The organism is Acidovorax sp. (assembly GCF_046339755.1).
In the GTDB taxonomy this organism is placed as follows: domain Bacteria; phylum Pseudomonadota; class Gammaproteobacteria; order Burkholderiales; family Burkholderiaceae_C; genus Acidovorax.
Window position 1 is genome coordinate 1 of the sequence record NZ_JBKDTZ010000399.1, and the last position, 45242, is coordinate 45242.

At 63.9% G+C, this 45242-nt stretch carries 58 protein-coding genes and 1 tRNA gene; 21 read left to right on the forward strand and 38 right to left on the reverse strand.

Going from position 1 to position 45242, the window contains the following annotated elements:
- From ACK59X_RS33785 to ACK59X_RS33855, 15 genes are all read right to left on the reverse strand, one after another.
- Positions 1 to 529, reverse strand: a 529-nt coding sequence (locus ACK59X_RS33785; protein ID WP_409963740.1) for a hypothetical protein, incomplete at its 3' end; no start/stop codon positions are given.
- Positions 530 to 589: 60 nt separating this feature from the next.
- On the reverse strand, positions 590 to 988 hold the full coding sequence (locus ACK59X_RS33790) for a DUF1799 domain-containing protein (protein WP_409963742.1): 399 nt from the start codon (positions 986 to 988) through the stop codon (positions 590 to 592).
- Positions 907 to 1446, reverse strand: coding sequence for a phage tail assembly chaperone (locus ACK59X_RS33795; RefSeq protein ID WP_409963744.1), 540 nt, complete (start codon positions 1444 to 1446; stop codon positions 907 to 909). Before ACK59X_RS33795 ends, ACK59X_RS33790 begins: the two co-directional genes overlap by 82 nt.
- A gap of 112 nt (positions 1447 to 1558) precedes the next feature.
- Entirely contained in the window at positions 1559 to 2200 is a 642-nt protein-coding gene (locus tag ACK59X_RS33800; RefSeq protein ID WP_409963746.1) for a phage tail protein, read from the reverse strand.
- 69 nt (positions 2201 to 2269) lie between these two features.
- Positions 2270 to 2623, reverse strand: coding sequence for a DUF3168 domain-containing protein (locus ACK59X_RS33805; RefSeq protein WP_409963748.1), 354 nt, complete (start codon positions 2621 to 2623; stop codon positions 2270 to 2272).
- Positions 2620 to 3051, reverse strand: a complete 432-nt coding sequence (locus tag ACK59X_RS33810; protein WP_409963750.1) for an HK97-gp10 family putative phage morphogenesis protein — start codon at positions 3049 to 3051, stop codon at positions 2620 to 2622. Before ACK59X_RS33810 ends, ACK59X_RS33805 begins: the two co-directional genes overlap by 4 nt.
- Positions 3051 to 3371: a phage head closure protein gene (locus ACK59X_RS33815; RefSeq protein ID WP_409963752.1), complete on the reverse strand. Its 321-nt coding sequence runs from the start codon at positions 3369 to 3371 to the stop codon at positions 3051 to 3053. Before ACK59X_RS33815 ends, ACK59X_RS33810 begins: the two co-directional genes overlap by 1 nt.
- Positions 3371 to 3718 (reverse strand): head-tail connector protein, encoded by a 348-nt coding sequence (locus tag ACK59X_RS33820; RefSeq protein ID WP_409963754.1) that lies wholly within the window; start codon positions 3716 to 3718, stop codon positions 3371 to 3373. The genes ACK59X_RS33815 and ACK59X_RS33820 overlap by 1 nt, the downstream gene beginning before the upstream one ends.
- Positions 3719 to 3720: 2 nt before the next feature.
- On the reverse strand, positions 3721 to 3984 hold the full coding sequence (locus tag ACK59X_RS33825; RefSeq protein WP_409963756.1) for a HeH/LEM domain-containing protein: 264 nt from the start codon (positions 3982 to 3984) through the stop codon (positions 3721 to 3723).
- 43 nt (positions 3985 to 4027) lie between these two features.
- A complete protein-coding gene (locus ACK59X_RS33830) occupies positions 4028 to 5371 on the reverse strand; it encodes a phage major capsid protein (protein WP_409963758.1) in 1344 nt (447 codons plus the stop codon).
- A gap of 1 nt (position 5372) precedes the next feature.
- On the reverse strand, positions 5373 to 6212 hold the full coding sequence (locus ACK59X_RS33835) for a head maturation protease, ClpP-related (RefSeq protein WP_409963760.1): 840 nt from the start codon (positions 6210 to 6212) through the stop codon (positions 5373 to 5375).
- The gene (locus ACK59X_RS33840) at positions 6190 to 7515 is read right to left on the reverse strand and encodes a phage portal protein (protein WP_409963762.1); all 1326 of its coding nucleotides are present in this window, start codon (positions 7513 to 7515) and stop codon (positions 6190 to 6192) included. The genes ACK59X_RS33835 and ACK59X_RS33840 overlap by 23 nt, the downstream gene beginning before the upstream one ends.
- 9 nt (positions 7516 to 7524) lie before the next feature.
- Positions 7525 to 9369 carry a terminase large subunit gene (locus tag ACK59X_RS33845; protein WP_409963764.1) on the reverse strand — a complete coding sequence of 615 codons (1845 nt, stop codon included), beginning with the start codon at positions 9367 to 9369 and terminating at the stop codon, positions 7525 to 7527.
- Positions 9317 to 9700: a hypothetical protein gene (locus tag ACK59X_RS33850; protein ID WP_409963766.1), complete on the reverse strand. Its 384-nt coding sequence runs from the start codon at positions 9698 to 9700 to the stop codon at positions 9317 to 9319. The genes ACK59X_RS33845 and ACK59X_RS33850 overlap by 53 nt, the downstream gene beginning before the upstream one ends.
- A gap of 73 nt (positions 9701 to 9773) precedes the next feature.
- The gene (locus tag ACK59X_RS33855; RefSeq protein ID WP_409963768.1) at positions 9774 to 10109 is read right to left on the reverse strand and encodes an HNH endonuclease signature motif containing protein; all 336 of its coding nucleotides are present in this window, start codon (positions 10107 to 10109) and stop codon (positions 9774 to 9776) included.
- Positions 10110 to 10155: 46 nt separating this feature from the next.
- Between ACK59X_RS33855 and ACK59X_RS33860 the strand changes: the two genes are divergently transcribed.
- Positions 10156 to 10515, forward strand: coding sequence for a hypothetical protein (locus ACK59X_RS33860; protein ID WP_409963770.1), 360 nt, complete (start codon positions 10156 to 10158; stop codon positions 10513 to 10515).
- Here the strand turns inward: ACK59X_RS33860 and ACK59X_RS33865 are convergent.
- Positions 10506 to 10853 carry a hypothetical protein gene (locus ACK59X_RS33865; protein WP_409963772.1) on the reverse strand — a complete coding sequence of 116 codons (348 nt, stop codon included), beginning with the start codon at positions 10851 to 10853 and terminating at the stop codon, positions 10506 to 10508. The genes ACK59X_RS33860 and ACK59X_RS33865 overlap by 10 nt on opposite strands.
- A 294-nt stretch (positions 10854 to 11147) precedes the next feature.
- Between ACK59X_RS33865 and ACK59X_RS33870 the strand changes: the two genes are divergently transcribed.
- From ACK59X_RS33870 to ACK59X_RS33885, 4 genes are read left to right on the forward strand one after another with little or no spacing between them, the layout of a single operon-like run.
- The gene (locus ACK59X_RS33870) at positions 11148 to 11354 is read left to right on the forward strand and encodes a hypothetical protein (RefSeq protein ID WP_409963774.1); all 207 of its coding nucleotides are present in this window, start codon (positions 11148 to 11150) and stop codon (positions 11352 to 11354) included.
- Positions 11355 to 11401: 47 nt separating this feature from the next.
- Complete coding sequence (locus tag ACK59X_RS33875) at positions 11402 to 11665, forward strand: hypothetical protein (RefSeq protein WP_409963776.1); 264 nt, start codon at positions 11402 to 11404, stop codon at positions 11663 to 11665.
- A 2-nt stretch (positions 11666 to 11667) separates the two neighbouring features.
- On the forward strand, positions 11668 to 12072 hold the full coding sequence (locus tag ACK59X_RS33880) for a hypothetical protein (RefSeq protein ID WP_409963778.1): 405 nt from the start codon (positions 11668 to 11670) through the stop codon (positions 12070 to 12072).
- On the forward strand, positions 12073 to 12558 hold the full coding sequence (locus ACK59X_RS33885; protein ID WP_409963780.1) for a hypothetical protein: 486 nt from the start codon (positions 12073 to 12075) through the stop codon (positions 12556 to 12558).
- Positions 12559 to 12747: 189 nt separating this feature from the next.
- Here ACK59X_RS33885 and ACK59X_RS33890 read toward each other — a convergent pair whose 3' ends face one another.
- The 8 genes from ACK59X_RS33890 to ACK59X_RS33925 all read right to left on the reverse strand — a co-directional run bounded on the left by ACK59X_RS33890 (position 12748) and on the right by ACK59X_RS33925 (position 18238).
- The gene (locus ACK59X_RS33890) at positions 12748 to 13470 is read right to left on the reverse strand and encodes a hypothetical protein (protein WP_409963782.1); all 723 of its coding nucleotides are present in this window, start codon (positions 13468 to 13470) and stop codon (positions 12748 to 12750) included.
- Between the two features lie 12 nt (positions 13471 to 13482).
- Entirely contained in the window at positions 13483 to 13635 is a 153-nt protein-coding gene (locus tag ACK59X_RS33895; RefSeq protein WP_409963784.1) for a hypothetical protein, read from the reverse strand.
- Entirely contained in the window at positions 13635 to 13892 is a 258-nt protein-coding gene (locus ACK59X_RS33900; RefSeq protein WP_409963786.1) for a hypothetical protein, read from the reverse strand. Before ACK59X_RS33900 ends, ACK59X_RS33895 begins: the two co-directional genes overlap by 1 nt.
- 9 nt (positions 13893 to 13901) lie before the next feature.
- On the reverse strand, positions 13902 to 14192 hold the full coding sequence (locus tag ACK59X_RS33905; protein WP_409963788.1) for a hypothetical protein: 291 nt from the start codon (positions 14190 to 14192) through the stop codon (positions 13902 to 13904).
- A complete protein-coding gene (locus ACK59X_RS33910; RefSeq protein ID WP_409963790.1) occupies positions 14161 to 16014 on the reverse strand; it encodes a toprim domain-containing protein in 1854 nt (617 codons plus the stop codon). Before ACK59X_RS33910 ends, ACK59X_RS33905 begins: the two co-directional genes overlap by 32 nt.
- Positions 16011 to 16961 carry a helix-turn-helix domain-containing protein gene (locus tag ACK59X_RS33915; RefSeq protein WP_409963792.1) on the reverse strand — a complete coding sequence of 317 codons (951 nt, stop codon included), beginning with the start codon at positions 16959 to 16961 and terminating at the stop codon, positions 16011 to 16013. Before ACK59X_RS33915 ends, ACK59X_RS33910 begins: the two co-directional genes overlap by 4 nt.
- 10 nt (positions 16962 to 16971) lie before the next feature.
- A complete protein-coding gene (locus tag ACK59X_RS33920) occupies positions 16972 to 17544 on the reverse strand; it encodes a hypothetical protein (protein WP_409963794.1) in 573 nt (190 codons plus the stop codon).
- Positions 17545 to 17656: 112 nt separating this feature from the next.
- Positions 17657 to 18238 carry a phage regulatory CII family protein gene (locus ACK59X_RS33925; RefSeq protein ID WP_409963796.1) on the reverse strand — a complete coding sequence of 194 codons (582 nt, stop codon included), beginning with the start codon at positions 18236 to 18238 and terminating at the stop codon, positions 17657 to 17659.
- Between the two features lie 60 nt (positions 18239 to 18298).
- Here ACK59X_RS33925 and ACK59X_RS33930 point away from each other — a divergent pair, with 60 nt between their 5' ends.
- The 5 genes from ACK59X_RS33930 (at position 18299) to ACK59X_RS33950 (ending at position 21002) form a co-directional block, all read left to right on the forward strand.
- Positions 18299 to 18532, forward strand: a complete 234-nt coding sequence (locus ACK59X_RS33930; RefSeq protein WP_409963798.1) for a hypothetical protein — start codon at positions 18299 to 18301, stop codon at positions 18530 to 18532.
- Positions 18533 to 18844: 312 nt separating this feature from the next.
- The gene (locus ACK59X_RS33935) at positions 18845 to 19495 is read left to right on the forward strand and encodes a LexA family protein (protein ID WP_409963800.1); all 651 of its coding nucleotides are present in this window, start codon (positions 18845 to 18847) and stop codon (positions 19493 to 19495) included.
- Positions 19496 to 19585: 90 nt separating this feature from the next.
- A complete protein-coding gene (locus ACK59X_RS33940; RefSeq protein ID WP_409963802.1) occupies positions 19586 to 19987 on the forward strand; it encodes a hypothetical protein in 402 nt (133 codons plus the stop codon).
- 138 nt (positions 19988 to 20125) lie between these two features.
- On the forward strand, positions 20126 to 20401 hold the full coding sequence (locus ACK59X_RS33945; RefSeq protein WP_409963804.1) for a hypothetical protein: 276 nt from the start codon (positions 20126 to 20128) through the stop codon (positions 20399 to 20401).
- Between the two features lies 1 nt (position 20402).
- Positions 20403 to 21002 carry a hypothetical protein gene (locus ACK59X_RS33950; protein WP_409963805.1) on the forward strand — a complete coding sequence of 200 codons (600 nt, stop codon included), beginning with the start codon at positions 20403 to 20405 and terminating at the stop codon, positions 21000 to 21002.
- A 15-nt stretch (positions 21003 to 21017) separates the two neighbouring features.
- Here the strand turns inward: ACK59X_RS33950 and ACK59X_RS33955 are convergent, their stop codons facing one another.
- Positions 21018 to 21557: a toxin-antitoxin system HicB family antitoxin gene (locus tag ACK59X_RS33955; RefSeq protein ID WP_409963807.1), complete on the reverse strand. Its 540-nt coding sequence runs from the start codon at positions 21555 to 21557 to the stop codon at positions 21018 to 21020.
- A 67-nt stretch (positions 21558 to 21624) separates the two neighbouring features.
- Between ACK59X_RS33955 and ACK59X_RS33960 the strand changes: the two genes are divergently transcribed.
- Genes ACK59X_RS33960 through ACK59X_RS34010 form a run of 11 tightly spaced genes read left to right on the forward strand, consistent with a single transcriptional unit; the run spans position 21625 to position 27442 of the window.
- Positions 21625 to 21786 carry a YlcI/YnfO family protein gene (locus ACK59X_RS33960; RefSeq protein WP_409963809.1) on the forward strand — a complete coding sequence of 54 codons (162 nt, stop codon included), beginning with the start codon at positions 21625 to 21627 and terminating at the stop codon, positions 21784 to 21786.
- On the forward strand, positions 21783 to 22046 hold the full coding sequence (locus ACK59X_RS33965) for a hypothetical protein (RefSeq protein WP_409963811.1): 264 nt from the start codon (positions 21783 to 21785) through the stop codon (positions 22044 to 22046). The genes ACK59X_RS33960 and ACK59X_RS33965 overlap by 4 nt, the downstream gene beginning before the upstream one ends.
- A gap of 10 nt (positions 22047 to 22056) precedes the next feature.
- Complete coding sequence (locus ACK59X_RS33970; protein ID WP_409963813.1) at positions 22057 to 22944, forward strand: hypothetical protein; 888 nt, start codon at positions 22057 to 22059, stop codon at positions 22942 to 22944.
- A gap of 27 nt (positions 22945 to 22971) precedes the next feature.
- Positions 22972 to 23697: a hypothetical protein gene (locus tag ACK59X_RS33975; protein WP_409963815.1), complete on the forward strand. Its 726-nt coding sequence runs from the start codon at positions 22972 to 22974 to the stop codon at positions 23695 to 23697.
- Complete coding sequence (locus ACK59X_RS33980) at positions 23694 to 24701, forward strand: hypothetical protein (protein ID WP_409963817.1); 1008 nt, start codon at positions 23694 to 23696, stop codon at positions 24699 to 24701. Before ACK59X_RS33975 ends, ACK59X_RS33980 begins: the two co-directional genes overlap by 4 nt.
- Positions 24698 to 25120 carry a hypothetical protein gene (locus ACK59X_RS33985; protein ID WP_409963819.1) on the forward strand — a complete coding sequence of 141 codons (423 nt, stop codon included), beginning with the start codon at positions 24698 to 24700 and terminating at the stop codon, positions 25118 to 25120. The genes ACK59X_RS33980 and ACK59X_RS33985 overlap by 4 nt, the downstream gene beginning before the upstream one ends.
- Positions 25113 to 25529: a hypothetical protein gene (locus ACK59X_RS33990; RefSeq protein WP_409963821.1), complete on the forward strand. Its 417-nt coding sequence runs from the start codon at positions 25113 to 25115 to the stop codon at positions 25527 to 25529. The genes ACK59X_RS33985 and ACK59X_RS33990 overlap by 8 nt, the downstream gene beginning before the upstream one ends.
- Positions 25526 to 25843, forward strand: coding sequence for a hypothetical protein (locus ACK59X_RS33995; RefSeq protein ID WP_409963823.1), 318 nt, complete (start codon positions 25526 to 25528; stop codon positions 25841 to 25843). Before ACK59X_RS33990 ends, ACK59X_RS33995 begins: the two co-directional genes overlap by 4 nt.
- Positions 25840 to 26169, forward strand: a complete 330-nt coding sequence (locus ACK59X_RS34000) for a hypothetical protein (protein ID WP_409963825.1) — start codon at positions 25840 to 25842, stop codon at positions 26167 to 26169. The genes ACK59X_RS33995 and ACK59X_RS34000 overlap by 4 nt, the downstream gene beginning before the upstream one ends.
- Positions 26169 to 26399, forward strand: a complete 231-nt coding sequence (locus ACK59X_RS34005; RefSeq protein ID WP_409963826.1) for a hypothetical protein — start codon at positions 26169 to 26171, stop codon at positions 26397 to 26399. Before ACK59X_RS34000 ends, ACK59X_RS34005 begins: the two co-directional genes overlap by 1 nt.
- On the forward strand, positions 26396 to 27442 hold the full coding sequence (locus ACK59X_RS34010; protein ID WP_409963828.1) for an integrase: 1047 nt from the start codon (positions 26396 to 26398) through the stop codon (positions 27440 to 27442). The genes ACK59X_RS34005 and ACK59X_RS34010 overlap by 4 nt, the downstream gene beginning before the upstream one ends.
- Here the strand turns inward: ACK59X_RS34010 and ACK59X_RS34015 are convergent.
- From ACK59X_RS34015 to rplJ, 13 genes are all read right to left on the reverse strand, one after another.
- Positions 27439 to 28077, reverse strand: coding sequence for a hypothetical protein (locus ACK59X_RS34015; RefSeq protein ID WP_409963830.1), 639 nt, complete (start codon positions 28075 to 28077; stop codon positions 27439 to 27441). The genes ACK59X_RS34010 and ACK59X_RS34015 overlap by 4 nt on opposite strands.
- Complete coding sequence (locus ACK59X_RS34020) at positions 28074 to 28649, reverse strand: hypothetical protein (protein ID WP_409963832.1); 576 nt, start codon at positions 28647 to 28649, stop codon at positions 28074 to 28076. The genes ACK59X_RS34015 and ACK59X_RS34020 overlap by 4 nt, the downstream gene beginning before the upstream one ends.
- Positions 28633 to 29481: a TIGR04255 family protein gene (locus ACK59X_RS34025; protein WP_409963834.1), complete on the reverse strand. Its 849-nt coding sequence runs from the start codon at positions 29479 to 29481 to the stop codon at positions 28633 to 28635. The genes ACK59X_RS34020 and ACK59X_RS34025 overlap by 17 nt, the downstream gene beginning before the upstream one ends.
- A gap of 135 nt (positions 29482 to 29616) precedes the next feature.
- A tRNA-Phe gene (locus ACK59X_RS34030) sits at positions 29617 to 29692 on the reverse strand.
- A gap of 57 nt (positions 29693 to 29749) precedes the next feature.
- Positions 29750 to 30433 carry a response regulator gene (locus tag ACK59X_RS34035; RefSeq protein ID WP_409963836.1) on the reverse strand — a complete coding sequence of 228 codons (684 nt, stop codon included), beginning with the start codon at positions 30431 to 30433 and terminating at the stop codon, positions 29750 to 29752.
- 40 nt (positions 30434 to 30473) lie between these two features.
- Positions 30474 to 32765, reverse strand: a complete 2292-nt coding sequence (locus ACK59X_RS34040; protein ID WP_409963838.1) for an ATP-binding protein — start codon at positions 32763 to 32765, stop codon at positions 30474 to 30476.
- Positions 32762 to 33337: a DUF4390 domain-containing protein gene (locus ACK59X_RS34045; protein WP_409963840.1), complete on the reverse strand. Its 576-nt coding sequence runs from the start codon at positions 33335 to 33337 to the stop codon at positions 32762 to 32764. Before ACK59X_RS34045 ends, ACK59X_RS34040 begins: the two co-directional genes overlap by 4 nt.
- 40 nt (positions 33338 to 33377) lie before the next feature.
- On the reverse strand, positions 33378 to 34817 hold the full coding sequence (rsmB, locus tag ACK59X_RS34050; RefSeq protein ID WP_409963842.1) for a 16S rRNA (cytosine(967)-C(5))-methyltransferase RsmB: 1440 nt from the start codon (positions 34815 to 34817) through the stop codon (positions 33378 to 33380).
- 66 nt (positions 34818 to 34883) lie between these two features.
- Positions 34884 to 35477 (reverse strand): LemA family protein, encoded by a 594-nt coding sequence (locus ACK59X_RS34055; RefSeq protein ID WP_409963844.1) that lies wholly within the window; start codon positions 35475 to 35477, stop codon positions 34884 to 34886.
- Positions 35478 to 35696: 219 nt separating this feature from the next.
- Positions 35697 to 39941 carry a DNA-directed RNA polymerase subunit beta' gene (rpoC, locus tag ACK59X_RS34060; RefSeq protein ID WP_409963846.1) on the reverse strand — a complete coding sequence of 1415 codons (4245 nt, stop codon included), beginning with the start codon at positions 39939 to 39941 and terminating at the stop codon, positions 35697 to 35699.
- Positions 39942 to 39962: 21 nt separating this feature from the next.
- Positions 39963 to 44075: a DNA-directed RNA polymerase subunit beta gene (gene rpoB / locus ACK59X_RS34065; protein ID WP_409963848.1), complete on the reverse strand. Its 4113-nt coding sequence runs from the start codon at positions 44073 to 44075 to the stop codon at positions 39963 to 39965.
- Positions 44076 to 44341: 266 nt separating this feature from the next.
- Positions 44342 to 44719, reverse strand: a complete 378-nt coding sequence (rplL, locus tag ACK59X_RS34070; RefSeq protein ID WP_409963850.1) for a 50S ribosomal protein L7/L12 — start codon at positions 44717 to 44719, stop codon at positions 44342 to 44344.
- A gap of 40 nt (positions 44720 to 44759) precedes the next feature.
- Positions 44760 to 45242 (reverse strand): 50S ribosomal protein L10 (rplJ, locus tag ACK59X_RS34075; protein WP_409963852.1); only part of this gene is annotated, 483 nt, incomplete at its 5' end.

Sequence of the window (45242 nt, forward strand, 5' to 3'; positions counted from 1 at the left end):
TTTTTAATGCTTCACGCTGCCGTTTTTCGAAGGCTTCACTTGTGATGGTCACGGACCCTGTATCGACAATTCCGGATCGCAAAGCTGCTCGCATTGTTTGGCCATCTTGCGCCCATGTTTTGATCCAATTCCTGAACTTCACCCCAGCTCCGTTGGTGGCTGGAGTTTCATCGATTGACTGCGGCCGCCCGAACTTTGTCTCAAGCGCTGGACCCGCTGCCATATCGAGGAATACGGACTCAATCGACAAGCGAAGGTAGGCGAGCTTTCCATCAATGAAAACCACATGCCCATCCTTCACCGGGGCGCCACCGAATGAAGATCCATCCGCACACGCCTTGATGCGTGAGGAAATGTCGCCCCCCTCCTTCGCGGCGAGCCGCTCCTCACATTTGCGAGGATCAAAGGTGCAGCGACTATCGTTGCACACGTAGCCAGGCAAAGCCGTCTGAAATTCTTCAAGGCTGTCGCCGATTTTCACACCCTTGTATGAAAAGGGATCAGCGTACGCAACGCCAGTCAGCAGCATGGCTCCAAAAAAAAGTGTTAGCCGCATAGCTCCTCCTTCTGAAGGCGCCATGGTAGCGGATCAGTCTTTCTCGGCCATCGCCTCCAGGGCGCTGCGCTCGATCACCTGCAGGTCGGCGAAGATCGCATCGCGCTCTTCGGGGGTCTTGTCGCGGTGCAGGCGGTCCAGCGTGCCGAACACCGCCGGGTAGTCCAGGCCGGTGGCGCCGCCCATGCCCACGCGCCACTGGGTGCTTACCGCGCAGAAGAACAGGCAGGCATTCACATGCTCGGGCCAAACCTCGACGTCCTTTTCTGGGAAGTCGGTGAGCTTGAGCCCCCAGGCTGCCAGCTCCTTTTCATCGGGCGCCTTCTCGTAGGGCGCGCGCCCGATGGCCTTCAGTTTCCCAGGCGCAGGCCTTCGCGGGTTTCGTTGTAGGCCTTGAACACGGCTTCGGCCGCGCCGGGGTAGCTGTCGCACATGTCGGTGAGCGCGTCCACGCCGAGGGGTTCGTCCAGGTCCCAGCCGGTGACGATCTGCACGATCAGCTCGGCGCTGTGCTTGGCGCGCAGCGCCGCGATGTCGCTCTCCTTCCCCGGCTTGATCAGCGCGGTGATGGCGGCCTCCTTGGCGTCGGCATCGGTGGTTGCGGCGTCCTCGGTGGCCGCTGCCTTCTTGGTGGCCTTCTTGGCTGCCGGGGTGGGCTTGTCCTGCTGCTCGGCGGCATAGGCCTGCTCCGCCTCGGCGCGCGCGGCGTCGAAGAGGGCCTGCACGGTCTTGCCGATGGCGTCGGCGTGCTGCTCGCGCATCTTTGCCCACACGGTGTAGGGCAGGTGGCGGGCGTCGAAGTTCAATTCGTCCAGCCCGTGCGGGGTGGGGACTTCGACCTTCAGCGCGAAGGATTGGGGGGTGGACTTGCCGATAACGAGTTTGGCCATGGTGTTGGTACTTTCGACGGGGAGAGATAAAGGCCCGTGCCCAGCCCTGCCGCCCCGTCGAAGGAGCGAACAGAGCCGGGCCGGTGCACGGTGGCGGCTTGGCGGCCGGGGATCAGTAGCGCGTTGGGCGGCCCTGCAGCGAGATGGTGGCGCGCACCTGCATAACGCTGCCCTTGGTGAGGGTGGGCGTTTCGTTGAACGACCCGAAGCCGTTGTAGAGCAGCACGGCGCCGTTAGGCAGTGTGACCTTCAGCGCGCGGATGGCGCGGGCTTCGCCGGCGGCCTTCAGGGCCTGATAGCCGGGCAGCGTGGGGTCATCGCCGATGCCGATCTGGATCGACTGGGCACTGGTCACCGTGGGCAGTTGGCGCTCGTAGTCTTCTTCCAGGAAGCTGAAGTTGGCGAACTGCTGGTCACCGCCCGAGGTGGTGAACTCCAGGATCTGCGGGATCTGCGTCCAGGCCGTGATTTCGCGCAGACTGCCCACGCCGGTGCCCGCCGAGAAGCGGTTGGTGTCGGTGGTGTCGATGCCCGTCACGTCCAGCGCGTTGGTGGCCACGTTGGAGGCCTTGAACACGCGGTCGCTGATCTTCTGCCAGCCCGACTTGAGCTCGTAGAAGGCACCGTTGAGCAGGCCGTGCGCGGCCGAGGTGATGACGCCGGGGTTGGCGTTGGTGATGGCGGTCACGGTCTTGACCGAGCCGTAGGTGGTTGCAATGGCGATGGTTGCGCCGTCAGGGAGAGATACAGCCATGGTGTGGCCCTTTCTTCGAGAAAAAGCCCTTTCGGGCGGTGGTGGCCAGAGGCCGGAAACTGCGGGGCGCTACCGCGCGCCCCAGACGGAAAAGCGCTGGATGGAGCCGAAGAGCTTGGTGTCGTCTTCGTAGGTCGAAATGGGCTCGCCCATGGGCCCGGCGGTGAACAGCCCCGAGGCGCAGAGCGCGTCCTCGGCCTGCCGTATCAGTGCCAACGACTGCGCCCGCGTGGTGCTGTACACGCTGATCTGCAGGTAGCCGTGCCGCAAGCTCGCGGGCGTGTTGTCCAGGAAGCGCAGCGTGTTGCCACCCAGGCCCTGCCACACGATGTAGGGATTGGTGGCCCCGGCCGGCGCGACATCGGGGTAGACCCGTGGGCACACCCCCTGCAGCAGTTCGACCAGGTCGGATTCCGTGCTCATGAGGTCACCTCTTGGATATACCGGTCCCTGATGGCCTCGCGCACCTCGGCCCGCGTCTCGATCACAGCGCGGCCAATGAACGGATCCGCGGCGGTGCGGCTGGTGCCGTTGTGCACGATGAACCCGTAAGGCGCCTCAGACTTGTTGAAGCTGATGTGGTACGTGGACCGATCCTTGTAGCTGTTGTCCTTGCTGAACACCTGATAGATCGAATCGCGCAGCGTGCCCGGCGCATAGGGGCCATACTTCTTGCCCCTGATGTGGAAAACGTGGCTGTCCTTGGACACCGGGGCGAGGATGCGTGCGCGCTCGTAGATGATCTGCGTGCCGGCCTGGGCCGCGGGCCTGGTGGCCGCGTGCACCTTGTCCACCTCGGCGCGCAGGTCCTGCTTGAAGGCCGCGATGTTCATGCGGATGGCCATGCCCATTACGACACCACCTCGCACGCCAGGTCCAGGTACATCCGCCCCGACACATCCGGCATCACCGCCTGGATGTTGTAGGCCACCAGGTTGTGCACCACGCGCATGCCCGCGGTCACTCCCTCCCGGTAGCGGATGCGGATCGAGGCCTGCACCGTGGAGACGGGAGCGCCGGCCTTGATGGCCTCCAGGCCCGACTTCATGCGGATGTCTGCCCACACCGAGGCCACGTCCACCCAGCCGGGGATGGGCTGGCCGAGTGCATCCTGCACTTCGGCCGGCTGCTGGATGGTGATGCGGCGATTGAGAGAGCCGGCGCGCAGCATCAGACCCCCGGCACGCGGCGCTTGGCCCGCAACAGCGACTTCGCGCCCAGTGGAAGCTCAGCGACGCTCACGCCCGCCACCACGTCCTCGCGGTTGGCGTAGAGGTGGCCCAGCGTGAGGAGGATGGCCGAGCGGACCACCGGGCTGATCACCAGCGGATCTTCACCCGCCGTACCCGCCGTTACGCCAGCCTCCAGGTCCTCGGGCGTCGCGTACAGCTTGCGGTTGAGATAGTCGGCCGCCGCTTCCTCGGCCGCCTCCAGGTAGCCGGTGATCAGGGTGTCTTCGCCGGCCCCGTCTGCACGCAGATGGGCCAGAGCGGTAGGCAGTGGCACCAGCGTTGCCATGGTCAGTCCTTTGGCAGCAACGCCAGCAAGTCGGCCTTCTTGGCCGTGGGATCGAACGCGATGCCCTTGGCCGTCAGCGCAGCCTTGATCTCGGGCACGGTCAGCTTGCCGTCGCCGTTGGCATCGGGCCCGCCGTCGTCGCCCTCCAGCGCGTCGTAGTAGCGGGCCGTGGCCTCCAGCTCGGGCGGGCATTCGTCGCCGGGCTGGTAGGTCACTGGGTAGATTTCGCCGTTGGGCACGGCGTCGAATGGCTTCGTTACCTTCATGTGGTTCTCCGGTGGAGGGCGAGCCGGAGCCCGCCCCGTGCCATCAGCTGGCGTTGACGTTCATGGCCTTCAGAACATCGGGGTTCAGCAGGCCGCCGCCCACGCGCTTCGTGGTGTAGAAGTGCACATAGGGCTTGTTGGTGAACGGATCGCGCAGCACACGCACGCCAGTGCGGTCCACGATCAGGTAACCGCGCTTGAAGTCACCGAAGAGGATGGACTTCGCGTTCGCGGCAACGTTGGGCATCCCGGCCATTTCGGTAGTGGGGTAGCCTCCGATGGTGGCGGGCTGGCCAGCCACAAAAGAGGGCTGCCACAAGTAGTTACCTTGGCCGTCCTTCAGCTTGCGCACCAGACCCTGAGTGCTGCGATTGAGCACGAAGCGGGCGCCCGCCGTGTATTCGCTTGGCAGTGCATAGATCAGGTCCTGGATTGCGTCCGAGGTGATCGCACCCACGGCGCCCGAGCCCACGGTCTTGATGTCGCCCCAGGGGTGCGCAGCGGCATTTGCGCCGCCGGTGACGTAGGTCAGGACACCGTTCGGGCGGTCGTTGGCGCCAGTGCCGCTCAAGAAGGCCAGGCCCTCCTGATACGCGAACTCCACTTCGACCTCGCCGGCCAGCCACTGCTCAAGGTTGATCTCGGAGTCGTCCAGCATCTGCTGGGTTGCAGCGGGGTTGGCGTAGATCTCGCCCGGCTTGTAGGTCAGCGGGCTGATGGTCGGCGTGTTGGTCTGTGGGCGCGCCGTGGTTTCACCCACCCAGCCGGACGTGGTGCCGCGGTTGTTGAACAGCTTGGTGAAGCCGGCGCCGGAGATGGTTTGCACTGCGCAGATACCACGCATCGGCGACACCTGCACCAGACGATCCGTGATGGTGCGGTCCCATTCCACTGGGGCCAGGTAGCCGCCTTCAGTGGCAACACCTTTGTTCAGCGCTGCCTGCACGTCGCCGCGCTTCATGTGGGCTTGGAAGGAGTCGGTGTATTCGGCGTCCTTCACGCGGCTGCCGTTGCCGCCACCGTTCATCTGGCCGGCGGCCAGTTTCACGTTCAGGTCGTCCACGGACTTTTGCAACGTGCCGATGTCGGCATTGATGCGGTCCACCTTCAGCGCCTGCAGCGCGTCCGCGTTGCCCTTCTTCACCGCCTCCAGCTGGGCGGTGTGCTCGGCCTTGAAGGTGGCAAAGGCTTGGTTCAGCGCCTCGACGGCGGCCTTGACCTCGCCGGGTCCGGGTGGCGTGTCCGCGCGCACAGCGATCAGGCCGCGGGGAACGGGCTTGGCGGCAGCCTTTTCGGCCACAGCCTTCAGCGCGCTGGCTTCGGCCGCCGAAACGGCCATGGTTGCGAGGGCGGCCACGGCCGCGAGTGCAATGAGAGACTTTTTCATTTCAGACTTTCAGGGAGTTGGTGAGTGAAAGCAGCAGTGCTGCGGCTTCGCCAGCGCCCGGCGTGGCGGCGTCATCGGCAGCGCCCGGCGTGCCGTTGAACAGGGCTTTGAAGGCCTCGCGGCGCACGGAGCGGGAGTGCCCCGCGCGCGCCATGGATGCCTCCACCAGGGCCAGCGTCTTGCGCGGCATGTGCGCGCTGGCGTCCTGCTTGATGTCTTTGCTGTCGATCAGGCCGGTGGCTAGGCCGTCTTCCACAGCCTGCGCGGCGCCGATCCAAGTTTCCTTGTCCATGAGGGCGGCGGCCTCGGCAACCGTCATCCCCGAGCGCGCGGCATAAACGCCGGCCATTGCGGCATCGAATGGTTCCAGCCGCTTGGCTGCGTCGGCCATGTCGTGCCGGTTGCCAATGGCCACAGCCCAGGCGTTGTGCACCATCAGGAAGGCGCCGTCGCCCATCAGGATCTCGTCACCTGCCATGGCGATGACCGATGCGGCCGAGGCGGCCAGGCCCATCACCCGTACGGTGACCTTTCCGGCGTGCTGGCGCAGCATGTTGTAGATGGCCACGCCCTCGAAAAAGTCGCCGCCGGGTGAATTGACATTGACCTGGACTTCCTTGTCGGCGCCAATGGCACGCAAAGCGGCTCCAATGCGCTTGGCCGTCACTCCGTTGCCATCCCAGCCCTCTCCGATTGCGTCGTAGATGGAGATGGAGTTGGCCGCCTCGGTCGCGGCGCGAATCTCGGGCTGCCAGCGCTCCAGCGCGTCGGGTCGGGCGTCGAACTGGGCAGCGCCCAGGCGGTGATCCGCACGGATCTCAGGGAGTTTGAGCAGGCTCATTGGTAGGTGCCTTCTGGCCAGAGGGTGGGCGCAGCTTCTGTGCTGCTGGGTCATTGGTGGCGGGCATGTCGGACAGCTCGCGCACCTCGTCTTGCGTGTACCAGGGGCCATGCCCCCCGGCGCCGAGGGCTTTGGCGAAGTAGTCACCCTGGTCTTTGAGCGTGCCGCGCAGCAACGCGCGCTCGTTGAACTTGTAGAAGAAGCGGTCTTGCTCGGGCTCGCTGAGCAGCGTGCGGGCCGCGGCCTCTTCCCAGGCAGTGAACCAGCGCTGCAGGCCGTACTGCACGAAGAAGATGCCCAGTTGCTCGATGCCGGAGCCCCATGCCGTCTCATCCATCATCAGCAGGGGCCGGGGCACGCCGAAGGCGCGAGCCACTTCCTCAATTTGCAGGTTGCGCTGCTCGTTGTGCTGCGCCTCGGCCGCGGTGGACGCCCATTTCGAAGCCTTGGCGCCCTCCTCCAGCAGCATGAAGTTGCCGGCGTTGGCCGCGCCCGCGTGCGTCTCGTCCAGCGATGCGCGCATGCGGTCATAAGCAATGTCCGATAGCGCCTGCGGAACTTCAATCGCGCCACTGGCCATCACACCCTTGGCAAAGATGCGCGCGGCGGCCATTTCCGCCTGGCGGGCCAGCGTGATCGCCTCCTGAGCGAGCTTGACCCGCGAGAGCCCCACTTCTCCATTCGCCGACAAGTCGCGCAGATGGAAAACCTCCTGCTGCTTGAGTTGGATCACCACGCCATCCTTGCGGGTGTACTCGTACCGCATCAGCCAGTCATCGCCCAGCTCGGCCTTGACGCGATCAGACTCCATTGGAATCAAATGCAGAGGCCGCCCCAGCGACCAGATGACGCGGGCATAAGCATTGCCGTGCACCAGGGCATTCAGCTGCATCTGGCCCTTGAACTCGCTGGGGGTTTGCCAGGTGTTGGGCTTGCGCTTCAAGCGCTTGTGCGCCTCCATTTCGTCGGCCACACGCTTCTCTTCGCCGCGCTCGATCAGGTTGCACGGCAGCATGCCGATGCTTTCCGAGATCAGGAAGACGCACCGAAGCACTGCCATATTGCGCAGGGCCCGCATGCCCTGCGAGTAGCCGCCGGTTGTGTCGCCCCGGATGAACTCCAGCAGCGCTGGATCGTCCAGGCCGGAGAACAGTGTGCCGGCCGGCACCTCGGCGCGGGGGCTGGGCGCTGGCGCGGCAGCAGCCGGCGCGTCCGACAGCGTGGGCTCCACCGTCGCTGGTTCGAGCGCGCGCGGCTCCGCTGCCGAAGCGTTGCCACCTCGGAGAATGTCAAAAAAGCCCATGCTTGGCCCTTACAGTCGCCGGATTCCCCGGGTTTCGTAGACCGACCCCTTACCGGCGTTCGCACTGGCGGCGCCGATGGCCATGCACAGCGCCACGGCGGCGTCGATCTTGTTGATGGAGCGGGTCTTGGCCAGCCAGTGGTTGCCCCATTTGTCCTCTTCGGTGACGGCGGACATCATTGCGGACACCAGCACCGGGTTACGCCGCAGCCTTATCCGGCCTTCGAGCAGCGCCTCTTCCAGGATCCGCAGGGACCCTGGCATCCACAGTCCTTCCGCCTTCTCCTTCTTGGCCTCGGCGGCCTTCACCATGGCATCGGTGGGCTTGCCCTTCTTCAGGCCGCCTTGCGGGTGCTCGATGAACTCGACCTTGAACCCAATCTGGTCCACCTCCTCCTCGAACCGCTTGTATGCGAAGCGGTCGTAGGCCACCAGTTGCACGTCGTAGTAGCCCACGTCCTCGGCCAGGGTCTGCGCCACATGCCGGAAGTTGATGCTCTCGCCCGGCGGCGCGTGGATGTGGCCCTGTGCCTTCCACACGCTATAGGGAATCTTGTCCTTCAGCTCGCGCCCCGCCAGGGTGTCGCCTGGCGTCCAAGCCTCGATCCAGCCATCGAACAGCGGTTTGCCCTTGTCATTCACACCGGTCTGAACCACCGCGGCCTTTGCCGTGATGTCGCGGTTCTGCGACAGGTCCAGTCCGATGTAGACCTTCTTGCCCTTGTGCTCCTGCAGCGGGTCGAAGTCAGCCAATGCCGGCTCCAGGGTGCTGCGCGTCATCCAGGCTGTTTCGGCATCGGTCCAGATGCAGAAATGCAACCGCAGGATGCCGTTCAACTGGCCAGGCAGCGCCTTGGCCTGCGCCACTACATCAGCCAGGTACTGGTGGGTGATGGTCACGCCCAGCAGCGGGTTTGCCTTGGGCCAGCAGCTCGGATCCTTCAGTGGGTCGTCGCCCTTATCCAGGGCGCACACGTAGCTGAAGGTCGTGTCGTCGATTACATCGCCCACATAGGTGGGATCGTTGACCGCCTCCGTGTGCCCTGCGGCCACGTTGACCGCGTGCGTGTGCTCCTCCCAGCAGACAGAGTTCCGGTCGCTGCCGCTGTTCGTGATCATGAACAGCAGCGGCTGCCGGCGGAACTTGAACCCGCGCTCCAGCATTTCGATGCTCTTGCGGTCGGGCAGCTCGTGCACTTCGTCGGCCAGCACCAGCGATGGCCGCGGGCCTGAACCCGTTTTGCCTGTGTCTTTCGACACCGGCCGGAAGAAGCTGGCGTTGGGGTGGAACGCGATGTTGTACTCACGCCCCTCGCCGCCCGAGAACTGCAGGCGCTTCTTCAGGGCCTTCGAGGCCTTGACCATCTTCACCGCGTCGGCGAACAGAATGCCGGCCTGCTCCTTCTTGGCCGCTGCCGCGTACACCTGCGCGCCGGCCTCGCCGTCCGCCACCAGGCCGAACAACCCAATGCCGCCTGCCATCGGGCTTTTGCCGTTGCCCTTGCCCTGCTCAATGAAGGCGCGGCGAAAACGCCGGGTGCCGTCTGCTCGCTTCCAGCCGTGCAGCGATCCGATGATGAATGCCTGGCTCGGGTCCAGGTCGAATTTCTTGCCCTCGAACTGTCCTTCGGACAGCTTCAGCACCGACTCGAAGAACTCGAAAGCGAACTGAGCGGCGGCCGGGTCGTAGTACAGCCCCCGCTTGTGCGCCTCCTTCAGATCCTGCAGGTGCCGCCGGCAGGCGTTGCGGACGTGGGGGCCCGCGATGATCTTGCCGGCCAGCACGGCACGCGCGTAGGCCTCAGTGCGATCCAAAGAACTTGTCGGCTGGGTCTTCTTCTTCGTCGCTGCCATGGTTCACCTTGGTCTCGTCCACCGGGGTGGCCCCCAGCTTGGACAGCAGCGAGCTCAATGCCTTCATCGCCTCGACCCCCATCTCGCCCGATTCCATGCGCGCGCTGAGCACGCACGCCATCCGCAACAGGATTCGGTGGCTGGCCGTCAGCCAGGGCAGCTCCCGCTGGAATTCGGCCCAGGCCAGTTTCTCCGCGTCGGTCATGGTGGCGTAGGGCTCACCCACCGGACGGATCCGCTTTGGCCCTTTCCGGCTGTTGAACCGCTGGGGGTCGTGCTGCGCGGCACCGGACACTTCGGCCTTCGCCTTGGGGGTTCTCGCTCGTGGCATGGGGTCAACCTTTGAATTGCGGACGCGCGCACGAGACGAACTGGCCGGTTTCCAGGGAAAGGGCCCCAGACTTTCACCCCCCGGGGGGGTATGGCTCCGCTTCAGGGCCCTCCAGCGGCCATCCATCGGCCCCTACAGCGACCCAGGGCCGGTGTCCGAGGTCGCGACGTGTCTTTGCCTCGTGGCACCCTCTACGCAGGCACAACACCTGGCAATTCGCGTCGGTGTCCTCGCCCCCGTTGGTCAGGGCGACGACGTGGTCCAGCTCGAACGGTCGGTCGGTGCCGGCGGTAATGTCGGTCAGGTCGCCGCAGTCGGCACAGTGGGGGTTCTTCGTCCACACCCGCAAGCGCCGGGCTTGCAGTGCCCGCCCTCGAAGCCGGCCGTCTGCGTTGTTGAACTGCTTCATCGTTCCGCTCCGCCGATAATTCGCTGACCACACTCAATGAGGCGATATGCTGGCAGAACGAACCGAAGAGCTACGGCAGTTCAAGGCGCGGGCAGATGCGCTGCAGGAGCTTGGCCGCCAAGCAAATTCGAGCCCATTGGCTGAGCAGCAAGCGATCACCGCCTACCGCGATCTGAAGAGCGAAATAGACGAGAGGCACCAGCAGCACAAGCGCGCCATGTTGGCTGAGCCGGGCGCCTGGTTCGAATCTCTCTTCCAGAATGGGCTACGGAAGGCGCATAGCGCCATGAAGAGCCCCACCCAGACCAGCCCCAAGAATCCTCGCTGGGTCAGCTCCGTGATGGACCTACGGTCCGAGATTGACGATCACCTGGCGCGACTTAAAAAGGGCTCGGCTCATGACTGACCACTGTCCCGTGGTTCGCCTGAGGCCTGATCAATCCATTTGCTCTGAGCCTCCAGCGCCTGCCCCAGCGTCATGTCGTGCCGATAGGCGGTAAGGCCATTGCTTCCTCCGTCCACCACCATGCAGCACTTGGCCACCGTCTCGCGGCTCAAGCCCAGTTCATTTGCGATCACCGAGTAGAGGTAGATCTTGATCGGCTGCTCTTGGTTTTGCAGCTGGCGGTTGAGGTGTGCCTCGATGCGTGCCGATGCGTCGTTGAATCGCCTGGCCTTTTCGGTCTTGCTGGCGTCTTTGCCGCGATATCGATCTCGCTGGGTAACGATGGGATATTGGACCATGGGCGGAATGTACTCCATCGGAGTTCATCTCCGTTCGGTCGCGGGCCGTCGATCCTCGTTGTTCTGGCGTCATCGGACTTATGGGGCTTGACCGGGCCCCGCTGACGCCTGCCGTTCGCTTCCAGCACCGAGCTCCCGGTAGGAGACACGCCCCGCCTGACCCTCAGGCGTCCCACGCTGGCTGTGGGGTAAATATGCAATGGGACTGGATCCTTACTTTCAGCGCCTACACGAAACCGCTTTGAGAGGCTGGCTCGGTCGTCCATACTGGCTGCTCCACCACTGGAGCGATCTATGACACACCCAATCCGCGAACTAGACCCTTTCCACCAGAAGGGCGCCAACATGGCTGCAGCGATGGCGAAAGAGCAATTGAGTTACGCCCGGCAGATAGTGCAGGAAGACAACCCAGAAAGCCCACACAACCCGGAACTTGTTGCGGCTGTCCTTAAAGCGATTTCTATCAATTACTTGGCATTCATCACGAATGGAAAGGGCTAGCCACCCTCGCTACGATAGGTGACCCGCCGCAACCAGGAGATTGACCAATGGACCGTCTTGTGATCGTTCGCTTCTCGATGGAAAAATCTGGAACTGAGATCCACCAGTTCACGCAACCTCTCGGTAGCTATGTCGATCTACCTTCGCCCGGCGATCAAGTGTTCGTTAACCACCGGGGGAACCCCCTTCCATTTTCCGTGGTCGCGATCAATCGTGCTTACCTCTCCGACACCCACGTCATCACCGTCGCATTGGCTATTCCGCCGAAGGTGCCGCACACGTTCATAGAGAAGTACGACGGGCTGCACTGAACATGGCTGCTAAGAAGATTGCGCCAGGGGCACCTCCTCCTAAACCCAAAAAGACACCTGAACAGCTCGCCCAGTGGGCCGCATACGAAGCGCTCTGTGCGCAGCGGGAGGAGGAAGCTAAGGCTCGTAAATTGGTAGCCGATGCCCAGGCCGCCAAGGCCAAAGTCGCGGAAGACAAACTTAAAGCCATCGAGAGCCTTCGACTGAACGGATCAATGTTCCACCAGGCAGAGCAACTGCGGCAGCTTGCACAGGCAGTATTTTCGCAGCTGGACCCGGGCGCCCCTGCCGAAGTGCTGGCGCAGGCAGCGAAGTGGCGAAAGGAAGTTCTAGAGCTCGCCGCTGGGATCGATCCGACCGCAGAAATACTTGCCAGCTTCGCCTCACCAAAACAACGGGATTTTTGAATGGAACTTCCTCGAATTGGCCCTGACCGCTTCACGCTTCACATTCAACGCACGGGTGGCTCATTCGCAGCCTATGTTCTGAGAATCCATCAAGCCGAAAACGACGACCTGCCCCCACGCTTGGTTCCAAGATACACCCTACACACACGCTTTAGGGATGAGCAGGAAGCCTACCGGGCAGGTATCGAGGTCGCGAGAAAACTAGCCACCGGAGAACTGAGCTCCGATTCAGAATCAATCTCTGAGAAGGTGGGCCACTACCGTATCAAGGCGTCAGCGGCTTTTCGCCTCGACCAGCACAAGTGGGAGCCCCAATTGCTTATCGAGAGCAGAAAGCCAGAAAACAAGGGCTCCGTGCAAGACGTAAGTGCAACGCCAAATGCGCTTCGCCTAAACCTTTTTCCTGAAGCCAGCAGCGCCTCGAAATTCGCTCTTGAGTACGGTCGTCGAATGGTTCAGGACGCGATCAGCGGTTTGAAGATTTAACTCAGATCCGCGCAACGAAAAAACCCGCCAAGGCGGGTTCGTGAGGGCGAGCGACTCCAGCGAGGTTGTCCGGTCCCGACTCTCCGCCGGGTGGTGCTTCGTGGGGCCTGGAGGCCTGCGGGTGGGCAACGATAGACGCCGATATCGTTGGCGTCTGCGTTGACGGGCGCAATGCTACCACACAATGACCTACAGCGACACGGGCACCTTGCCTGCGGCCTGCAACTTCATCGAGTGCACCCCCTTCAGAGCTACCCGCGCGCCGTGGCGAGCTCGGTCCACCTCCTGCTCGATGCGCGCTGAGATCACCCGGCCGTCCTCTCCGTGGGGGATCAGGCGCCGGCCGGTGCCGTGGCAAGCCTTGCACGGGGTCTTGCTCTGGTAGTTCGTCCCCGGCACCAGCTGCCACATGGTGCCTTGGCAGGCGATGCAATTCCGGTCGGCCCACCAGGCCAGAACGTCCAGCAGCTTCTCGGCCGCGGGCGCGATGCCCTGCGCCACCACCCAAGGCAGCAGGCCGGAATGCGGGTCCATCAGCGCGGGTAGGCTCTTGAGGCGGCCCAGGATGCGGCGGCGCTCGACGGCCAGGTGCTGCTCCGCCTGGGCCCGGGCGCCGGGTAGGTCCAGGCTCTCGACCTGGCGCACGCCTTTGCGCCCCTTCTTGCCCATCAGCACGCGCGGCATGGTCTCGGCAATGCGCCGGATGTCGTCGGGCCCGAGGCGCTGGGGCTTGGCGGTGCCATCCCATTCGGTCATCAGCTGGTACACGAGCCGGCCCAGGGGCGCGGGGGCCTTGCCGGCGGCGATCAGCAGATCCACGTCGCCGCGCCGCTCCAGGTTCACGGACAGGTCAGAGCTACTGGCTGCGCTGGTCAGGCGTTCGTCAAAGGTGGGGATGGTGCTGGTGGTCATTGGTTCCTTGGGTCACAGGGCTTGGCGTGCCCGGCGCTCCACCTCGGCGCGCTGGTCGAGGTGGGCCCGGCGTTGATCTTGGCGGCGGCGCTCACGCGCGGCGCGGTGGCGGGCCAGCCCGTAGGCACCCGCGAGCAGCAGCAGGAGAAGCAGCAGGAACAGCATCAGCCCTGCCCCTCCAGCTCTGGGAATGGCTCCAGCGGCGGCCGGGCCTGCTGGCGCTGGTGCATGGTGTTGCGCACGGCCGTGGCCGCTTGGTGGCATTCGTCGTCGGTGCCGAAGTAGATTGGCACATAGTCCATGCGGCGATCCGTGGCGTAGGCCTGGCGGTTCTCGCTGAGCATGTCGGCGATGGGCTCGATGTGCAGGGCGCACTGGCTCTGGCTCCAAAGCAGGGCATGGGTTTGCGTGGGCGTAGGCATGGTCTCTCCTCAGGCAGGTTTGCCGTCGGCGAAGACCGTGACCGGCCTCTCGTCGTAGCGGGCGGCCAGCGTGGGGCGGATGGCGTCGGCCGCGGCATCGATCACCTCGCGGTCGCCGATCAGCAGCGGGATGTACTGCAGGTCCCGGTTCTCCCGGTACGCCGCGCCATGGCTCTGGAACATCTGCTCCAGCGTTTCGATGTGCAGCAGCCCTTGCCGCTGGCTCCACAGCAGTACCCACACCTCCTTCGGGTTGAAAGTGGGGTGATCAGCGAGCAAAGGCCTGTTCAAGTTGGTCATGGAAAGATTCCTCGGTTGAAAACTCCACGAAGGAGAGGGGGAAGCGGCGCAACTGCGTGCGGTACTGCTGGGATTCCTTGTGGAACCAGAGCATCTGGGTGTAGTCCTGGAAGTCGCCGTGACGGTTTTTGGAGAGCACCAACTTCCCATCCGGCGCGTCCTGCTGCTCTCGCCACTTAGCAGTAGCTGCCTCGTCGGTGGGATCAGGCGTGGCCTCGTCCTTCTGCACACGAAACACCGCGAACACGTTGTCAGCTGCGTTGATGATGTCCAGGCTGCCCGCCACATCCATCTTGGTGGGCGGATGGCTCTCGTCGCGGCCCTTACGTGGGTGGGCGACCAGGTGGACGTGCACACCGTGCCCGCGGGCGAACCCGGCGATCTTCTGGGCGGCGACCTTCTGTGCCGAAAGTGCACCCGGACCGTCCGAGGGGATGTCCAGCATCATCAGGCTGTCGATAACGAAATGGTTTGCCCCATATCGGCGCGCTGCGTAGCTGAAAACCTCCAGTAACCGGGCCAGCTTGGCATTGCCCACCACATCGAAGATCCACATCCGATCCCGGAGCCAAGCTCCGATGGCGCGCATGTACTGGGGCGTAGGCCGGTCGATGCCGGACGCCTGCTTGTGCACCCGCTTCAGGTGGCGCACCGCCGTGAGCTCGCCCGAGAACACCACCACGCGCTGACCCTGCTTCATCAGGCCCAGCAGCACCTGGTCTAGAAACAGGCTTTTGCCGTGGCCGTTCCAGCCGGTCCAGGCCGTGTATTCCCCCGGATGGAACTCGAACCAATCGAGGTGCTTGTCCACATACAGCCTTGGCATCTTTGGCCGGCCTTCTGGCGGGTAGAACTCCGCGATCACCGCCTCGGTGTGGTCGTCCGCGCTCACCAGCTCTTCGGGGTCCAACGCCTTGGCTGCTGCAATGGCCGCCTTGAACTGCTCGGGCGTGGCGCCCTGCAGCAGCCAGTCGTTCGGGTCCTTCACGGGCAGGGAGACACGACGGCAGCGCTCAATGCCCAGCCGCCTCAACACCTCAATGGCGCCCTTGTCCCCGGCCTCGTCGTGGTCGAAGCACAGAGTGATGTCGCTGAAGCGCTCCAGGCGCTCCCAGTCGTTTTCGATCCACTGGTGGTTCCCTGCGCCGGCGTTGACCGACAGGGCCGGGATGCCGGCCTGGTGCAGGGTCATGGCGTCGATCTCGCCCTCGCAGATCGTGATCGCGCGCGCCTTGTGGTTGATCAGGTGCCAGCCGAACAGGCAGGGCATGGCGTCCTTTTCCTGGCGCATGTCCCGCTTGTTGTCGATGTTGCGGGTCTTGCCGTTCAGGTATTCGCCTGTCTCGCTCAGGTAGGGGAACACGGCATAGACGGCCTCGCCGCGCACCTGCTCCACCACCTTGAACGCCTCGATGGTCTCGGTGGTGAGCCCCCGCCCCTGCAGCCATTCAAGGGCGCGCCCAGGACTCGCCGCTGCCAGCTTGCCCCGCGGCTTGGGCGGGAGCGTGTACGTGCGCTGCGGCGGCTTCTGGTCAACCTCACGGATGCCGAGGTAGTCCTTTGCCTCCTTGAGCGCGTCGGAGAGAGTCACGCCATGGCATGCCATCCACAGGTCCACCAGATCGCCGCTCTCGCCCGATGCAAAGTCGCTCCACACCCCGGCCTTGGCGCCGCCGATGCACACAGACAGGCTCCCCCCGGCCTCGCCGCTCACCGAGCCGGCCTTCCACTCCTTGCCCGCCTTCTTGCCATTGGGCAGCAGGTACTGCGCCACGTCGTCCGCACGTGCAGCCAGACGGTCCTTGATCTCGGCGACGTTCACGCTGGAGCCCCCTCGGCCGGCACCACGTGCTCGCGGTTGCGGAACTCGGTGTAGTTCATCCAGGTGCAGCGAGAGGCCTCAGCGTCCCACTTCGAGTCGAAGCCCGCCAGCCGCCACCAGTCCGCCGGCAATGCCGCGGCCTTGGCGCGCAGCGGGTCATTGGGGGCAAGGGTCGGGGCCCGCGCAGCAGCCTTGGTGCTGCCATCCTTGGCCGGAAAGAGCCCCTGCCATCCGCCTTCGACGGATCGCTCGATCACCAGCACGGGGTCGTGACCCTCGGCGCGCAGCTTCGTCAGCGTTTTCAGCTGCAGCCTGGCCCCATCCTCGGTGATCGGTTTCCTGGCCTCTGTCCGGTGTCTGACCCACAGAGCCCAGGCCTCCGCTGGCAACCACGCCGGCAGCTCAATCCCCAATGCATCGAATCCGGACTTCGCGCGCTTCTCCTTTGTCTTTTTGGATGTATTACTGGTGTCTATGGATGTATCAGGTGCACCTCCTGCACCCCCGTGTGCACCTCCTGCACGGGTAGGGGTGCACGAGGTGCCTGGGTGGGTGTGCACCTCCTGCACGGGTGCATCTGCTGCACTGGTGCACGTCGTGCCTGGGTTCGCCCCCTCTTCATCGACTTCGACCAGTGCACCTCCTGCACGGGTAGGGGTGCACGAGGTGCCTGGGTTCTCGGCCTCTGCCGCCACCTTTTGGAGCACGATTTCGCACCGGCTGTTCTTGCCGGCGGTCTTGCTGATACGGAGTAGCCCTGTGCCTTCGAGATCGTCCAGAGCGTTCTGGACAGCCCTGCGGCTGAAGCAGGTCCATTCGCTGAGCCAGGCGATTGAAGGCCAGGCCACGCCATCGTCGTCGGCGCGGTCAGCCAGCGCCATCAGGACGCACTTGGGCGTCGGCCGGATGCGCAGCGGCCTGCAGAGGTTGGTAACGCTGTTGCTCATGCCCGCCTTGTCAGAAGGGAGCGTCGTTGGTCGGCGTGGGCGCGCGACGTGCGCGATCCCGCTTCAACTCAGTCAGGCGCGCGTCGTGATACAAGACATCGACCCGATCCTCGGTGATTGCAGCATCGTCCTTGGCAGCCTCTGAGATAGAGAGGCGCACCTTTGCCACCTGCGCTTCGAGGCGGTGCAGCACGATCAAAGCATCGAGACGTTGATCCAGTAGGTCCCGCAACAGTTCAGATGCTGCGGCTGCATCGTTCGCCTCAGCCGTGGAGGTGATCAGGAAAGCGCTCACGTCGTACTCTTCGATGCACCACCCGCGGTGCAACAGCCAGGCGATGAATGCGTGATGCACCGCGCCGTCGTAGAAGTCCGGGTCGGGGCACGCCAGTGTGCAGAACATCGGCATGTCGTCGGGCATCATGGGCTCACCTCCGACCCACGCGCCGTGGGAGATCGAAGGGACGCCGTACTCGGCAACAGGGCGGGCAGTGATGCCCGGGAAAGTGGCCTTCAGGTCCGCGATCAACGCGGATTCGCTGGGCCAATGCGGGGGCACGGCTTGGGGGATGGGGGCTGTCATGGGCGCCTTTCGAAGCGGGGAACATGACCTTTCAAGAAACCAGCGGCAGGCAGGAAAGGCGGACTGCTTTTCGGGTCGGGGAGCTACCCCTTCCCTAGCCGTGGCGTCAAACTCAGGCGGCCGGCACCGGCATGCGGATTTCCACGCCGTCGGGAAAGCGCACAGTGGCCACGGAGGGAGCGGGCAGCTCGTCGCGCATCTGGCGTACCGGCAGGTTCACGTGCTCGGCCTTGGGCTTGCCTGCAGCGTTTACGGCACGGGCGGCCTGGCGCAGCTTGCGCAGCGCCTCCTCGGCCTCGGCGATTTCGAGCTCGATGGCGGCCAGCTCGTTGTCGCTCACGATCCCGTCTTGAAGGGCGTCGATGAAGACTGCCGTCACGTCGCCCGCCTCGCGCGCCAGAACGGACACTCGGCGCATAGGGTTTTGCTCGGGCTCGGGAACATCGGTGTGCAGCACGAACTTGCCGCCGCATTCCTCGGCCACGTAGGCGGGGTAATCGAAGCAGTGCTCGGTGCCGGCCTCGATGCACAGGCGCGCGATGGCCAGGGCATCCTGGGCGCCCAGCTTGTGCGAGGTGGAGCCGGACAGCTGCTTGCGGGTGTATTCGTCGTTCCAGCCGTTGCGATGCGAGATCGTGGAACGGCCGCCGGGGAAGTGATCCGCGGCTCGGCGGAGGGCATCAAAAAGGCTCATGTCCGGTTCTCCGATTTTTGGACGTGGACGAAAGAAAGGGCTGGTCCGAAGATCGAACCCATGCACACACACAACACCCCTACCCCAGGCCTGCTGCACACCTCGGCGCGCAGCAGCGTTGCAACCCAGCTCGACGCCGCCACCGGCACGCGCCGGCATGTCGTGCAGACATCGCTGCTGGAAATCCGATTCGTAGCCGGCGAGTACCGGGTGCAGTTCGGCATGCGCACAGTGCGGCCGGATGTAGACCGCATTGCGGCGCACCGGGCCCGGCGCCTGCAGCGGCGGGTGTGATCAGCCATGAGCGGGCTCCGGCTCGGAAACTGCAAGGGCTTCAGGGGGCACCGCGATACCTCGCCGTACGCAGGCTGCAATCACTCGATCTGCAATGCGGACTGGGAGAACGTCGGGCCACTGGTTAACCGCCTGGTAGCTGACGCCTATGGCAGCAGCCGCAGCAGAGATTGAGCCGCCAAGGAGGGAGATGGCTGTTTGTTTGCGCATCTCCGCATTCAATCATAATTAAACAGTAGATGCAACCATGGTTAATCTGGCCTGGTCCATATTTGAAGCATGATTGATTACGCTGCACGACTTCGACACGCCATGGAGCACCGCAAGGTCACTACGCGCGAGCTCTCCAATGGCATGGGGGTGAGCTTTCAAGCCGTAAGCCGAGTGCTGGCTGGCGACAGCAAGGCCTTTTCTGCCGACAACAATGCACGCGCCGCCCGCGCCCTGAAGATCAATCCCACTTGGCTCGCATTGGGCGAGGGCAGCATGGGAGAGTCACCCTTCGAATCCAATGTTCACGCCGTGCCTTTGGGAAAGCGGGCATATCCGGTGATCTCGATGATCCAGGCAGGCGCCCTGAAAGAGGCAGTAGACGCCTACGCCCCAGGTGATGGCTTCGATGTTGAGGTGGGAGAGGACGATTGGTCCCAAGGTACTTTTGGCCTTGAGCTTGAGGGAAATTCGATGGAGCCCATGTTCCATTCGGGTGATCGGGTGCTGATTGATCCATCCCTAGCTGCCCGGCCGGGGGATTTTGTTGTGGCAAGGAACGATGGCCACGGGGCGACGTTCAAGAAATATCGCGCCCGTGGAATGACCGAGAAGGGCGAGATCGTTTTCGAGCTTGTGCCCCTGAATCCAGACTACGAAACGCTGCGTAGCGACACCCAGCCGCTGCAGATCATCGGAGTGATGGTGGAGCACCGGCGTAGGTACAGACGGCCGACGTTGAATAAGAATTGAAGTTTTTTGTGAATCATAGTTGACGATCGTAGTTAACCATGATTGAATCACCCCGTCGCCCAGCATTCCGCAGGGCCAACGGAGTGAACCTTGAGCAGTCTCTCTCTCGCCGAGATCTACCGCCAGCACGAGGACGGTGAAGCCCCGCAGCGCCACGCGCCCAAGCGGACCCGCAAGACGGTCGACAACACCGTTCCTGCGCCCACCGACAGCCCGCTGGTCGCCGAGGCCAAACAGGCCCGCTCTGAGCGCCGCTGGGCGGATGCCGCGCGCCTCTTCAGCTTGGCGGCCGACCAGCTGCCCCAGCACCACGGGGTGCCCTGCGCCACGGCCCTGGCCCTGCGTCGCGATGCGCACCTGTGCCTCGGATTCACCCAGGCCTTCAAGACCCACCGCGCACCCAACACCGGCAAGGTAGCCGACGCCGCCGAATGGCAGCGGCCGGATGGCGCTCTCGTGCGCCGCCTTGTCGGCACGAGGAGCCCCGCATGAAGACCCTCGCCACCTTCTGCCGCCTGGCTGACATGCGGCGCCGCGCTGGCGCCACGCCCGCCGAGGCCATCACCTGGGCCGCGGGCTTGCTGTGGCGCGCGCGCACCTCCTCCTGATCCACCACCACCCGCAACCACCATGACCACCACCATCTCCGAAGTCGGCCTTCTGGCCATCCAAGCCCACCACTACGGCCTGGAGCGCCGCAAGGCGAAGTCCAAGTTGGACGCCGCCTACAAGACATGGCGCGAAGAAACCAGCACCTTCCACCACATCGAGCGCGACGGCGCGGAATGGGCGGCGATGATGCGCTCCACCAAGACCGAGTACCTGGCCCTGGACGATGCGAAGCGCCTGGAGCGCAACGCGCAGGCCCGTCTGGCCCGAGCCATCAACAAGGGCGTGAAGGTCTGACATGGTGCCCCTCGAAATCAAGGGCGACGAGACCGCCGACAACCTGATCAAGCAGCTGGTGTACCTGCGCTTCCTGGCCCGCCGCGTGGTCAGGGGTCACGACCACGGCCGCGACCTGCTGGAGCGCCAGAAGCGCATCCGCGACAACCTGCCACCCCACATCCCCGAGGGTGCCCAGGCCGCCGTGGACGTGGCCACGCTCGAAGAGAACATGCTGCAGTGGCGGTCGATGGAGATCGAGATCGGCAACTTCCTGATGCCGCTGTGTGCGGCGCTGGACGAGAAGGCCACCCGCGAGCAGATCTTCGAGGCCATTGGGTGCGCGCTCGCTGACCGCGACACCGAGCGGGTGCGCAAGTACGGCTACAAGTCCCACCACCTGATCTGTGTGCTGGACCTGGAGAACAGCGCGACGAAAGACGACGCGACCATCATCCGGCCGTTGAAGTGGTGCCACACCATGGCCTTCATGCACCTACTCAATGCCAGCCCGAAGTTCGACCGGATGGTGCACGACGGCGCGAACGAGTTCTTCAATGGCCTATTCGGCGAGTACCGCGAACGCCCGCTTATGGAGCGCCTGGCAGGGCGGGCAGTGTGATGGCAGGGAGGCTCACTAAAGCAGTGCGCGCAGTTCGTTTGAGCGCTCCTGTTGCTCGCGACTCAGAGATTCAAGTTCTTTTTGCAGGATCTCGTTGTCTCGCTTCTCCCGCTCAATCTTTACGGAAAGCTTTTTCGCCTTCGCCATGTGGTCGGCCTCCTCGGCTTCAGCGAGTGCGTCTTCAAAGTCCGCCAGACGATGCTGCCCCTGTACCAACTGTGAAGTCAGGAAGGCCTCACGTTTGCCTATCCAATCCAGCTCGAACAACAACATGCGGCGCTGCTCCCGCTGCGTCGCAGCGTCCATCTGCGCCTGCAGTTGCTCGACACGGTCGATCAACTCAGGCAACGGTAGGGCTGTCGCTGTGTCCGCAGAACCAGGCTGGAAGGAGTCAGTCAAACGCCCGACGATCTCGGCGTTCAAGCTCTTCGAGGTGCGTTCTGCTTCCTCGGTCAGCCTGCTGTGCAAGTCCTTCGGAATGCGCAGCGTTATGCGCGTGTAGCGGTCTTCGTCTTCCATGGGCGGATTGTTACACCAAAACAGTGTCACGACCATTGACACCAAAGCTGTGTCACATTCACAATCACAACCGACACCACAACAGTGTCAGAAAGGGCGTTCGATGACTTCCCCGAAATTGCAGCACACCCGCATCACTCTGCGCATCCCGCAGCCGATCCAGGACAAGGCAAAGGAGAAGGCGGACGCCCAGCACATCAGTCTGAATAGTTTCATCGTCCGAGCCATTGAGCGCGCCAACGCGCAGAAGGGAACCCAACAGTGAGCACCCCCATCAACCCCATTTATTGGGAACGCACTGGCAAAGAGCCGGTGCAAGTCATCGACGTTCGCACGCTTCCCGAGGACGTGAAGACGGCCATCATCCTGGCGGCAACCAGTGTGGCGAAGGAGTTCGACGCTGGCGTTCTCGCGGCGCTGGGACTGGGCCGCCATGAACTCGCCTCCCTGACCGAGCTTTCGGAGGTGGTCGCGAACATGCACTCTTTCATGCACGAGCTGCCCGGCCTCGTGCCAGCTCGCTGAGGTGCGCACCATGAACGCTCTCACCAAAACCACCCCCATGTCCGCCAGCATGGACAGCAAGGAATTCGCCGCCCTGTTCGAGAAGGACCACGGTAATGTGCTCCGCGACATGCGCACCACGCTGATCGGCCTCTACGCTGACGCTTACCTGGACCACCACTGCCCCGCCACTGTGGGCGAGCGCCGGTCGGAGTACATCCGCCGCAATGGTGACGCGATCTTCCGCGCAGTGTTCGAAGATGAATCCATTTGGAAGCATCCTCCCGTGCCAGGCGTCACTTGGTCGCGGGATGCACGCGGCTACCTGCGCCGCATTGCCTTCGACCGGCACCACACCCTGACCTTCGCCTCTGGCTATGACGTGAAGCTGCGCGATCGCATCGTCCGCCGCCTGGAGCAGCTGGAACAAAAGCTGGCCGCGCCAACGGCCATCCCCTACACCACAGGTCGCGGCGACACCCTTACCAAGGATGAGCAGGACGAACTACGGGCCGTGCTGACCGATGGTGTGGAAAAGCTGCCGAAGGACATGCAGGCGAATGCCATGCGCCAGGGCTGGAGCAAGCTGATCGCCCATTTCAAGGTGGAGGGGTATCGCAAGATCCCGCGCGCCGAGTTCCGCGAGGCGCTATCGATCATCGGCCGGCACCTTGCCAGCCTGGAGGCAAAAGTACCGGCTCTGCCAGCGCCAGCACCGAAGCCCGACCAGCTCACCCAGGCTCTGGACAGCATGAACCTGCTGGCCGGCTCGGTGGCAGACCTCACTGCAACCGTGATGACGCTGGTCACCCAGCAGCGCGACCCGCCGCACCAGGCCGGAAAAGTTGAAGGGCTGACAGCGCCAACCGTCAGCCCTTCGAGCGAGAAACGTGCGGCGCCAACCGCACAGAACTCTTGAACCAGCACCCTTGCCAGGAACTAGAACATGCCGAACTCTATCGCAGAAGCCCCCGCGGGGGCAACAAAGGCCCCTGCACGCCCGAAAACAGTGGCGGCAGGCCGGGAGCCCGAACCCACGCCCCAATGGCTGGTGCTGGGCCTGCAGCACACTCGCCAGCTGTGTGACCTGCTCTACACCCTGGTGAATGCGGACGCCAAGGCCAAGGGCCTCATTCAAGACCTGGTGGAATCTGCTGAGGCCCACCTGCATGGCATCGTCTCGGACGAGTCGTGCGTCGATGTCACCGCTGACGGCGCGCTGTACTGCCAGATCGCCCCCGTGGTGGTGATGCTCGAAGCGGCTTGGTACGCGGCCGAGCACGGCCCGCTCGACTATCCCCCGCCCCTGCACGAGGCCGTGATCCCCTCGGCCATCTCCTATGCCAAGGGCATCGCTCACGCCCTGAAAGAAGCACCGTTGACCGATAGGTTCCAGGCCCTGGCGCAGCCGCGCACGGTGGCCGGCGCTCGGCCGCACCGGGACCGCCCTCGCCCGCCGATCCGCCGCGTCGGGTCCGACGACATTCACGAAATGCTGCTTACCGCCGAGTCGCTGGGGCATGTGCTGTATGCGGAGGTTGTGGAGCCCAGCAGCGGTATCAACGATCCGAACGACCCGGCAGGCTGGCAGCAGATTGAAATCGCGCTGGTCGTTGCCCTGCAGGCCCAGATCGCAAACATCCGCACTGCTTTCGAAGGGGGCGCACGATGAGCGACACCACCATGGACCAACAGCTCTTTGTCACCGTGCCGGTGTTCAAGGCATCGGACGTGGCGCCCAAGCCTGCGGCCGAGCCCCAGAGCCCTACCATGATTGTGCTCACGCTGCGTCCCGCGGGCCAGCGCTTCAACGGCAACGTCAGGGAACGCGCGGAGGAGGCAGGCTTCAAATACATCCAGCCGACCACGCTTGGCTATGCGCATCACGATACCGGCAAGGAAATCGCGCGCCTGGGCATCCGCTCGCGTCTGGACGGCAGGCCTCCTGAGGAGATTCAGGTTCACATCGATCCCGAGTCATGTGCCGTGCAATTTGGGGCGGGATCGCGCCTCTTCGAAATGTTGGCTAAGTACGCGATATTGGTCTCCGGGCAGCTGTGCAATGGGCTTGGTAAGCCACTGCAAAAGGACGAGCAGACCACCCTGCAGGAGCACATCAACAAGGCAATGCAGCGGCGCGATAAGTTGGACAGGAAGGCCCGCACCATCACCCTGCCAGATGGCGAACGAAGGGAACTCGGGGATCTCTTTTTCTCCTTCACGGTGCGGCGTGAGGCGGGCAGCAAGAAGCGCGCGGATCGCCGCGTCTACTTTGACGTGCAGCCCATGGACTACTACGAAGGCGCAGCCCACGCGGGCCGCATGATCCAGGCCATTGTTCAGGGCTTCAAAGACCACAAGGTCCATCACCCTGACATCCGCCGAATCATTCTTGAGGCAGTGAGGAAAACTGATCCTGGCCAGCACTGGGGGACATGGGACAAACCTTCCATTGGCAACGTCACCTTCCAGTTCCTGGAGATCATCGAAACGCTGGTGAAGATCGGTGCCGACAATCTCAATCCGAAGTGGCTCCAGCACCGGATCGACGAAAACGCAGCAGCTCACAAAGGCCACCTCGCAATGATCGCGCAACGCAAGCGCGAGGTGGTGGAGCAGCTGCGCAAGGGCCGCGAGGCCGCCCAGGCCCGCCGGGCTGCGGAGGGCAAGGCGTGAACACCACCGCGACACCACCGAAAACGCGCGCGGCAAAGACGCCGGCACCAGCGGCGCAGGAGCTCGCCCCTTCCCCGCCGGGCGAGGGATGGAACAGCGCCGAACTGGCAAACATCCGCTTGGCAGAAGCGGAGGCGGTGATCCGTGCGGCTGCCGAGGACGGCCCCAGTGCCATCTTGGGCTCGGCGCTCTGGGCCGCTGCGCGGGTAACCGACCTGGCCAGGGACTGTATACCTCTGAGCAAGCCCGTGGACTGGAGCGCGCTCAGCGCGGCCGGTGCTCTGCTATCCCAGGCCCAGGCCGTGGTGGAACTGGTCGTGAAGGACAACGAGGTTCTGCTGGCCGACGCCGGCCTGACGCTGCTGGCGGCTGCACAGGAGCACATCAGTGCAGCCGAAGGGGAGGTGCGCCGTGCATAGCCGCATCGAGATCGCCCCGGGCCTCGCCTTCGAGCTGGGCCAGCAGCATGCCTACTACACCGGCACGCCCGCTGCCGTCGTGGCCGCCGGCCTGGTGCGCGCGCAGGATCTGCCCGAGGTGGGCAGCTGCACTATCAACGCCGACGGCTCGCGCGCCTCGCAGGGCAACAACCGCGGCAAAGGCGCGGTGCCCGGCAAACGCTCCATCGCGATCAGCCACCACGGGCGCAGCACCACGGCGCGCGTGCGGCTGACCCTGAGCCCCGAGCAGGCCAAGGCCGTGGGTCAGGCCCGCGATGAGCTGGTCGGCCTGCGCTTCCCCCGCCTGGGTGGGGGGTTCGTCTACCTGGCCAGCGCGGTCGGCCTGGTGCCGCCCACCCACGGCCCGCAACCCTGGAGCCCCAAATGACCAAACTCAATGATGCCCGCGAGCGCACCAGGTCAAAGATACGTCTTACCGCTCAAGGTGCACACCCAGGTGCGCGCATGAGCCAACGCCTGGTCCTCTGTTTCGAAGCTCGCAGGCTCATCGACGTTCACGACCTTCCCGTCCATGAATTCAACCGATACAACCGACCATTTTTCTTGGTGGCTCAAGGTGACCCAACAGCTGTTGTGTTCACCGCAACGAAGCCGATGCTCTGTCGTGACGAAACCCATTCTGGCTCTCCTCCCAATGAGATCGCCACTTTAATGGAATCGGCCTCCGGGAGCCGCGCATGAAGCAGTCCGACCTGAAGCACCTGCGCCGCCTGGTGGGCTGGATCCGCTGCGAGATCGGCGAGAGCCCCGAAGAGTACGTGGCGGGGGTGCAGGCCATCGCCGACAAGCTGGGCCATCCGCCCATAGACGATGCCGCCCGGCAGCGCTTGGTGGAAGGCTACGACCGCCGGCGCGCCGTGCCCAAATACGTGCGCGAGGCCGTGAAGGCGCTCGACCGATATGCGCGAGCCCCCGGCGCAGTGGTGGAGGTGAAGGTCCACCAGAAAAAGGCCAGCGGGCGGGTCCTGCTGGTGCAACGCAAACCAGCAGGAGGACCAGGCCAATGATGGTCGAAGCCCCCGCAACGCCTTTCCTCACGGCGGCCGAGGTGGACGAGCTGTGCGCACCGTTGACGCAGCGCCATGCGCAGATGCGCCACCTGTGCCACTTGCTGGACGTGGACAGCCTCCCGCGCCGGCCCGACGGCCTTCCGCTGGTGGGCCGCAAGATGATCGAAGAACGCCTGAACCGCAAGGGCTCCTACAAGGCGCCTGCAGGCTTCAACTGGAGCAAATGAACATGGGACGCAAGAGGGATCGCGCCTCAGGCCTCGGCCTGCTGCCGCGCATGGAGGCACGCCCGCACAAGGGTAGCGACAAGGTGACCTACCGCTATCACCCGATGGGCGGCAAACCGATCAACCTGGGGCAGGACAAGCGCGCCGCAATCCAAAAGGTGCTGGACATGAACGGCGCCGGGGATGACAGCGGCACGCTGCTGGAGCTGTGGCGCACCTACCAGACGCTGCCCCAATGGAAGCGCCTGAGCGACCAGACCAAGAAGGACTACACCATCTACAGCGTGAAACTGTTGGAGGTGATGGGCAAGGCCTCGGCGCGCATCATCCGCCCTGCCGATATCGCCCGCTACCTGCGCGTGGAGCGTGCCGATGCACCGGTGCGCGCGAATCGCGAGATTGCTCTGCTGTCCAATTTGATGACCGTCGCCGTGGAGCGCGGAGACATCGATGTGAACCCCTGCAAGCAGGTGAAGCGAAACCTTGAGAGCCCCCGCACCGAAGCTCCTGAGCCTGCTGAGCTGGCCCGGTTTATTGCCTGGCTGAGCAGCCAGGGCGAGCAGCGCCAGGTGATCGCGCTCATGGCAGAGTTCGCCGCAATGGCTGGCTCTCGCAGGATTGAGTTTCTGCACCTGACGTTGCCGCAGATAGACAGCGCTGCGAGCGTGATCCGCCTGATGCGCGCGAAGCAACACGGGGGCGCGAAGCGCGCAGAGAACGTGGTGATCACGCCGGCAATGGAAGATCTGGTGCGCCGCGTGCGCGCGCTGCCCCGGCCGGATGGCTGCCTGCACGTGTTCACCACACGAGACGGAAACCCCTACACGGACACCGGCTTCGCTTCGACCTGGCAGCGGGCAATGGCCACGGCGGTGAAGGACAAGGTGATCCCGCGGCGCTTCACTTTCCACGACCTGCGGGCGTACTACACGACCCAGCACAAGGCCCAGTATGGCGCGCTGCCCGAGCTGCACGCAGACGTGAAGACCACGGCAAAGATCTACGACCGGTCCAAGATATCCGTTCGTAAAGGACTGGGCTAACCTGCAGCCTCGCGCCAGACTTCGGCAACTGGGCGGTCTCTGAGATCGCTGGGCAGCGCATCCCAAACTCTTTGTTCGCGCAGAGCTTTCCGTCCCTTGAGGCCGTCACGTGCGAAAAGATCTCGCAGTTGTTTTCGAAAGACGATCCGATCGGCCTCAGGGATGTCACGCGCGGCGTGCACCTCAGCATGCGCCGGATTGTGCTCAAGAGCAGCATCGTAGACACAGCAATCCCGGTCTTCACCGTTCAGCATAAGTCTCCTGATCTCGCGCGCGCTTGCTGTCACATAGCCTAGCCACACCTTTTTCGTGTCGCTGCTGACGAGGCCTTTCACGCACTCCACAAATTGGGCGTCCGTCGAGATGTCATGACGTTGGACGGAAGCCCCAGCTCTCAATGCATGCGAGAAAAAACTAGGCAACAGTTCCAGCTTCTTCGGATTCACATGCATGGGCTCACAAACCACACGAGAGATGATTTCGTCGTCGTGGATCAACCCCGGCGAAAAGCGAGAGAAAGGTTCAAACTCGCACTCGCAGTTCGGCTTGGCCGCCGCGATGATGCCTACCCTGGTTTCCTTCTCGTCTTCCGTCGCTTCGTTAAGCTCGATGCAACTACGGACAATGGAACTCATGCCTTCGGCAAAAGCTGTTGGAGAATTGCAGGCACTTCAACGGCTGGGAGTTGCACGATGCCCTTGTGCTTGTTCGATCCACATTCAAAATAGTAGGCCGCCCGGCTCCCGTGCAAGAACTCGAGCTCCCCATAGAGGCCATCCTCTTCCCAAAGCAGGCCTGCGTTGCCACTAGCGTGCAGCATTGGCGCTGGAGCAAGGACCTCATCGGTCAAGGCGCATGCAAAGTGCATTGCAGCTCGCAAAGAATTGAGGTTTGGAGCAGCTGCACCTTCCCCATCCCAATTCTCTTGAAGCGTGAGATAGCCGCGCAAGGACGCGATCAAGCGCTCCCGATCCGTCGTAGAACGCGCCTTCTGCCCAAATTCTTTGGTTGTCGCTCCATACACCTGCTGGCGAGAATCTAGATGCGAGCCGTCGGCCGATCCGCGAGTCCAAGCTGAGGCAGTCCCTCCCGTAGTTACCGCCGGGAAAGCAAGTGCAGTGCTCGTCGATACGGCGCAACCCGCCGCGGCAGCAATCGCCGCAAAACGCTTGCTAAATCCGTACGTGTTGCTACTCAACGTCGACATCGTTCATTCCTATGGAATCGGAAATTTCGTCCGTAATTATTTGTGAGAATACACTTTTCACTTGCGTGTGCAAGTTATTAAACACCTCATTGATGCCAGCCAATGCCTGGCGAGCCGGGAAGTCCACAGCGTGATATCCGGGGCGATTGAAGCGATCACTCACTGAGGTTGTGATAAGCACTGCGCGCGTAGGTTCCGTTCCCGGCTGTTCCGGTCCTTCGTCAATGCAATCTAGGTCTACGATCTCTAAGCGTTGAACCGCATCGTTCAGGCGCTCAAAACGCCCAGAATGGCAGTGCCAAAGATCACCTGCATCGAAGATTCGCGGAGCAACAAACGGCGAATCCCGTCGAAGCAACAAGTCGCTCCTGCAGGACCCCGGAGAAGACTGCCAAAGGAATTTGTCTGTGTACTGCAGATTCAACGACGCAATTTGCGCATCGCCAGCACAAGCCAGCAGTGCTTCAAGGTATTTTCCGGCCTCTTTCCAAAGAGCATTCCAGCGCGTGTACCTTTGCGATCGAAACACAATAGCCTGAGCCTCAAGACGAAGTTCCTTCAACAGCACACCCGCGTTGTCAGTTGCGAAGCGAGCTTGTCCTTGAAAGGAGGGAAGAACCATCGGAGCAACGCCTCCTGGCCCCAGGCTTAAGTTCACACCTGTTATATCTTGCTGCCCGCCAAGCTCCTTCTTGAACTGCAGCATGCTGGCGGCCCCGGCTCTCAACACTTCTTCAGGCAGAACGTTTGCAAAGTGCACAGATATCACCACCTGTTCAATGGCGTGCGACTCGTGCAAAGGACGAAAAGCTACAGGGTTGTTAGCGCTCACAAACATTCCTTCAGCAAGGCGACAGCGCAACAACGGCGGTGCGCATGATGCGCCTAGGGCTACCGCATATTCCCAGGGTGGGAATAAAACGAAAAAGCCGCTACAACTTTAGGAGCTGTAGCGGCTTTTCTAACTTGGTGGCCTGGGGCGGAATCGAACCACCGACACAAGGATTTTCAATCCTCTGCTCTACCGACTGAGCTACCGGGCCTGAGCCTCAAATTATAGCCAGACAATTGGCCTCAAAAAGATTACGGATCAATTTTTTTCAGGCACGCTTGCCGCGGCCCAGGTCGACGCCGAGTTGGCGCAGCTTGCGGTACAGGTGCGTGCGCTCCAGGCCGGTCTTTTCGGCCACGCGGGTCATGGAGCCGCCTTCACGCGCGAGGTGGAATTCGAAATAGGCTTTCTCGAAGCCGTCGCGGGCTTCGCGCAGCGGGCGGTCCAGATCGAAGCCCTGGTGCGAATGCGGGCCGGCTTCCGCGCCGGACAGGGCCGTGATCACAGGCACCTGGGTGAAAGGTGCATCGGCCGGTGCGGCGGCCGGGGCCTGCTGCACGGCAGCCGCCGGGGCTGCATGGTGGGCGGCATTGCGCGCCAGGCCCTGCTCCACCGCCTTGAGCAGCTTCTGCAGGGTGATGGGCTTTTCGAGGAAGGAGAAGGCGCCGATGCGGGTGGCCTCGACCGCCGTGTCGATGGTGGCGTGGCCACTCATCATGATCACGGGCATGGTCAGCACACCGCCGGTGGCCCATTCCTTGAGCAGCGACACACCATCGGTGTCAGGCATCCAGATGTCCAGCAGCACCAGGTCATAGCTGCTGCCGGCACGCGCCGCACGGGCCTGCGTCGCGTTTTCTGCGAGGTCCACGCTGTGGCCTTCGTCGTTCAGGATTTCGGACAGCAGGTCGCGAATGCCGAGCTCATCGTCGACCACCAGAATGTTTGCCATGTGTGTGAAAGCGCCTTGGGAGGTACTGCGGGGCGTGTTGTTATGCCGCCACCGCTGGTTCAGTGGCGAATGATAACGACACTTGGGCGCCCCGCACCACGCCATCTTCGACCCGGTTGGACAGGTCGATGCGGGCTCCGTGCTCGTCTGCGATCTTTTTGACCACCGCCAGACCCAGGCCGGTGCCACGCGGCTTGGTCGTGACATAGGGTTCGAACGCGCGCTGCAGGATGTGCGCGGGAAAGCCGCTTCCGCTGTCCGACACCGTGAGCCGCACGCGGCCGGAGGACTCGCTCCAGCGCGTCGTGATGCGCACGGGCGGCAGGTTTTCTGCACCCGCTGCGCGCGCCTGTTCGGTCGCGTCCTGCGCGTTCTGCAGCAGGTTGTGCACGACCTGGCGCAACTGCTGCGCATCGCCCGCGATCACCGGGCAACGCGCGTCCAGCTCAGCTTTCACGGGGACGGTGGCGTTTTCCTCGCCATACAGATGGAGCACATCGGTCACCAGTGCATTGATGTCTAGCGCGTGCAGTTCGGCGGCTGGAAGGCGTGCGTAATCGCGGAACTCGTTGACCAGGCGCTTCATCGCATCGACCTGCTCGACGATGGTCTTGACCGACTTGGCCAGCACGGCCTGCTCGGTGGCTGCGACCTTGCCGGTGAGCTTCATTTCGAGCCGCTCGGCCGACAGCTGAATGGGTGTGAGGGGGTTCTTGATTTCGTGCGCAAGGCGCCTTGCAACCTCGCCCCAGGCCTGCGCACGCTGGGCCGAAACGATTTCAGAAATGTCGTCAAAAACCAACAGTCGGGTCGAATCCGGCAGTTCCGCACCCCGCGCGATGATGCTGGTGGCGTGCTGCCCTGCCCCGGCGAGCGAGGCATGCAGTTCGAACGGGTGCTGCCAGTGGTCCAGCCCGTGGTGGTCGCGCTCGCCCAGGAAGGCGGCAAACTGCTTTTGCACGGCTGCGGCAAAATCCGCCAGACCCGGCACCTCGGCCAGCGCCTGCCCCTCGTAGGCGGCCATGGGGGCGCGCAGGATGCGCGTGGCGCCCGGGTTGGACGAGCGGATGGTGCCCGCACCGTCGAGCACCATCACCCCGGCGGTGAGGTTGTCCAGAATCGTCTGCAGGTTGGCGCGCGCCGCATCCACCTCGCTCATGCTCTGCTCGACGGCGCCCCGGGCGTCGGCCAGCTGCTGGGTCATGAGCGCGAACGAGCGGGTCAGGCCACCGAGCTCGTCCTTGCCCTGCAGGGCGGCCTTGGGGCTCAGGTTGCCGGCGGCCACCTCGCGAACCCCTTCGGCCAGCACCAGCAGCGGCCGCACCAGTTGGTTGCCCAGCAGCACGGCCAGCAGCACGGCGCCGAAAACGGCCAGGAACAGGCTCAGCGTGAGCGTGCCCACGTACATGCGCCGCAGGCCGCCACGCGCCAGGGCGCGCTCCTGGTACTCGCGGTTGGCCTCCTGCACGGCGATGGCGTTCTCCACCAGGGCGGGCGGCAGCATCAGCGTGGCTTGCAGGTAGCGCGGCTCGGCCAGCAGGCCCACCGTGGGGCTGCTCACCAGGGCGATGATCTTCACGCGCGCGTTCTGCACAGCGGCCGGGTCGGCAATGTCGTCCAGCCCCTCGATCTGGGTCAGCGCCCGTTGCTGGCGCACGGTGCGCAGCAAGGGCACGCCGGGGCGCTCGGGATTCAGGCTGAAGCGGGACTGGCCGGCGCTGGCCACGGCCTGCCCGGCGCTGTTCCACAGGATGACGTCGGTGGCGCCGAGCTGGTCGCGGATGCGCTCGAGCACCACGCCGGCAGAGGCGTCGGGGATCTGTGCCACCTGGGCGCTGGCCGAGCGCGTCTTGGACGCCATGTCGGTCGCCAGGGCGTCGAGCGAGACGCGCGCGAGGTTCACCCCGGCGGACAGCGCGCCTTCCACCTTCACGTCGAACCAGCTCTCGATGGAGCGGGTCACGAACTGGTAGGACACCACATAGATCAGCAGGCCTGGCACCAGGCCGACCAGCGCAAAGATGGCCGCCAGCTTGACCAGCAGGCGGCTGCCGAAGCGGCCCCGCCGCAGCCGCAGCCACAGGCGCACCGCCACCCAACCCAGCACGGCGAGCAGCAGCAGGGCCACGAGCACGTTCACGCCGAACAGCCAGGCATAGTTGCGCTCGTAGAGCGCCCGGTTGTTGGTGGCCAGCGTCAGCAGAAACAGCAGCACCAGCCCGATGGCGGACATGATGGCCGCCCCCACGCCCACCGCCCAGCGCACGGCGCGGGACTGGCGGGCCGCCAGTTGGGACGAGGCCGACGCGGGCGGCGTGGGCCCGGGGCTCACTTGGAGCCTTCCGGCAAGGCGATGCGCCCTGAGCGCGAGACGAGCAGATTCCAGCCGGAGCGGCCCACGGCGCCTATCTGGAACGGCCGGGGCAGTTGCGACATGTCCAGCCTGAAACGAAACTGTATCGTATGGCCGGCATCGGCATCGATCGCAGATGCTTCTGCAATCTTCCAGCGCGAAATGCGCTGCATTGCCGACAGCGCATCTTCCAGATCGTCGAAATTCTGGCCCAGCGCCACCCCCAGGCCGGTGTTGGTGATGGGGGAGGCCGAGGTGCTCAGGCGCCAGCGCCGGGTCAGGGGCTGGTAGCTCAGTCGCAGGTAGCGCGTGGCCTCGGCCACAAGGCGGTCGGACCAGTACCAGCGGTCGCGCATGACCTGCGCTTCCATCACGAAGTACATGGGGATGCCCTTGCGCAGGGCATCTTCGGCGAGCTCGGGCAGGTCGAACTCCAGGCTGGTGCTCAGGTAGATCCCATCGTCCAGGCGCTGCAGGCGCAACTCGGCCACTTCACCGCGGTTGGCCTCCGCCCGGACGGGCAGTGGCCCTATCAACAAGGTGATCAGCATCAAAAGCGCACCAATCCACACCCAACGAGCTGTGAGGCGCTCAGTCGGCCGATTTTTGCAACAGTGCGTAAAAAAATCCGTCGTGATCACCGAATCGATTGTCCGGGACAGCCCCGTCCTTGTCCGCTGCGCGGGGGATTAAATGCCCGGGCGAGGGGAGCAAATGTGCATCGGTGTTGTGTGCAAGAAACGTTTGCACCTGCGCATCCCCCTCCGCACGGAAGACGGAGCAGGTGCAGTACAGCATCCGCCCGCCGGGTGCGAGCAGTGGCCACAGGGTCGCCAGCAGTTGCTTTTGCAGCGCTGCCAGCTGGGCGATGTCGGTCTCGCGGCGCAGCCAGCGCACGTCCGGGTGGCGGCGCACGATGCCCGAGGCGGTGCACGGTGCATCGAGCAAAATGGCATCGAACAAAGCGCCGCTACTGGCCGCTCGCAGCCAGGTCTCGGGCTGGGCCGCGTCCGCCACCAGCACCTGGGCGGCCAGGCGCAGGCGGGAGAGGGTCTGGTGGATGCGCTCGGCGCGCGTGGCGTCGATCTCCAGGGCCGTGACCTGCAGGGGAGCGCCCTCACCGGCCATCTCCAGCAGGTGGGCGGTCTTGCCACCGGGGGCGGCGCAGGCGTCCAGCACACGCAGTCTGCGCGTGCGGTCCATGCCGTCCAGCAGCAGCGGGGCCGCCTGCTGCGCCGCCATGTCCTGCACCGACACCCGGCCCTCTGCAAAACCCGGCAGCGCCTGCACCGGCAGCGGCCGGTGCAGCACCAGGCCGTCGGCGCCGGCCGGGTCGGCAGCGGCCCCCATGTCGGCCAGTTCCTGCAAGTACCGGGCCTGGCTGCCCTGCAGCCGGTTCACGCGCAGCGCCATCGGGGCGTGGGTGTTGTTGGCGTGCAGTATCTGCTCCCAGTGCTGGGGGTGGTCCTTCTGCAGGCGCTTGATCCACCACAATGGATGGTTCCAGCGGGCTACGGGATCGGCGTCGGTGGCCGCCACCAGCGCATCGTTTTCACGCAGGAAGCGCCGCAGGCAGGCATTGATGAACGAGGCCTGGGCGCGCGTGGCCGGGTGCCGCTTGGCTGCCTCCACCGCCTGGTTGACGAGGGTGAAGGGCTCGTAGGGCGCATCTTCAGCGCGCCAGCACAAGGCCAGCGCAGTGCACAGCAGGGCATCCGCATCGGGCGGCGGTGGCCGCCGGGCCAGTTGGCGCCGCAGGGCTTCGGCACGCCCCAGATTGCGCAGCACCTGGAACAACAAGGCCTGCACACCCGGGCGCAGCGCAGCGCCCACCGCATCCAGCGCCGCCGTGCCCGAGGCACCGCCGCGGATCGCCTGGAGCACGCCAGCCACCGCGATCAGCTGCTGCCACAGCGCCACCTGCGGTGCCTTGTCGCCCGTCCGGCCGGTGTTGTCCGCCGGCACGGTACTGCGATCAAGGGCGGGGCGGTGCCCTGTGGTCGAGGCGGGTTGGGGTCGGGCTGGTTTCATGGGAAAGCTTGGGGCGCCCGCGCACAGGCGCAGGATCGAAAAGTAACGGGGGCCGGGGCACGGGGCTCACAGCCCCTTGGCCGCCTTGAAGCCAAACACCCAGGCGAGCAGGCGGGCCGGAAACTGGTGGATGGCGGCATCGTGCTGCTCGGCGGCGTGGTTGATCACCTGCACGGCCAGATCGATCTGCGCGTGGTGCTCTTCCCAGCGGATGGACCAGGGCGCCAGCATTTCCCGGGCACCCGGACCATCGGCCTCGGTCACCACGCTGCGCCAGGTGACATCGAGCACGCTGCGCGCCGCGGTGAGTGCGGCCAGCGCATCGCGCTGCAGCGGCTGCGAGCGCGCCACGGCCAGCGATGCGCCCATCTGCGTGGTGGCGCCGCGCAAGGCCGCCACCTTGGCAGGGTCCAGCACCGGGCCCTGCGGCTGCGGCACATGGTCCGCAGTGCCGCCCGGCACGGCGGGGTCCGAGATGTGGCGGTGGCCCTGGACGGCATCGAATTCACCGAGCAATGCCATCAGGCGCACGAGGTGGGCGTCTACCGCGCCAAAGGCCTGGACCACGGAGGAGCGCAACCGTGTCAGGCGGTTGTAGGCCCCCAGGGCCCAGAACAGCAGGATGGCGACAAGAATCCAGAGAAGAGGCGATGACCACATACACATTGCCTTGGGCGTGCGTTGCTGGAGCAGCCCCTGGCCGAGATAGAGAAAACAACAAGAAACCGTCAGAGCATTCCAGTGCCCCAATAAAAACGCCCCCGGCCTGTCCAAGGACAGGGCGAGAGCGTTTCAGGGCCCGGGGTTGCGCCGAACCAGGTCCCCATGCGCCGCGCTGTGCATCGCTGGGGCCTGGTCCGGTGCAGCCAAGGCGCTGGCTCAGTCTGCGGAAGCGTCCGTGGCGGTGCTGGTCGTGCTGCCTTCGACTTCCGCGGCATCGTCCGTCGACGAGGCAGCCATTTCAGCGGCTTCGGCTTCGGCGATGGCGCGGCGCTCGGCGTCGTCCATGGCGTCCTTGGCCTTGCGCGCCTGGTGGTAAGCCATGCCGGTACCGGCAGGGATCAGGCGACCCACGATGACGTTTTCCTTCAGGCCACGCAGCTCGTCGCGCTTGCCCATGATGGCAGCCTCGGTGAGCACGCGGGTGGTTTCCTGGAAGGAAGCCGCCGAGATGAACGAGTCGGTCGACAGCGATGCCTTCGTGATACCCAGCAGCAGGTTGCTGTAGGTCGCAGGGATCTTGCCTTCGGACTGCAGTGCGTCGTTGGTGTTGAGGATCTCGGAACGCTCGACCTGCTCGCCACCGATGTAGTTCGACTCGCCGACGTTCTCGACCACGACGCGGCGCAGCATCTGGCGAACGATCACCTCGATGTGCTTGTCGTTGATCTTCACGCCCTGCAAGCGGTACACGTCCTGCACTTCATCGACGATGTAGCGCGACAGTTCCTCGATGCCCAGCAGGCGCAGGATGTCCTGCGGATCGGCCGGGCCGTCGACGATGGACTCGCCCTTGTTCACCACCTGGCCTTCGTGCACCAGGATGTTCTTTTCCTTGGGCACGAGCTCTTCGAACACGTGGCCTTCGGGGTCGGTGATCTGCAGGCGGACCTTGCCCTTGGTTTCCTTGCCGAACGACACGGTACCGGTCATCTCGGCCAGCGTGCCCTTGTCCTTCGGGGTACGGGCTTCGAACAGCTCGGCCACGCGGGGCAGCCCGCCGGTGATGTCTCGGGTCTTCTGGCCTTCGACAGGAATACGCGCCAGCACTTCGCCGGGACCCACGTCCTGGCCGTCACGCACCTGGATGAGCGAACCGATCTGGAAGCCGATGGTCACCGAGTGGTCGGTACCAGGGATCTTCACTTCGTTGTTCTGCGCATCGATCAGCTTGACCTGCGGACGCACGACCTTGGCAGCGCCGCGGCGCTTGGGGTCGATCACCACCAGGGTGGACAGGCCGGTCACTTCGTCCAGCTGCTTGGCAACCGTGAGGCCTTCCTCGACGTTCTCGAACTTCACCTGTCCGGCGAACTCGGTAATGATCGGGCGGGTCAGCGGGTCCCAGTTGGCCAGGATGGTACCGGCCTTGATGGACTGGTCGGCCTTCACCGTCAGCAGGGCACCGTACGGCACCTTGTGGCGCTCGCGCTCGCGGCCATGCTCGTCATGGATGATGATCTCACCCGAACGCGCAATCACCACCAGCTCGCCCTTGGTGTTGCTCACGTAGCGCATCGTGGCGTTGAAGCCGATCACGCCGTTGGACTTGGCTTCCACGCTCGATGCGATGGCAGCGCGCGATGCGGCACCACCGATGTGGAAGGTACGCATGGTCAGCTGCGTGCCGGGTTCACCGATGGACTGGGCAGCGATCACACCCACGGCTTCGCCGAGGTTGATCAGGCCGCCGCGGCCCAGGTCGCGGCCGTAGCACTTGGCGCACAGGCCATAGCGGGTTTCGCAGGTCAGTGCGGTGCGCACCTTCACTTCGTCCACGCCGGCGGCTTCGATTTCCTCGATCAGGTCTTCTTCCAGCATCACGCCGGCAGGCACCAGCACCTTGCGGGTTTCGGGGTGCAGCACGTCTTCGGCAGCGGTGCGGCCCAGGATACGGTCGCGCAGCGATTCGATCACTTCACCGCCTTCGACGATGGCGCGCATCAGCGAGCCATTGGCGGTGTTGCAATCCTCTTCGGTCACGACCAGGTCCTGCGTCACGTCCACCAGGCGGCGCGTCAGGTAGCCGGAGTTGGCCGTCTTCAGCGCCGTGTCGGCCAGACCCTTACGGGCACCGTGGGTGGAGATGAAGTACTCCAGCACGTTCAGGCCTTCGCGGAAGTTCGCGGTGATGGGCGTCTCGATGATCGAGCCGTCCGGCTTGGCCATCAGGCCGCGCATGCCGGCCACCTGGCGGATCTGGGCGGCGGAGCCGCGGGCACCGGAGTCGGCCATCATGTAGATGGAGTTAAAGGACTCCTGGTCCACTTCCTTGCCGTGGCGGTCCGTGACCTTCTGCTTGGACAGCTGGGCCATCATCACCTTGGACACTTCGTCGCCGGCCTTGCCCCAGATGTCCACCACCTTGTTGTAGCGCTCGCCCGAGGTCACCAGACCCGAGACGTACTGCTGCTCGATCTCCTTCACTTCCTTCTCGGAGCGCTCGATGATGCCGGCCTTTTGCGGCGGCACCAGCATGTCGTCGATGCAGATGGAGATGCCGGCGCGCGTGGCCAGGCGGAAACCGTTTTGCAGCAGCTTGTCGGCGAACACCACCGTTTCCTTGAGACCGCACTTGCGGAAGGAGACGTTGATGAGCTTGGAGATTTCCTTCTTCTTGAGCGCCTTGTTGATGTTCGAGAAGGGAAGGCCCTTGGGCAGGATTTCGGACAGCAGCGCACGGCCCGTGGTGGTTTCCACCATCTTGGTCTCGGGCACGAACTCGCCGGTTTCCTTGTTCTTGGTCCACTCGGTCAGACGCACGTTGATGCGCGTGGCCAGCTCAACCTCGCCCGCGTCGAATGCGCGCTGCACTTCGCCGGTGTCGGCGAAGATCAGGCCTTCGCCCTTGCCGTTGATGCGGTCGCGGGTGGCGTAGTACAGGCCCAGCACCACGTCCTGCGAAGGAACGATGGAGGGTTCGCCCGAGGCGGGGAACAGCACGTTGTTGGAGGCCAGCATCAGCGTGCGGGCTTCCATCTGCGCTTCCACCGACAGCGGGACGTGGACGGCCATCTGGTCACCGTCGAAGTCGGCGTTGAAGGCCGCGCAGACGAGGGGGTGCAACTGGATGGCTTTGCCTTCGATCAGGATGGGCTCGAACGCCTGGATGCCCAGGCGGTGCAGCGTAGGTGCACGGTTGAGCATCACCGGGTGTTCCTTGATGACCTCTTCCAGGATGTCCCATACCACCGGCGTGCCGGATTCGACTTCCTTCTTGGCAGCCTTGATCGTCGTCGCGATGCCCATGGCTTCCAGGCGCGAGAAGATGAAGGGCTTGAACAGCTCCAGGGCCATCAGCTTGGGCAGGCCGCACTGGTGCAGCTTGAGCGTAGGGCCCACGGTGATCACGGAACGACCGGAGTAGTCCACGCGCTTGCCCAGCAGGTTCTGGCGGAAACGGCCGGACTTGCCCTTGATCATGTCGGCCAGCGACTTCAGGGCACGCTTGTTGGCGCCCGTCATGGCCTTGCCACGGCGGCCGTTGTCCAGCAGCGAGTCCACGGCTTCCTGCAGCATCCGCTTTTCGTTGCGGGCGATGATTTCAGGGGCCTTGAGCTCCAGCAGGCGGCGCAGACGCGAGTTGCGGTTGATGACGCGGCGGTACAGGTCGTTCAGGTCGGAGGTCGCGAAGCGGCCGCCGTCCAGCGGCACCAGCGGACGCAGGTCCGGTGGCAGCACGGGCAGCACTTCCAGCACCATCCACTCGGGCTTGATGCCCGACTTCTTGAACGCTTCCAGCACCTTCAGGCGCTTGGCGTTCTTCTTGACCTTGACTTCGGAGCCGGTCAGGTCGCCGCGCAGGCGTTCGATCGACAGGTCGATGTCGATGGATTCCAGCAGGTCCTTGATGCCTTCGGCGCCCATCTTGGCGATGAACTCATCGCCGTATTCCTTGCGCTTGGCGTCGTAGTCGTCCTCGGACATGATGCTGAACTTCTTCAGCGGGGTCATGCCGGGGTCGGTCACCACGTAGGCTTCGAAGTACAGCACGCGTTCGATGTCGCGCAGCGTCATGTCCAGCACCAGGCCCAGGCGCGAAGGCAGGGACTTCAGGAACCAGATGTGGGCGCAGGGCGCAGCCAGGTCGATGTGGCCCATGCGCTCGCGGCGCACCTTGGTCTGCGTGACTTCAACGCCGCACTTCTCGCAGATCACGCCGCGGTGCTTGAGGCGCTTGTACTTGCCGCACAGGCATTCGTAATCCTTGATGGGACCGAAGATCTTGGCGCAGAACAGGCCGTCGCGCTCGGGCTTGAACGTGCGGTAGTTGATGGTTTCGGGCTTCTTCACTTCGCCGAAAGACCACGAACGGATCTTCTCGGGCGAAGCCATGCCGATGCGGATGGCATCGAAGTGCTCATCCGGCGTGAATTGCTTGAACAGGTCGAGTAGCGATTTCATAGTGACTCTTTCCTTTTCCGCTTAGGAGCGTTCCAGCTCGATGTCCAGGCCCAGCGAACGGATTTCCTTGACCAGCACATTGAACGATTCCGGCATGCCGGCTTCGATCGCGTGTTCGCCCTTGACGATGGACTCGTACACCTTGGTACGACCGACCACGTCGTCGGACTTGACCGTGAGCATTTCCTGCAGCACGTAGGCGGCACCGTAGGCTTCCAGTGCCCACACTTCCATTTCCCCGAAACGCTGGCCACCGAACTGGGCCTTGCCGCCCAGCGGCTGCTGCGTGACCAGGGAGTCCGGACCCGTGGAACGGGCGTGCCTCTTGTCGTCCACCCGATGGTGCAGCTTCAGGTAGTGCATGTAGCCGATGGTGGTGGGGCGCTCGAAGCGGTCACCGGTGCGGCCATCGTGCAGATAGGCCTGCGTGCGCGTGGGCGTCAAGCCCTTGCGCGCGGCCAGGTCGTCCGGATACGCCAGCTTGAGCATGTCCATGATTTCTTCTTCCGAAGCACCATCAAACACGGGGGTCGCGTAGGGCACACCGGCCGTCAGGTGCTGCGCCATGGACAGCAGGTCGTCGTCGGTCAGCTGCGACAGGTCTTCCTTGCGGCCGCGCGAGTTGTAGACCTCTTCGAAGAAGGCACGCAGCTCGCTCGCCTTGGCTTCCTGCTGTAGCATGTCGCCGATGCGCTGGCCAATGCCCTTGCCGGCCCAGCCCAGGTGGACTTCGAGCACCTGACCGATGTTCATCCGCGAGGGCACGCCCAGCGGGTTCAGCACGATGTCGGCAGGGGTGCCGTCGGCCATGTAGGGCATGTCTTCGACCGGAACGATCTTGGACACCACACCCTTGTTGCCGTGGCGGCCGGCCATCTTGTCACCAGGCTGCAGGCGGCGCTTGACGGCCAGGTAGACCTTGACCATCTTGAGCACGCCAGCCGGCAGCTCGTCGCCTTGCGTGAGCTTCTTGCGCTTTTCTTCGAAAGCCAGGTCGAAGCTGTGGCGCGTCTGCTCCAGGGCGTTCTTGATGGATTCGAGCTGGGTGGCGACTTCGTCTTCCGCAGGGCGGATGTCGAACCAGTGGAACTTCTCCACCGAAGCCAGGTAGGCCTTGTCGATCTTCGTGCCCTTGGCCAGCTTCTGCGGGCCGCCGTTGGCCACGCGGCCGTTGAGCAGCTTCTCGATACGGTCGAAGGCGTCGGCCTCGACGATGCGCAACTGGTCGTTCAGGTCCAGGCGGAAGCGCTTGAGCTCGTCGTCGATGATCTGCTGTGCGCGCTTGTCGCGCTGGATGCCTTCACGGGTGAACACCTGCACGTCGATCACGGTGCCTTGCGAGCCCTGGTCCACGCGCAGCGAGGTGTCCTTCACGTCGGAAGCCTTCTCGCCGAAGATGGCGCGCAGGAGCTTCTCTTCGGGCGTGAGGGTGGTCTCGCCCTTGGGAGTGACCTTGCCGACCAGCGTGTCGCCGGGCTGCACTTCGGCGCCCACGTAGATGATGCCGGACTCGTCCAGGCGGTTCAGTTGCTGCTCGGACAGGTTCGGGATGTCGCGCGTGATTTCTTCCGCGCCCAGCTTGGTGTCGCGGGCCATGACCACCAGTTCCTCGATGTGGATCGAGGTGTAGCGGTCTTCGGCCACCACGCGTTCGGAGATCAGGATCGAGTCTTCGAAGTTGTAGCCGTTCCAGGGCATGAAGGCGATCAGCATGTTCTGGCCGATGGCGATTTCGCCGAAGTCCGTCGATGCGCCGTCGGCAATCACGTCACCCTTGACCAGCATGTCGCCCTTCTTGACGATGGGGCGCTGGTGGATGTTGGTGTTCTGGTTGGAACGCTGGTACTTGATGAGGTTGTAGATGTCCACGCCCACTTCACCGGCAACGGCTTCGGCGTCGTTCACGCGCACCACGATGCGGGTCGCGTCCACGTAGTCCACCACACCGCCACGGTTGGCCGTGACCACGGTGCCGGAGTCGACAGCCGCCACGCGCTCGATACCCGTGCCCACCAGGGGCTTCTCGGGACGCAGCACAGGCACGGCCTGGCGCGACATGTTGGCGCCCATCAGCGCGCGGTTCGCATCGTCGTGCTCCAGGAACGGAACCAGCGAGGCAGCGACCGACACGATCTGCGCGGGCGACACGTCCATGTACTGAACGCGGTCGGCGCCGCACAGGATGGATTCACCCTTTTCACGGGCCGACACCAGGTCGCCCGAGAGGCGGCCATCCTTGTCGAGCACGGCGTTGGCCTGCGCGATCACGTACTTGCCTTCTTCGATGGCCGACAGGTAGTCGATCTCGTTCGTGACCTTGCCATCCACCACACGACGGTACGGGGTTTCGATGAAACCGTACTCGTTGAGGCGGGCGTACAGGGCCAGCGAGTTGATCAGGCCGATGTTCGGACCTTCAGGCGTTTCGATAGGGCAGACGCGGCCGTAGTGGGTCACGTGCACGTCGCGCACTTCGAAGCCTGCGCGTTCGCGGGTCAGACCGCCCGGGCCCAGTGCGGAAACACGGCGCTTGTGCGTGATTTCTGCCAGCGGGTTGGTCTGGTCCATGAACTGCGACAGCTGCGAGGCGCCGAAGAATTCCTTCAGCGCGGCCGAGATGGGCTTGCTGTTGATCAGATCGTGGGGCATCAGCGGCTCTTGCTCGGCCTGGCCCAGACGCTCCTTCACGGCCTTCTCGATACGTGCCAGGCCGGTGCGGTACTGGTTTTCGGCCAGTTCGCCCACGCAGCGCACGCGGCGGTTGCCCAGGTGATCGATGTCATCGACTTCGCCGTTGCCGTTGCGCAGGTCCACCAGGATCTTGACCACGGCCAGGATGTCCTCGTTGGACAGCACCATGGGGCCGGTGGATTCGTCGCGGCCGATCTTGGCGTTGAACTTCATGCGGCCCACGCGCGACAGGTCGTACGTGTCGGGGTTGTAGAACAGGCGCTGGAACAGGGCCTGCACGGCGTCTTCCGTTGGCGGCTCGCCGGGGCGCATCATGCGGTAGATGGCCACGCGCGCAGCGAACTCGTCCACCGTCTCGTCGATGCGCAGGGTCTGCGACATGTACGCGCCCTGGTCGAGTTCGTTGGTGTAGATGCACTGCACGTCCTGGATGCCGGCCACGCGCAGCTTCTTGAGCAGCGTCTCGGTCAGCTCGTCGTTGGCCTTTGCGATGATTTCGCCGGTGTCCGTGTCGACGATGTTGCGGGCCACCACGCGGCCGATCAGGAAGTCTTCGGGCACGCTGATGTGCGTGGTGCCGGACTGCTCCAGTTCACGGGTGTGGCGCGCGGTGACGCGCTTGTCCTTGGCAACCACGACCTTGCCCGACTTGTCGGTGATGTCGAAACGCGCCACTTCGCCACGCAGGCGCTCGGGCACGAACTCCATCTGCGCACCGCTGTCCATGATGCGGAAGTTGTCGTTCACGAAGAAGTTCGCGAGGATGGACTCGGGGTTCAGGCCGATGGCCTTGAGCAGGATCGTGACCGGCATCTTGCGGCGACGGTCCACGCGGAAGTACAGGATGTCCTTCGGGTCGAATTCGAAGTCCAGCCAGGAACCGCGGTAGGGGATGATGCGTGCGGAGAACAGCAGCTTGCCCGAGCTGTGGGTCTTGCCCTTATCGTGCTCGAAGAACACGCCTGGCGAGCGGTGCAGCTGCGAAACGATCACGCGTTCCGTGCCGTTGATGATGAAGGAGCCCTTTTCGGTCATCAGGGGCACTTCGCCCATGTAGACCTCTTGCTCCTTCACTTCCTTGACCACCTTGGACTGCGAGGTCGAAGACTCGCGGTCATAGATGATCAGCTGCACCTTGGCGCGCACGGCCGAGGCGAAGGTCAGGCCACGGGTCTGGCACTCGCGCACGTCGAAAGCCGGCTTGGCCAGGTTGTACTCGATGAACTTCATCTCCACAAAACCGTTGTGGGAGACGATAGGGAAGGCCGCGTCAAAGGCGGCTTGCAGCCCTTCAATGGTCCGTTTCTGGGGTGCTTTGTCAGCCTGCAGGAAAGCGGTGTATGCGTCCTTCTGCATCTGCAGCAGATAAGGGACTTCCAGCACGCTGTCGCGGCTGCCGAAACTTTTGCGGATTCGCTTGCGTTCGGTATAGGAATAGGCCATGAGATCTCCGGGCAAAGACATGAGTCCTGGGTCTTCGACGACTGACCCGCAAAGGCTCTCCTCCTTGCGGGCTTGGCGGTTGGCCACTACCAACCATGGCGGACGGCGATGCGTTGCACATCACCCGAACCAAGGCATCTTCTGCTGTCGGGGTTGTCAGAAGACACTCGAAAGCCCGCTTTGGCACAGCGGCTTTCGGGTGCGCTCTGAAAGCGCCAAAGGCTGGAGGCCCGCGAGGAGCACTCCAGCCCTTGCAAGGGACCGAATTACTTCAGTTCAGCCTTGGCGCCAGCTTCCACCAGCTTCTTGACTGCTGCTTCGGCGTCGGCCTTGGCAATAGCTTCCTTGACGTTCTTTGGAGCGCCGTCCACCAGGTCCTTGGCTTCCTTGAGGCCCAGGCCGGTGATTTCGCGCACTGCCTTGATGACGGACACCTTGTTGGCGCCGGCTTCGACCAGAACCACGTTGAATTCCGTTTTCTCTTCTGCAGCTGCAGCAGCACCGCCGCCGCCGCCGGCAGCGGGTGCAGCCATGGCTGCAGCGCTCACGCCAAACTTCTCGTCAATGGCCTTCACCAGGTCATTGAGTTCCAGAACCGTCATGCTGTCCAGCGCGGTCAAACATGCGTCTTTATCGAATGCCATTTTGATTTCCTAACAATTGTGTTGGTTGACTGCCCGGCTATCAAGCCGCTGCAGGTTCGGCGGCCACAGGGGCTGCGCCTTCGCCTTTTTTCGCCGCCAGTGCGCCCAGCACAACGGCCGTACGCGACATGGGGGACATAAGCAAGCCACAAATCTGGGCCAGCAGCACTTCCTTGGAAGGAATGTTGGCCAGTTGCTTAACGCCGTTGACATCCAGGGCCTTGCCACCGAAAGCGCCACCGCGAATCACCAGCTTGTCGTTGGTCTTCGCGAAATCGGCCACCACCTTGGCGGCGGCCACAGCGTCTTCGGAGAAGCCGTAGATCAGCGGACCGGTCATCTGGTCGGCCACCACGTCAAATGCGCTGCCAGCCACAGCACGGCGGGCCAGGGTGTTCTTCAGAACACTCAGGCTCACGCCCTTGCTGCGGGCATCAACACGCAGTTTGGTCATGTCGGCGACCGTGATGCCGCGGTATTCCGCGATCACAAGCGTTTGAGCTTTTGCGGCGAGGCTGGTCAC

Bases quoted from the DNA above. Each gene is read 5' to 3' on its own strand.
- ACK59X_RS33795 (WP_409963744.1), bottom strand. From the start codon at position 1,446: ATGGCCAAACTCGTTATCGGCAAGTCCACCCCCCAATCCTTCGCGCTG.
- ACK59X_RS33800 (WP_409963746.1), bottom strand. From the start codon at position 2,200: ATGGCTGTATCTCTCCCTGACGGCGCAACCATCGCCATTGCAACCACC.
- ACK59X_RS33805 (WP_409963748.1), bottom strand. From the start codon at position 2,623: ATGAGCACGGAATCCGACCTGGTCGAACTGCTGCAGGGGGTGTGCCCA.
- ACK59X_RS33810 (WP_409963750.1), bottom strand. From the start codon at position 3,051: ATGGGCATGGCCATCCGCATGAACATCGCGGCCTTCAAGCAGGACCTG.
- ACK59X_RS33815 (WP_409963752.1), bottom strand. From the start codon at position 3,371: ATGCTGCGCGCCGGCTCTCTCAATCGCCGCATCACCATCCAGCAGCCG.
- ACK59X_RS33820 (WP_409963754.1), bottom strand. From the start codon at position 3,718: ATGGCAACGCTGGTGCCACTGCCTACCGCTCTGGCCCATCTGCGTGCA.
- ACK59X_RS33825 (WP_409963756.1), bottom strand. From the start codon at position 3,984: ATGAAGGTAACGAAGCCATTCGACGCCGTGCCCAACGGCGAAATCTAC.
- ACK59X_RS33830 (WP_409963758.1), bottom strand. From the start codon at position 5,371: ATGAAAAAGTCTCTCATTGCACTCGCGGCCGTGGCCGCCCTCGCAACC.
- ACK59X_RS33835 (WP_409963760.1), bottom strand. From the start codon at position 6,212: ATGAGCCTGCTCAAACTCCCTGAGATCCGTGCGGATCACCGCCTGGGC.
- ACK59X_RS33840 (WP_409963762.1), bottom strand. From the start codon at position 7,515: ATGGGCTTTTTTGACATTCTCCGAGGTGGCAACGCTTCGGCAGCGGAG.
- ACK59X_RS33845 (WP_409963764.1), bottom strand. From the start codon at position 9,369: ATGGCAGCGACGAAGAAGAAGACCCAGCCGACAAGTTCTTTGGATCGC.
- ACK59X_RS33850 (WP_409963766.1), bottom strand. From the start codon at position 9,700: ATGCCACGAGCGAGAACCCCCAAGGCGAAGGCCGAAGTGTCCGGTGCC.
- ACK59X_RS33855 (WP_409963768.1), bottom strand. From the start codon at position 10,109: ATGAAGCAGTTCAACAACGCAGACGGCCGGCTTCGAGGGCGGGCACTG.
- ACK59X_RS33860 (WP_409963770.1), top strand. From the start codon at position 10,156: ATGCTGGCAGAACGAACCGAAGAGCTACGGCAGTTCAAGGCGCGGGCA.
- ACK59X_RS33865 (WP_409963772.1), bottom strand. From the start codon at position 10,853: ATGGTCCAATATCCCATCGTTACCCAGCGAGATCGATATCGCGGCAAA.
- ACK59X_RS33870 (WP_409963774.1), top strand. From the start codon at position 11,148: ATGACACACCCAATCCGCGAACTAGACCCTTTCCACCAGAAGGGCGCC.
- ACK59X_RS33875 (WP_409963776.1), top strand. From the start codon at position 11,402: ATGGACCGTCTTGTGATCGTTCGCTTCTCGATGGAAAAATCTGGAACT.
- ACK59X_RS33880 (WP_409963778.1), top strand. From the start codon at position 11,668: ATGGCTGCTAAGAAGATTGCGCCAGGGGCACCTCCTCCTAAACCCAAA.
- ACK59X_RS33885 (WP_409963780.1), top strand. From the start codon at position 12,073: ATGGAACTTCCTCGAATTGGCCCTGACCGCTTCACGCTTCACATTCAA.
- ACK59X_RS33890 (WP_409963782.1), bottom strand. From the start codon at position 13,470: ATGACCACCAGCACCATCCCCACCTTTGACGAACGCCTGACCAGCGCA.
- ACK59X_RS33895 (WP_409963784.1), bottom strand. From the start codon at position 13,635: ATGCTGTTCCTGCTGCTTCTCCTGCTGCTGCTCGCGGGTGCCTACGGG.
- ACK59X_RS33900 (WP_409963786.1), bottom strand. From the start codon at position 13,892: ATGCCTACGCCCACGCAAACCCATGCCCTGCTTTGGAGCCAGAGCCAG.
- ACK59X_RS33905 (WP_409963788.1), bottom strand. From the start codon at position 14,192: ATGACCAACTTGAACAGGCCTTTGCTCGCTGATCACCCCACTTTCAAC.
- ACK59X_RS33915 (WP_409963792.1), bottom strand. From the start codon at position 16,961: ATGAGCAACAGCGTTACCAACCTCTGCAGGCCGCTGCGCATCCGGCCG.
- ACK59X_RS33920 (WP_409963794.1), bottom strand. From the start codon at position 17,544: ATGACAGCCCCCATCCCCCAAGCCGTGCCCCCGCATTGGCCCAGCGAA.
- ACK59X_RS33925 (WP_409963796.1), bottom strand. From the start codon at position 18,238: ATGAGCCTTTTTGATGCCCTCCGCCGAGCCGCGGATCACTTCCCCGGC.
- ACK59X_RS33930 (WP_409963798.1), top strand. From the start codon at position 18,299: ATGCACACACACAACACCCCTACCCCAGGCCTGCTGCACACCTCGGCG.
- ACK59X_RS33935 (WP_409963800.1), top strand. From the start codon at position 18,845: ATGGAGCACCGCAAGGTCACTACGCGCGAGCTCTCCAATGGCATGGGG.
- ACK59X_RS33945 (WP_409963804.1), top strand. From the start codon at position 20,126: ATGACCACCACCATCTCCGAAGTCGGCCTTCTGGCCATCCAAGCCCAC.
- ACK59X_RS33950 (WP_409963805.1), top strand. From the start codon at position 20,403: ATGGTGCCCCTCGAAATCAAGGGCGACGAGACCGCCGACAACCTGATC.
- ACK59X_RS33955 (WP_409963807.1), bottom strand. From the start codon at position 21,557: ATGGTCGTGACACTGTTTTGGTGTAACAATCCGCCCATGGAAGACGAA.
- ACK59X_RS33960 (WP_409963809.1), top strand. From the start codon at position 21,625: ATGACTTCCCCGAAATTGCAGCACACCCGCATCACTCTGCGCATCCCG.
- ACK59X_RS33970 (WP_409963813.1), top strand. From the start codon at position 22,057: ATGAACGCTCTCACCAAAACCACCCCCATGTCCGCCAGCATGGACAGC.
- ACK59X_RS33975 (WP_409963815.1), top strand. From the start codon at position 22,972: ATGCCGAACTCTATCGCAGAAGCCCCCGCGGGGGCAACAAAGGCCCCT.
- ACK59X_RS33980 (WP_409963817.1), top strand. From the start codon at position 23,694: ATGAGCGACACCACCATGGACCAACAGCTCTTTGTCACCGTGCCGGTG.
- ACK59X_RS33995 (WP_409963823.1), top strand. From the start codon at position 25,526: ATGACCAAACTCAATGATGCCCGCGAGCGCACCAGGTCAAAGATACGT.
- ACK59X_RS34000 (WP_409963825.1), top strand. From the start codon at position 25,840: ATGAAGCAGTCCGACCTGAAGCACCTGCGCCGCCTGGTGGGCTGGATC.
- ACK59X_RS34005 (WP_409963826.1), top strand. From the start codon at position 26,169: ATGGTCGAAGCCCCCGCAACGCCTTTCCTCACGGCGGCCGAGGTGGAC.
- ACK59X_RS34010 (WP_409963828.1), top strand. From the start codon at position 26,396: ATGAACATGGGACGCAAGAGGGATCGCGCCTCAGGCCTCGGCCTGCTG.
- ACK59X_RS34015 (WP_409963830.1), bottom strand. From the start codon at position 28,077: ATGAGTTCCATTGTCCGTAGTTGCATCGAGCTTAACGAAGCGACGGAA.
- ACK59X_RS34020 (WP_409963832.1), bottom strand. From the start codon at position 28,649: ATGTCGACGTTGAGTAGCAACACGTACGGATTTAGCAAGCGTTTTGCG.
- ACK59X_RS34035 (WP_409963836.1), bottom strand. From the start codon at position 30,433: ATGGCAAACATTCTGGTGGTCGACGATGAGCTCGGCATTCGCGACCTG.
- ACK59X_RS34045 (WP_409963840.1), bottom strand. From the start codon at position 33,337: ATGCTGATCACCTTGTTGATAGGGCCACTGCCCGTCCGGGCGGAGGCC.
- rsmB (WP_409963842.1), bottom strand. From the start codon at position 34,817: ATGAAACCAGCCCGACCCCAACCCGCCTCGACCACAGGGCACCGCCCC.
- ACK59X_RS34055 (WP_409963844.1), bottom strand. From the start codon at position 35,477: ATGTGGTCATCGCCTCTTCTCTGGATTCTTGTCGCCATCCTGCTGTTC.
- rpoC (WP_409963846.1), bottom strand. From the start codon at position 39,941: ATGAAATCGCTACTCGACCTGTTCAAGCAATTCACGCCGGATGAGCAC.
- rpoB (WP_409963848.1), bottom strand. From the start codon at position 44,075: ATGGCCTATTCCTATACCGAACGCAAGCGAATCCGCAAAAGTTTCGGC.
- rplL (WP_409963850.1), bottom strand. From the start codon at position 44,719: ATGGCATTCGATAAAGACGCATGTTTGACCGCGCTGGACAGCATGACG.